Source organism: Deinococcus marmoris DSM 12784 (assembly GCF_000701405.1).
GTDB lineage: Bacteria > Deinococcota > Deinococci > Deinococcales > Deinococcaceae > Deinococcus > Deinococcus marmoris.
The window spans coordinates 1-48,339 of the sequence record NZ_JNIV01000029.1; the positions used below are offsets into that span (position 1 = coordinate 1).

41 protein-coding genes and 2 pseudogenes are annotated in these 48,339 nt (G+C 65.6%); 26 read left to right on the plus strand and 17 right to left on the minus strand.

Translation table 11 applies throughout. The annotated features are described in order from the left end of the window. A pseudogene (locus tag Q319_RS0108700) lies at positions 1–315 on the plus strand (hypothetical protein); the annotation flags it as partial. Positions 316–357: 42 nt separating this feature from the next. On the opposite strand, the gene Q319_RS0108705 reads toward Q319_RS0108700, so the two are convergent. Then, positions 358–1,317 (minus strand): nucleoside hydrolase, encoded by a 960-nt coding sequence (locus Q319_RS0108705; protein ID WP_029481895.1) that lies wholly within the window; start codon positions 1,315–1,317, stop codon positions 358–360. 141 nt (positions 1,318–1,458) lie between these two features. Between Q319_RS0108705 and Q319_RS0108710 the strand changes: the two genes are divergently transcribed. Together Q319_RS0108710 and Q319_RS0108715 are read left to right on the plus strand one after the other, a co-directional pair. After that, a complete protein-coding gene (locus Q319_RS0108710; protein WP_029481897.1) occupies positions 1,459–2,043 on the plus strand; it encodes a TapB family protein in 585 nt (194 codons plus the stop codon). Positions 2,044–2,095: 52 nt separating this feature from the next. Then, entirely contained in the window at positions 2,096–2,836 is a 741-nt protein-coding gene (locus Q319_RS0108715) for an alpha/beta hydrolase family protein (protein WP_029481899.1), read from the plus strand. 104 nt (positions 2,837–2,940) lie between these two features. On the opposite strand, the gene Q319_RS0108720 is transcribed toward Q319_RS0108715, so the two are convergent. Next, on the minus strand, positions 2,941–3,849 hold the full coding sequence (locus tag Q319_RS0108720; RefSeq protein ID WP_029481901.1) for a ferritin-like domain-containing protein: 909 nt from the start codon (positions 3,847–3,849) through the stop codon (positions 2,941–2,943). Positions 3,850–4,052: 203 nt separating this feature from the next. Here Q319_RS0108720 and Q319_RS0108725 point away from each other — a divergent pair, with 203 nt between their 5' ends. The 4 genes and pseudogenes from Q319_RS0108725 to Q319_RS0108740 all read left to right on the plus strand — a co-directional run bounded on the left by Q319_RS0108725 (position 4,053) and on the right by Q319_RS0108740 (position 7,647). After that, a complete protein-coding gene (locus tag Q319_RS0108725) occupies positions 4,053–4,391 on the plus strand; it encodes a histidine triad nucleotide-binding protein (RefSeq protein WP_029481903.1) in 339 nt (112 codons plus the stop codon). Between the two features lie 32 nt (positions 4,392–4,423). Further along, positions 4,424–5,092, plus strand: a pseudogene (locus tag Q319_RS24360) (HAD family hydrolase); the annotation flags it as partial. 149 nt (positions 5,093–5,241) lie between these two features. Next, positions 5,242–6,618, plus strand: coding sequence for an FAD/NAD(P)-binding protein (locus tag Q319_RS0108735; RefSeq protein WP_029481904.1), 1,377 nt, complete (start codon positions 5,242–5,244; stop codon positions 6,616–6,618). A gap of 60 nt (positions 6,619–6,678) precedes the next feature. Then, positions 6,679–7,647, plus strand: coding sequence for an NAD(P)/FAD-dependent oxidoreductase (locus Q319_RS0108740; RefSeq protein WP_029481905.1), 969 nt, complete (start codon positions 6,679–6,681; stop codon positions 7,645–7,647). 26 nt (positions 7,648–7,673) lie between these two features. Here the strand turns inward: Q319_RS0108740 and Q319_RS0108745 are convergent, their stop codons facing one another. Beyond that, on the minus strand, positions 7,674–8,378 hold the full coding sequence (locus tag Q319_RS0108745) for an HAD family hydrolase (RefSeq protein ID WP_034414383.1): 705 nt from the start codon (positions 8,376–8,378) through the stop codon (positions 7,674–7,676). 136 nt (positions 8,379–8,514) lie between these two features. On the opposite strand from Q319_RS0108745, the gene Q319_RS0108750 reads away from it, so the two are divergent. Together Q319_RS0108750 and holA are read left to right on the plus strand one after the other, a co-directional pair. Further along, on the plus strand, positions 8,515–9,369 hold the full coding sequence (locus Q319_RS0108750; RefSeq protein ID WP_051655226.1) for a serine/threonine-protein kinase: 855 nt from the start codon (positions 8,515–8,517) through the stop codon (positions 9,367–9,369). Beyond that, a complete protein-coding gene (gene holA, locus Q319_RS0108755; protein WP_029481910.1) occupies positions 9,366–10,268 on the plus strand; it encodes a DNA polymerase III subunit delta in 903 nt (300 codons plus the stop codon). The genes Q319_RS0108750 and holA overlap by 4 nt, the downstream gene beginning before the upstream one ends. Positions 10,269–10,354: 86 nt before the next feature. Here the strand turns inward: holA and Q319_RS25460 are convergent, their stop codons facing one another. Continuing rightward, positions 10,355–11,791 carry an LGFP repeat-containing protein gene (locus Q319_RS25460; RefSeq protein WP_051655227.1) on the minus strand — a complete coding sequence of 479 codons (1,437 nt, stop codon included), beginning with the start codon at positions 11,789–11,791 and terminating at the stop codon, positions 10,355–10,357. 221 nt (positions 11,792–12,012) lie between these two features. On the opposite strand from Q319_RS25460, the gene Q319_RS0108765 reads away from it, so the two are divergent. The 3 genes from Q319_RS0108765 (at position 12,013) to Q319_RS0108775 (ending at position 16,261) form a co-directional block, all read left to right on the plus strand. Continuing rightward, on the plus strand, positions 12,013–13,149 hold the full coding sequence (locus Q319_RS0108765) for an acyl-CoA dehydrogenase family protein (protein WP_029481914.1): 1,137 nt from the start codon (positions 12,013–12,015) through the stop codon (positions 13,147–13,149). A 474-nt stretch (positions 13,150–13,623) separates the two neighbouring features. Next, positions 13,624–15,855: an ATP-dependent helicase gene (locus tag Q319_RS0108770; protein ID WP_029481917.1), complete on the plus strand. Its 2,232-nt coding sequence runs from the start codon at positions 13,624–13,626 to the stop codon at positions 15,853–15,855. A 76-nt stretch (positions 15,856–15,931) separates the two neighbouring features. After that, complete coding sequence (locus Q319_RS0108775; RefSeq protein WP_029481919.1) at positions 15,932–16,261, plus strand: cyclic-di-AMP receptor; 330 nt, start codon at positions 15,932–15,934, stop codon at positions 16,259–16,261. A 21-nt stretch (positions 16,262–16,282) separates the two neighbouring features. Here the strand turns inward: Q319_RS0108775 and Q319_RS0108780 are convergent, their stop codons facing one another. Then, the gene (locus Q319_RS0108780; protein WP_029481921.1) at positions 16,283–16,882 is read right to left on the minus strand and encodes an HAD family hydrolase; all 600 of its coding nucleotides are present in this window, start codon (positions 16,880–16,882) and stop codon (positions 16,283–16,285) included. 361 nt (positions 16,883–17,243) lie between these two features. Here Q319_RS0108780 and Q319_RS0108785 point away from each other — a divergent pair, with 361 nt between their 5' ends. Continuing rightward, positions 17,244–18,497: an Nramp family divalent metal transporter gene (locus Q319_RS0108785; RefSeq protein ID WP_281173831.1), complete on the plus strand. Its 1,254-nt coding sequence runs from the start codon at positions 17,244–17,246 to the stop codon at positions 18,495–18,497. Positions 18,498–18,518: 21 nt separating this feature from the next. On the opposite strand, the gene Q319_RS0108790 is transcribed toward Q319_RS0108785, so the two are convergent. From Q319_RS0108790 to Q319_RS0108800, 3 genes are all read right to left on the minus strand, one after another. After that, positions 18,519–18,857, minus strand: coding sequence for a hypothetical protein (locus Q319_RS0108790; RefSeq protein WP_051655228.1), 339 nt, complete (start codon positions 18,855–18,857; stop codon positions 18,519–18,521). 68 nt (positions 18,858–18,925) lie between these two features. Then, positions 18,926–21,688, minus strand: a complete 2,763-nt coding sequence (polA, locus tag Q319_RS0108795) for a DNA polymerase I (RefSeq protein ID WP_029481927.1) — start codon at positions 21,686–21,688, stop codon at positions 18,926–18,928. 69 nt (positions 21,689–21,757) lie between these two features. Then, entirely contained in the window at positions 21,758–22,240 is a 483-nt protein-coding gene (locus Q319_RS0108800; protein WP_245619061.1) for a hypothetical protein, read from the minus strand. Between the two features lie 471 nt (positions 22,241–22,711). Here Q319_RS0108800 and glgP point away from each other — a divergent pair, with 471 nt between their 5' ends. Then, on the plus strand, positions 22,712–25,237 hold the full coding sequence (gene glgP, locus Q319_RS0108805) for an alpha-glucan family phosphorylase (protein ID WP_029481930.1): 2,526 nt from the start codon (positions 22,712–22,714) through the stop codon (positions 25,235–25,237). A 177-nt stretch (positions 25,238–25,414) separates the two neighbouring features. After that, positions 25,415–26,284: an EamA family transporter gene (locus tag Q319_RS0108810; protein ID WP_034414389.1), complete on the plus strand. Its 870-nt coding sequence runs from the start codon at positions 25,415–25,417 to the stop codon at positions 26,282–26,284. A gap of 1 nt (position 26,285) precedes the next feature. Here Q319_RS0108810 and Q319_RS0108815 read toward each other — a convergent pair whose 3' ends face one another. Further along, positions 26,286–27,059, minus strand: coding sequence for a methyltransferase domain-containing protein (locus tag Q319_RS0108815; RefSeq protein WP_029481934.1), 774 nt, complete (start codon positions 27,057–27,059; stop codon positions 26,286–26,288). 173 nt (positions 27,060–27,232) lie between these two features. Here Q319_RS0108815 and Q319_RS0108820 point away from each other — a divergent pair, with 173 nt between their 5' ends. The 3 genes from Q319_RS0108820 to Q319_RS0108830 are packed head-to-tail and all read left to right on the plus strand — an operon-like array spanning position 27,233 to position 28,998. Further along, positions 27,233–27,940 (plus strand): 5'-methylthioadenosine/adenosylhomocysteine nucleosidase, encoded by a 708-nt coding sequence (locus tag Q319_RS0108820; protein WP_029481936.1) that lies wholly within the window; start codon positions 27,233–27,235, stop codon positions 27,938–27,940. Beyond that, positions 27,927–28,334: a CidA/LrgA family protein gene (locus Q319_RS0108825; protein ID WP_029481937.1), complete on the plus strand. Its 408-nt coding sequence runs from the start codon at positions 27,927–27,929 to the stop codon at positions 28,332–28,334. The genes Q319_RS0108820 and Q319_RS0108825 overlap by 14 nt, the downstream gene beginning before the upstream one ends. 1 nt (position 28,335) lies before the next feature. Further along, a complete protein-coding gene (locus Q319_RS0108830; RefSeq protein WP_029481938.1) occupies positions 28,336–28,998 on the plus strand; it encodes an LrgB family protein in 663 nt (220 codons plus the stop codon). On the opposite strand, the gene Q319_RS0108835 is transcribed toward Q319_RS0108830, so the two are convergent. Together Q319_RS0108835 and Q319_RS0108840 are read right to left on the minus strand one after the other, a co-directional pair. Then, positions 28,995–29,549, minus strand: coding sequence for an MOSC domain-containing protein (locus Q319_RS0108835; protein ID WP_051655229.1), 555 nt, complete (start codon positions 29,547–29,549; stop codon positions 28,995–28,997). The genes Q319_RS0108830 and Q319_RS0108835 overlap by 4 nt on opposite strands. Positions 29,550–29,635: 86 nt before the next feature. Further along, complete coding sequence (locus Q319_RS0108840) at positions 29,636–30,229, minus strand: DoxX family protein (protein ID WP_029481940.1); 594 nt, start codon at positions 30,227–30,229, stop codon at positions 29,636–29,638. Positions 30,230–30,408: 179 nt separating this feature from the next. Here Q319_RS0108840 and Q319_RS0108845 point away from each other — a divergent pair, with 179 nt between their 5' ends. Further along, positions 30,409–30,993, plus strand: coding sequence for a TetR/AcrR family transcriptional regulator (locus Q319_RS0108845; RefSeq protein ID WP_029481941.1), 585 nt, complete (start codon positions 30,409–30,411; stop codon positions 30,991–30,993). Between the two features lie 47 nt (positions 30,994–31,040). After that, positions 31,041–31,523, plus strand: coding sequence for a hypothetical protein (locus Q319_RS0108850; RefSeq protein ID WP_029481943.1), 483 nt, complete (start codon positions 31,041–31,043; stop codon positions 31,521–31,523). A gap of 3 nt (positions 31,524–31,526) precedes the next feature. Here Q319_RS0108850 and Q319_RS0108855 read toward each other — a convergent pair whose 3' ends face one another. After that, entirely contained in the window at positions 31,527–32,321 is a 795-nt protein-coding gene (locus Q319_RS0108855) for a helical backbone metal receptor (RefSeq protein ID WP_051655230.1), read from the minus strand. Positions 32,322–32,449: 128 nt separating this feature from the next. On the opposite strand from Q319_RS0108855, the gene Q319_RS0108860 reads away from it, so the two are divergent. Together Q319_RS0108860 and Q319_RS0108865 are read left to right on the plus strand one after the other, a co-directional pair. Next, a complete protein-coding gene (locus tag Q319_RS0108860; protein WP_029481946.1) occupies positions 32,450–33,112 on the plus strand; it encodes a c-type cytochrome in 663 nt (220 codons plus the stop codon). A 148-nt stretch (positions 33,113–33,260) separates the two neighbouring features. Further along, a complete protein-coding gene (locus Q319_RS0108865; protein ID WP_029481947.1) occupies positions 33,261–34,871 on the plus strand; it encodes a S49 family peptidase in 1,611 nt (536 codons plus the stop codon). Positions 34,872–34,958: 87 nt separating this feature from the next. Here the strand turns inward: Q319_RS0108865 and Q319_RS0108870 are convergent, their stop codons facing one another. The 4 genes from Q319_RS0108870 to Q319_RS0108885 all read right to left on the minus strand — a co-directional run bounded on the left by Q319_RS0108870 (position 34,959) and on the right by Q319_RS0108885 (position 40,870). Next, entirely contained in the window at positions 34,959–35,558 is a 600-nt protein-coding gene (locus Q319_RS0108870; protein WP_029481948.1) for a hypothetical protein, read from the minus strand. 286 nt (positions 35,559–35,844) lie between these two features. Then, complete coding sequence (locus tag Q319_RS0108875; RefSeq protein WP_051655231.1) at positions 35,845–38,223, minus strand: penicillin acylase family protein; 2,379 nt, start codon at positions 38,221–38,223, stop codon at positions 35,845–35,847. Positions 38,224–38,532: 309 nt separating this feature from the next. After that, the gene (locus tag Q319_RS0108880; protein WP_029481950.1) at positions 38,533–39,246 is read right to left on the minus strand and encodes a response regulator; all 714 of its coding nucleotides are present in this window, start codon (positions 39,244–39,246) and stop codon (positions 38,533–38,535) included. Between the two features lie 10 nt (positions 39,247–39,256). Continuing rightward, positions 39,257–40,870: an ATP-binding protein gene (locus Q319_RS0108885; RefSeq protein ID WP_029481951.1), complete on the minus strand. Its 1,614-nt coding sequence runs from the start codon at positions 40,868–40,870 to the stop codon at positions 39,257–39,259. 258 nt (positions 40,871–41,128) lie between these two features. Between Q319_RS0108885 and Q319_RS0108890 the strand changes: the two genes are divergently transcribed. The 3 genes from Q319_RS0108890 (at position 41,129) to Q319_RS0108900 (ending at position 44,268) form a co-directional block, all read left to right on the plus strand. Further along, complete coding sequence (locus Q319_RS0108890) at positions 41,129–42,085, plus strand: Bug family tripartite tricarboxylate transporter substrate binding protein (RefSeq protein WP_029481953.1); 957 nt, start codon at positions 41,129–41,131, stop codon at positions 42,083–42,085. A 180-nt stretch (positions 42,086–42,265) separates the two neighbouring features. Further along, the gene (locus Q319_RS0108895) at positions 42,266–42,778 is read left to right on the plus strand and encodes a tripartite tricarboxylate transporter TctB family protein (RefSeq protein ID WP_029481955.1); all 513 of its coding nucleotides are present in this window, start codon (positions 42,266–42,268) and stop codon (positions 42,776–42,778) included. After that, the gene (locus tag Q319_RS0108900; protein ID WP_029481956.1) at positions 42,778–44,268 is read left to right on the plus strand and encodes a tripartite tricarboxylate transporter permease; all 1,491 of its coding nucleotides are present in this window, start codon (positions 42,778–42,780) and stop codon (positions 44,266–44,268) included. The genes Q319_RS0108895 and Q319_RS0108900 overlap by 1 nt, the downstream gene beginning before the upstream one ends. Positions 44,269–44,558: 290 nt before the next feature. On the opposite strand, the gene Q319_RS0108905 is transcribed toward Q319_RS0108900, so the two are convergent. Further along, a complete protein-coding gene (locus tag Q319_RS0108905) occupies positions 44,559–46,940 on the minus strand; it encodes a transglycosylase domain-containing protein (RefSeq protein WP_029481959.1) in 2,382 nt (793 codons plus the stop codon). A 134-nt stretch (positions 46,941–47,074) separates the two neighbouring features. Here Q319_RS0108905 and ttcA point away from each other — a divergent pair, with 134 nt between their 5' ends. Continuing rightward, a complete protein-coding gene (gene ttcA, locus Q319_RS0108910) occupies positions 47,075–47,962 on the plus strand; it encodes a tRNA 2-thiocytidine(32) synthetase TtcA (protein WP_245619062.1) in 888 nt (295 codons plus the stop codon). Positions 47,963–48,339: the final 377 nt, after the last annotated feature.

Below are 48,339 nucleotides of genomic sequence, written 5' to 3' on the forward strand. Positions count from 1 at the left end.
CTTCAAACCTTTGCCTCTGCCCCTGTGGGGCAGAGGCAGTGGAGTTCAGAAGCACAACAGGCCCTGAACTATCTGTTCAGGCGCACGCACCTGATGAACTATCCCCACTACCGCACTCAGGGCTGGCCGATTGGCTCAGGGCAGATCGAAGGCATCAACAAAAGTGTGATTGGCTGGCGCATGAAGGGTTCGGGCATGCACTGGTCCCGTCCTGGGGCCAGTGGCATGGCCTCGCTTCGTGCCAACCTGAACAACATCAATCCCCTGGTGAGTCTGGATGACGTTCGCCACGCTGCCTTTCCGATCCCAGCTTAGCGGGATGCACCCCCCGACAGGGGACGTACCGGAAGGCGGTCCTTACGGCAGCGTCGCGATCCGCTCCAGCAGCAAAGCAAAAAATGCCTCGTCGCGCACGCCAACGGCCACCCGCGCATTCGCGGCCCCTTCGGTCATGCCGTGCAGATCGCAGACGGTGCGGCCAAAGTTCAGGCCCTCCTGAATCTCGATGTCCACGCGCATGGCCTGCCAGTCCAGCAGCTCTGGGCGAATCAACGCCGCCGTCGCCAGCGGATCGTGCAGCGCGCCGCCGCTGGTGCCGTAGCGTACGCGGTAGACGCCTGCATAGAAGGTCAGCAGTTCAGCGCAGACCTCGCCCGCGCGGTTGCCCAGGCCGCGCAGGGCGGCGATTCTGCCAGGATCCGCGATGCACTGCATGGTCACATTCAGCCCCACCATCCGCAGAGGAACACCAGATTCAAAGACGATGTGCGCCGCGTGCGGATCGGCCAGCGCGTTGAATTCCGCTGCCGGGGTGCGGTTGCCGCCCGTGGTGCTGCCGCCCATCCAGACCACCTCTTTTATAAGTGGCACGGTGTCCGGGGCCAGACGGAAGGCCAGCGCCAGGTTGGTCAGCGGCCCCGTCGCCAGCAGCGTGACCTCGTGCGGGTGCGCCTGGACGGTGCGGATGATGAAATCGGTGGCGTGTTCGGCCTCGGGCGGGCGCGCGGGTTCGGGCAGATGGGACGCGGGCAGGCCGGAGTCGCCGTGGACCGACGCCGCCGAGACCAGGGCGGCCACCAGCGGGCGGTCCGCCCCGGCAAAATACGGCACACCCGCGCCCGCCTCACCCGCCAGGGCCAGCGTGACCCCGGCGTTGTGGACCGTCAGCGGCAGCCCCACGTTGCCGTGCGTGGCGGTGATGCCCAGCACCTGCACTTCCGGGCTGGCCAGCATCAGCAGCCACGCCACGGCGTCGTCCAGACCGGGATCGCCATCGAGAATCACTTTCAGGGGAGACGGGACACTGGGATTGCTCACCTTCCGATTGTAGGACGTACGGAACGCTACACTTGACCCACATCCCTTCTCTGACCCCGAAGGTCAACCATGTCAAGATTGATCGTTCTGAGCATGTTGTGTGGCCTTTCGGTGGCGTCTGTGGCACAGGCGGCCTGTGATATGCAGACCTATCTGCCTGCCGGCACACGCACCTATCAGATGAGCAGCGGCGCGGACAGGTCGACGATGACCATCAAGGCCACACCGCTGTCCGGGGACCGCATGAACGTGCAGACCACCATGAACGGCAAGACGACGCCCATCGTCTGGACATGCACGGCCTCGGGCATGAAGGCCAGCATTCCCGCCGGAGAGGGGGGCGCTCAGGTCAATGTCGACGCGGGATTCTTGCCCAATGCCCGCAAGTGGAAGGCGGGCTATAGCTGGAACAGCAGCAACAGGGTCAATGTCAACGCCCCTGGCGTGGGCGCTATGAACATGACCAGCACCACGGTCAGCAGGATTGTGAAGCAGGAAAAGGTCACGGTGCCCGCCGGAACCTTCACGGCCCTGCGCGTGGACAGCACCACCAGCATCAAAATGAGTCTGCCCGCCGGAACCAGGCTGCCGCCGGGCATGGACCTGAACCAGATGATGGGCGGCAAGACCACCACCAGCGCGTGGTACGTCCAGGGGGTGGGGATGGTCAAGACCACCTCGTCAGACGGCAGCTTCAGCATGGTGCTGACGAAAATCGGGAAGTAGGCCCCGCTCTGCGTTCGCCGCCCACCGGGCCGCGTTCTGCCACAATTCCAGCATGGAACAGTTCGCGCAGTTTTCATTGGATGGGCAGCGGATGTACGGCATGCTCCACACCCCCGACGCCGATGCCCCAGCCCAGGGCTGGCCCTCGGTGGTCTTCGTTCACGGCTACACCGGCAACCGGATCGACCACCACCGCCTGTTGGTCCTGATGTCACGCCTGCTGGCCGCGCGGGGCATTGCCAGCCTGCGCTTCGATTGTCGGGGCAGCGGCGACTCGCAGGGCGACTTCAGCGAGATGACCGTGATGCGCGAGGTGGAGGACGTGGCCGCCGCCGCCGAATACCTGCGAAACCAGCCCGGCATCGATCCCGAGCGCGTGATGCTGCTGGGCTACAGCATGGGCGGCATGGTGGCCTCTCTAGCAGCAAAGCAGGTACGCGCCCACCGGCTGCTGCTGTGGGCACCCGCGCTGCCAGAGCTGTGGCTGCCCCTGCTGCGCGGCGGCGTGCTGCCCCCAACCATCACGGACAGGGACGGCTGGCCGCTGGGTCGCGCCTTCTTGCAGGAGATGCCACGCCTGCGCCCGCTGGAGGCTGCCGCCGCCTGGGGCGGGGTGGCCCACGTCATCCACGGCGACGCCGACACGGTCTGTCCGCCCGAGTGGGGCGTGCGCTATGCCAGGGCACTGGGCTGTGACGCGGCGGCCATTCCCGGCGGCACACACAACTTCACCAGCCTGGAAACGACGGAGATGCTGTACGCGGAAACGCTGCGGTTTTTAAGCGGAGGCTGAGGGCCGTCCGGCACGGCAAAACAGCCCACGTTTGCACGCAGGCTGTCTGTCGAGCTTTCGGAGATGGGAGGTGGGCGCAACGAAGGCCCATCTCCCACACAGCTTTACTTGATCGCGCCGTTCAAGCCGTTGGGGAAGAAGCCGCCCTTGTTCGCGCCGGGGGCCAGATACACGATGTTCAGCACTTCGCGGGTGCTGCGGCCATAGGCGATGGCGTTCTTGTCGGCGGGGGCGAACACGGCGTTTCCGGTGTTGTCGGTCAGGCCCATGTCCTTGCCGCCGCCCACCTTGCCGCGCAGGTTGCTGATGGCCTGCACGACCTGGCCCACGTACAGCCCCGCCGCCGCCGTGATCTGGCGCTGCTGGTACAACATGGTGCGGATCGCGCCGCCGTGGTACGCCTCGACAGCCAGGATTCCGGCGGCAGCCTGAAGGTACGCGGGGTTGGTGATCAGCGTGGCCGCGCCGTTGTAGGCGGTGACGCCCACGTCCTCGAAGATGAACGCGCCGTGCAGGAAGAACAGGTCATTGGCGTAGGGGTTGAAGCCCTTGATGGCCCCGCCGCTGGCCGCGCTGCCTGCCGCCAGGAACGCGCCGTTCAGGTCAATCACCGGACGCATCACGGCTCCCTTGCCCAGCGCACCGTACAGGAACTTGACGTGCAGCAGCTCGTCCTCGGCAATGTCGTTGGCCATCGCCTGCACGGTGCTGTCCTTGAACTGCATGCCGCGCGCCATGTCCAGCCCGGCGGGCACACGGATGGCCGCGTCGCCGCCGATCTTCTTCAACTCGTCCAGACGGCCCACGGCGGCCAGATAAAACGCCGCTTCCAGGTATTCCAGGTTCAGGGCGAAGTTCAGCACATCGCCGTCGATGTCCTTGGCGGGGGCGGCCAGCGCGGGCGCGGCGAGGCCCAGTGCGGCCATGCCCAGACCCGCCTTGCCCAGGAATCCCAGGGCGGCGCGGCGGTTGAGGGCGGTGGGGGCGGTCTGATCGGTGTCGTTGTGGGTCATGGGGAAAGCTCCTTGGTGACAAGAGGGCGGGGCGGGACAGCGCGAATGGGCGTGTCCTGATCGGATGACGTGCGGGTGGGTCCGGGAACTGAAGTCGGTCTCTCCTGACTCAACCGGGTATATGCGGCGGCCCCGCAACCGGATCAGCCGCCACCGAAACATGAACGCCGCATGAAGACCCGCCGCCTCGTTAGAGTGGGCGCATGACCACCTCTCCCACCCTGTTCACGCGCATCATCGCCCGCGAGATTCCCAGCGACATCGTGTACGAGGACGACGATTACATCGCTATCCGCGACATCGCGCCCAAAGCGCCGATCCACCTGCTGGTGATTCCCAAGACAGTCAGCGCCCGCCTGGACGAGATCACCGACGCGCAGGAAATGGGCCACCTGTGGCTGACCGCCGTGAAAGTGGCCCGCCAGCACGCCGCCGACTACCGCCTGCTGGTCAATTCCGGCGAGAAGGGCGGGCAGGTGGTGTTCCACACCCACATTCACATCCTGGCAGGCTGGGAAAACGGCCCGGATTCGGACACCTGATGGGCGATTCTGAATTTTAGGCCGTCCTCTTCGATCTGGACGGCGTGCTGGTGGACAGCGAGTTGCAGGCGAACACCGTCTGGGTACAGTTGCTGGCCGAGCATGGGCTGGAAATCGATCTGCCCACCTTCATGGCCAACGCGGTGGGCGGCACGCACGTCGTTCTGTTCGAGTGGCTCAGGCGCGACTACGGCTGGACGCGCCCCGAAGGCTTTATCCCGGAGATGGACGCGCGATTACATGAGGCATTTGGCAGCACACAGGCCATCGAGGGCGCGGCCCAGACATTAGAGCTGCTGCGCGAATGGGGTCTTCCCTTCGCCGTCGCCAGCAACAGCCTCCGCAGCCGCCTGAAGCGCAAGCTGGAAGCGTCGGGTCTTGCACAGTTGGTAGGCGAACACGCTTACGATCCGGCGCACGTCGGTGGACGCGGCAAACCAGCCCCTGATCTGTATGCCTACGCCGCCGCCCACCTGGGCGCAGACATCACCCGCTGCGTGGTGATCGAGGACAGCGTGACCGGCCTGAGCGCGGGCGTGGCGGCTGGGGCCAGAGCCTGGGGTCTGCTGGCTGGGGGTCACGTCCACCCCGACAACGCCGCACATCTGACGGGGGCAGGGGCCGGACGGATTCTGCGGACGCATACGGAGTTGCAGGAGGCGCTGGAACTGCCGGGCGAACCGCACACCCCACTTCCCTGAGTGGTGTGATAGGTGACGGTGAGGCCACAGAGTTCGGGGCCTGTTGCTGGCGCTTGCCTTTTTCATCATGCCCAGAGTGGATGGCGAGGAGGCCTCTTTGTCCACTCTGCCCGCGCATGTCCACAGCCTCAGACTCTAAACTCGCGCCCATGAGCCATTCCTTTACTCCCCCAATTTTTACAACGCAGCGCCCCCTGCGCGTCGCCGTGATCGGCAGCGGTCCCAGCGGCGTATATGCCGCCGAGGCGCTAATCAAGCAGACGCAGATTCCCGCCGAGATCGACGTATTTGATCGCCTGCCCACCCCCTACGGCCTGGTGCGCTACGGCGTCGCCCCCGATCACCTGACCATTAAAAGCGTGACCAAGGGCTTCGAGAAGACGTTCAGCGACCCGCGCGTACGTTTTCTGGGCAATGTGGAATTTGGCAAGGACCTGACCCACGCCGACCTGAAGGCGCATTACGACGCCATCATGTATACCGTGGGGGCCAGTGGGGACCGCCGCCTGGGCATTCCCGGCGAGGACCTGAGCGGCTCCATGAGCGCCACCGAATTCGTCGCGTGGTACAACGGCCACCCCGACGCCGCCGCCCGCGAAATGGTCCTGAGTGCCACCGGAGTCGCCGTGGTGGGCGTGGGCAACGTGGCCCTGGACGTGAGCCGCATTCTGCTCAAGACGGTGACGGAACTGCAAAGCTCGGACATTGCCCCTCACGCATTGGACACGCTGGAAAAAAGCCCGGTGCAGGACGTCTGGATTCTGGGACGGCGCGGCGCGGCGCAGGCCAAGTTCACCACCAAGGAACTGCGCGAATTCGGTGAACTGTCGGACGCCGATCCGGTGGTCAGGCCCGAGGAAGTGGCCGTAGATGAGGCTGCCGAGGCCGCCATCACTGACAACGTGGTGAAAAAGAATCTGGAAGTAATCCGCGACTTCGCGGGCCGCACGCCGGAGGGCAAGCCGCGCCGCCTCCACCTGCGCTTTCTGGTGTCCCCGGTGGAAATTCTGGGCGACGAGAACGGCAATGTTTCGGGTCTGAAAATCGAGCGCAACACGCTGGACGACTCAGGGAACGCGGTGGGGACCGGGGAAACCGAGATTCTGCCCGTGCAGATGGTGCTGCGCTCGGTGGGCTACCGGGGCGTGGCGCTGCCCGGCGTGCCGTTTGACGAGAAACGCGGCGTGATTCCCAATGCAGAAGGCCGGGTGGACGGACGCACGGGCGAATACACCTCCGGCTGGATCAAGCGCGGTCCCAGCGGCGTGATCGGCACCAACCGCAAGGACGCCACCGACACCGTGGCGCACCTGATCGCGGATGCGGGAGCCGGGGAGTTGCCCGCCGCTGCCAATGCCAGCCGCGCCGAGATCGACGCCCTGCTGCAAGAGCGCGGCGTGGACGTCTACACCTTCGCCGACTGGCAGGCGCTGGATACCCACGAACAGGCGCAGGGCCAGGCGCAGGGCCGCCCCCGCGCCAAAGTGGTCCACAAGCACGAGATGCTGGGCCACCGCCGGAAGTAGAGCGTCAGGCGAACAGGGCGGGCGGGCATTCGTCTCCGCCCGCCTTGCCATACTTTGCCAGTGAACACGCACCACTCCGACATTCTGGTGATCGGTGCTGGCCCCGCCGGGCTGCACGCGGCCTTTTACGCGGCATGGCGCGGCCTGAGCGTGCGCGTGCTGGAAGCGCGGGGCGAGGTGGGCGGCCAACTGAGCGCCCTGTACCCCGACAAACGCGTGTACGACGTACCGGGACTGCCAGGAAAGCGGGCGGCGGAAGTGGTGACGCATCTGCTGCGGCAACTGGACGGGCTGAATGTGGATATGCGCGTGAACACGGTGGCGCGACAACTCGAAAAAGTTGACGGCGGCTGGCGGGTCAGCACAGACGGGGACACTTTCACGGCGGGCGCGGTCATTCTGGCGGCAGGTCTGGGCACACTACTGCCCCGCGCGCCACGCGTTCCCGGTGCAGACGATCACCCGGATGTCCGAACGGATTTCCCCGATGCTGCCGGATTGGGCGGGCGGCGCGTGCTGATCGTGGGCGGCGTGCCCCAGGCGGCAAGGGCGGCGCTGGAATTGATGGACGCCGGGGCGAAGGTGACGCTGACCCACAGCCGGGCCTTATTCCGGGGGAGTCCGATGACGTTAGAAAAGTTAGAGGCCGCGCGAACTGGCGGAGGTCTCGAAATCCTGGCCCTTGCACGGCTGCTCAGGCTCACGCCACAGGGCGCGGAACTGGAGGTAGACAGCGCAGCCCGCAGCATCGGGGCCGACACGGTGCTGATTCTGGGCGGCTACCTGCCAGACCTCTCTCCCATTGGGACGTGGCCGCTGGACTGGCGCGGCGACTATGTCCCTGACGGCCCCGGTGGACGCACCGCGCTGGACGGCGTGTATGTGGTGGGCGATCTGGCGCAGTCGGGCGGCGATTTCAAGCTGATCTCGGTGGCATTTGCCCAGGCTGCCGTCGCCGCCAACCACGCCGCGCATCACGTCATGCCCGAACTGAGGGTCAGACCGGGGCACAGCAGCGAGAAACGCTGACTGCCCTGTCCCTCTCTTTGCCTGGGCTAGAGCTGGGTGATCTGCGGCCCGTCCACCCCCGCCGCTTCCAGCAGGCCCACCAGTCCCAGCGCAAAGCCGTCGTTCAATCTGGCCCACTCCGGGGGAAAGGGCTGGGTGCGGGTCACGTCGTTGGGGACCACCACCAGCCTCATTCCAGCAGCAACAGCGGCCAGACCCCCGTTCAGGCTGTCCTCCACGGCCAGACAATCCTGCGCGCTCAGGCCGAGGCGCTGGGCGGCCAGCACGTACAGTTCCGGGTCCGGCTTGACGCGCCGCACGTCGTCGCGGGTACACAGGACCTTGAACAGGTGGAGCAACCCGTGCTGCTCCAGCCAGCGCGTGACCCACTTGCGGTCACTGCTGGTTGCCAGGGCCAGCGGCCACCCGGCAGCGTGCAGCCCTTCCAGCACACCGCGCACGCCGGGGCGCAGGTCCTGCTGGCCGATATCGGCCACAATGCGCTCATGCAGCCCGGCCTGCACGTTCTCGCGGTCCTCCTGCACCTCTGCGGGCAATCCGGCCCACGGATCGAAGGCGTCCCAGGTGCCGATGCCGCGCTGCCAGTCGATCAGCGCCAACTCGCGCCCGTGCTGCTGGTAGAGCTGCTGCCAGTGCCAGAATTCGCGGGTCTCGGTGTCCAGGATGGTACCGTCGAAATCGAAAACGACGGCGCGCAGTGCGTCAGGATTGGCGGCAGGGGAAGACAGCATGGACAGCAGTTTAAGCGCGGAACCGCTACACCGCAGTCGCGTGACGCTCAAGGGGTAGGCAGCCTCAAGGGGGAGGCGCAGGGGGCACCACATCAGAGTTACTGATTTTGTGAACCATTTAACCTAAAGTAAGGGTGTGCAGGAACTGAACACACCACAGGAGCTGACCGCGCGGACGCCACTGGCCGAACGCGGCGGCGTCCTGAGCGCATCGGCGCAGTGGCGCGGCCAGCCGGTGTTCGTCAAGACCCTGATGGTAGACGACCCCGATGCCCAGGCCCGCTTTCACCACGAGGGCCGGGTGGCGGCGGCGCTGGATCATCCGGCCCTGGTCCCGCTGCTGGCGGCCTCGCCCACCCAGTTGATCTTTCCCTTCATCACGGGCGGCACCCTGCGCGAGCGGCTGGAAACCGGACCCCTGAACATCGACGAGGCCACGTCTGTCGGGATGGGCCTGCTGCGCGGCGTGGCCTACCTGCACGGCCAGGGCGTGACCCATCAGGACCTGAAACCGGAAAACGTGCTGCTTCAGGGCGGACTGGCCCGCTGGGACACGGTGCGGATCATCGACTTCGGCATGAGCCACGCCCTGCACCTGCCGCTGGACATCCACAGCGGCACCCGCATGGGCACACCGCATTTCATGGCCCCCGAGCAGTTTTACGGTATGCGCGGCGACGCCCGCAGCGACCTGTATTCGGTGGGCGTGCTGCTGTTCGACTGTCTGGCAGGCGAGCCGCCCTACGCCGACGCGCTGGGCTGGCTGGCGGGCATTCATACCAGGCGGGCCGAATTGCCCGGCCCGGCGGCGCTGCACCCGCTGCTGCGCGCCGCCCTGTCGCGCGATCCGGCGCAGCGGCCCGGCAGCGCCGTGGGAATGCACCACGGGCTGTGTCAGGCGCGGCTGACGCTGGGGCTGCCCGCCCTGCCCCACGCTGATCTGCCCGAAGCCGCTGTCCTCCACTGTGCGGCGGAGGACGGCGGCTTTTGACCCTGCTGGCCTTTACCGGCAACCGCTTTCTGGCCGAGGAAGCCCTGCGCGAAACGCTGATCAGGCGGGGACTGAACCCGCGTGATCTGCCCCGACTGGGCGGCGACGACGTGACCGCCCAGACCCTGGGACCGCACCTGTCCCCAGGTCTGTTCGGAGACGGTGGAGTGATCGTGGACTTTGAGGGGGTCAAGCCCGACAAGGCGCTGCTGGAACTGCTGGCGAGCGCGGAAGTCACGGTGGCCGTGCTGGACGAAACGGCCCCCGCCACGCGCACCAAGCTGTATCAGGCACGTGGCGAACAGATCGTCTCGGCTGCGCCCAGCAAGCCCGGCGAGATCAGCGGCTGGGTGGTGCAGTACGCCAGAAAGCAGAAGCTGCCGCTGGACAAAGACGCCGCCGCCTACCTGGCCGAGGTCTTCGGCTCCGATCTGGCCGGGATCGCCAGTGAGCTGACCAAGCTGGCGCTGCTGGGCGGCCCCCACACCCGCCAGAGCGTGCAGCGCATCGTGGGCCGCGAGCCGCCGGGCGACAGCTTTGCCATGCTGGGCGCAGCGACGGCGGGCCGCCCCGGCGAGGCGGTGGGCCAACTGCGGCGGCTCATGGCCTCCGGCGAGGACCCCTTCAAGCTGATGGGCGCGGTGGTGTGGCAGTACAGCCTGGTGGCCCGCTGTGTGGCCCTGTTGCAGGAAGAAGGCCGCGTCACTGAAACAGCGGCAGCCCAGCGTCTGGGCGTCAAGCCGTATCCGGCCAAGAAGGCGCTGGACGTGGCCCGCAAACTGAACGAGGCCAGGATTCGCGCCCATCTGGGCCGCATTCTGGACGCCGATCTGGCGATGAAACGCGGGCTGGACGCTGGAGTCACGCTGGAGCGGCTGATCGTGCAACTGAGCGTATAGCACGCTGCCTGAGCGTCCAAAAGCCTAACCGTCCAACCGCAAACACAATTCTGAGCGGTTTGACGGTTTGACTCTCAGACAGCCCTTCAAATCCGAATATCGTTCAGCATGGTCTGCGCCGCCCCGGCGGCAAAACGTCCAGCCACGTCGGGGCGGAAGTACAGGGTCAGACCGCCGTCCTTCATGACCTTGAAGCTCAGGAGGCCCGCAATGGCGGGAACGCTGCCCAGCGCAATCGGGCGGTTGAAGATGGCCGCCAGGTTGTCGTGCAGCGCGTTTGCCACAGCCTGCACGCCAAGACCCGCGAAGTTGTCCACATGAATGCCGATCACCCCGGCCTGCCGCGCGCTCAGGGCCACCTCGCGCCGGGCGTCGGGCGGGGGCGAGGCGGCGAACTGCACCGGAATCGTGACCTCGAAGTTGGGATCGGGGATGAACCAGTGGCCGCTGCTGATCTCGCCGGATACGCGGTAGGTGACCACCCGGTTGCCGCTGCGCGTGAAGTCGTAGGCGGTGTCGCTGACGCCGATGATCACCACGGAATCAATCTCCACGCGGGGATCGTCGGCGGTGCGGCGGCGAAAGGCAGCGGCAAAAGCGGCCAGCACCTGCGCGCCGCTCAGGCTGGCGGTGGCCGGTTCCACCACGCCGTTGCCCTCAAAAAAGATCACGCCGTTCTGAAAGTCGCTGTACCACTGCCACGGGTTCTGGCCGATGTTCAGCTCATCCGATGTGGGATAGCCGTACGCGCCGCGCTCCCAGCCGGTCTGCGCCCAGCGGGCACGTATGCCGCCGCGCACCGTCATCGGCCCGGTTCGGGGATGCCAGTAGATGCTGCCGTTGCCAGAGCAGTGGTTGTAGCGCCCCACGCTATCCGGGGTGCTGGTTTCATCGGTGACGGGCAGTGCCAGATCGCTGTTCGGCCCCCCCTTGCTGTCGTACTTGCGCCGGATTTCGCCGTGAAGCTCATGCGCCCCGCTGAACGGCGAGAAATAGATGTCGGCGTTCTGAAAGCGTTCGCGGTGGCCCCCGCGCACCGCCTCGCAGCCGGAGACGGCGTTACCGGTAAAGCCCGCACCCAGCGCCGCCGCCTTGGCGTCGATGTTGGGGCAGGGATCGTTCTCGTTCAGGGCCAGGTTGTTCACGTCCACACGAATATCCGCGAAATCGCCGCCCTCGTCAGTGTTGCGGACGCGCACATTGAAGCCGCGCGAGGCCCCACTGGCCACCATGCCATCAAAACTGGCGCGGCCATCCAGATCGGTGGTGTTCTCGCTGGTCCCCTCGTACAGCAGCGCACGGCCCGCCACATTCACCGCGCCGCCTGCCGCCTGCCGGTACGTGACACGCAGTTCCACCCGCACCTCGCCGCCGCACTTGCCTATAGTCAGATCGGTCAGCTCTGGCCGGGAGGCGTCCAGCACCAGCGTTCCACCCCGGGTCACATGGGCATGTTCGTCGCTGCCGAAGGTCTCGTCGTCGGTGATGTCCATCCTGACGCCGTGCGTGATTCTGTTCTGCATCCCTGCCGCCTCCTTGCAGGCTTCGGAAAGGCTCCCTCCCGGCTGCAAGTCGGTTGTACCCGGCGGGCCGTGACCGGGCCATGATCGGCAGAGGTGGACGTGCAGTGGGCGGCAGACCACAACGCCCGCCTCCCAGAATGATAGAATTGAACCCAGTCTAATTAAGTTGCTACCTCTCTTTTTCACCACTTTTCCCCAGCCTCTTGCAAGGAGTGTCCAGCATGGATTTCACCCTGAACGACGAACAGCGCCAGCTCCAGCAACTCGCCCGCGACTTTGCCCGCAAGGAAATCATCCCGATTGCCGCCGAGTATGACCGCCGTGAAGAACTGCCGTGGCAGGTGGTGGAAAAGGCGTTTGAAGTGGGGCTGCTCAACCCCACCATCCCCGAACACGCCGGGGGCCTGGGCCTGGGCATGTTCGACGAATGCCTGATCGGCGAGGAACTGGCCTACGGCTGCATGGGCATCTACACCGTGCTGATGGCCTCCGAGCTGGGGATTGCGCCCATCCTGATCGGCGGCACCGAGGAGCAGCAGGCCCGCTTCCTGGGACCGCTGACCGAGAAAGCCGGGCTGGCGGCGTTTGCCCTCTCCGAACCCGGCAACGGCTCGGACGCAGCGGGCATGGCGACCACCGTGCGCGACGACGGCGACGCCTGGATTCTGAACGGCGCGAAGATGTGGATCAGCAACGGCGGGCTGGCCGAGTTCAACGTGGTCTTCGCCACCACAGACAAGAACGGCGGGCATAAGGCGACGGTGGCGCTGGTGGTCCCCAAAGACGCCCCCGGTTTCAGCCACAACAAGATCAAGCACAAGATGGGCCAGCGCGCCAGCCTGACCAGCGAACTGGTGTTCGAGGACGTGCGCGTGCCCAAGGAAAACCAACTGGGCGGGATGGGCGACGGTTTCAAGATCGCCATGAAGACGCTGGACAAGACCCGCATTCCGGTGGCTGCCGGGTCCGTGGGCATTGCCCGCCGCGCGATGGAAGAGAGCATCAAGTACGCCAAGGAGCGCGAGGCGTTCGGCAAGCCCATTACCGAATTTCAGGCCATCCAGTTCAAGCTGGCCGAGATGGCGATGGGCATCGAAACGGGCCGCCTGATGTACCAGAAGGCCGCGTGGCTGGTGGACCAGGGAATGCCGCACGGCTTCGAGAGCGCGATTGCCAAGGCGTACTGCTCGGAAATGGCCTTCAGCGCCGCCAACGAGGGCATTCAGGTGCATGGCGGTTACGGCTACGTGGGCGAGTACCCGGTGGAAAAGCTGCTGCGCGACGTGAAGCTCAACATGATCTACGAGGGAACCAACGAGATTCAGCGCGTGGTGATTGCCCGGAACCTGCTGAAGTAAAGGCCGCACATCCATCCCTCTCCCCTGCCCTGCGGAGAGGGTTTTCTTATCGCCTGTCCGGCTCCCTTTGCTCATCCCCACTGGACTGCGGGTACGGTCAGCGCAGGAACAGCCCGATGACTGTGGCCGTACTGATGGTCAGAAGAGTCACCAGCACTCTGCTTTCCTGTTGGAAGGGCAGCCCGCGCGGTGGGTCAGGCCGGAGAGTGCGCCGCCGTCCATGCCGCCGTACCCGCTCCAGACGCTGCGAGTCATGTCCATCGCCCCGCGGTCACCGTTCTGTTCGGGTTCACCGGGGCCACAGGTAGGGAGAAATGGGCAGCCCTGCCACGTTCGCCCTAGGGCTGCCACAACTGCCGCACACCGGGCCGCGTTGACACACATGCACCGCGCTCCGCATCAGCGGGCAGCACAGCAGCATCCGATTCCCCACCATTACGCCCCCAGCAGAATCAACCCTGATAGACTCCTGCGGTGACTTCCGCGCCGGACCAGACCGATCTCCTCAGCCAACTGAACGAAACGCAGGCGCAGGCCGCCGACCATTACACCGGCCCGGCCCTAGTCATTGCCGGGGCAGGTAGCGGCAAGACGCGCACGCTGATCTACCGCATTGCCCGCCTGATCACCCATTACGGCGTGGACCCCGGCGAGATTCTGGCGGTGACCTTTACCAACAAGGCCGCCGCCGAGATGCGCGAGCGGGCGGCTCACCTGATGCCAGGGGCAAACAAACTGTGGATGAGTACCTTTCACAGCGCGGGTGTGCGGATTCTGCGCCAGTACGGCGAACACATCGGACTCCGGCGCGGCTTCGTGATCTACGACGACGACGATCAACTGGATATCTTCAAGGAAGTCATGGGCAGCATTCCCGGCATCGGCCCGGACACCAGCCCCCGCGTGCTGCGCGGCATCGTGGACCGGGCCAAGAGCAACCTCCTGACGCCCGCAGACCTGGCGCGAAGCGGCGATCCATACATCAGCGGTCTGCCACGCGAAGCCGCCGCCGAAGCGTACCGAATGTATGAAAGCCGTAAGAAAGGCCAGAACGCCATCGATTTCGGAGACCTGATTACCGAAACCGTGCGGCTCTTTCATGAAGTGCCGGGCGTATTGAATGCCGTTCAGAGCCGCGCCAAGTTTATCCATGTGGACGAGTATCAGGATACGAACAAATCTCAATATGAATTGACGCGTTTACTGGCAAGCAGGGATAAAAACTTACTTGTCGTGGGCGATCCAGACCAGTCGATCTATAAATTCAGAGGCGCGGACATTCAAAACATCCTCGATTTCCAGAAAGACTATTCCGACGCAAAAGTTTATGTTCTGGAACACAACTACCGCTCCAGCGCCAGCGTACTGAATCTGGCCAATAAACTGATCGAGAACAACACCGAACGCATGGACAAGACCCTGCGGGCAGTCAAGGAAAACGGCCACGCGGTCATGTTCCACCGCGCCACCGATCACCGCGCCGAGGGCGATTTCGTGGCCGAGTGGCTGACGAGATTGCACAACACCGAGGGCCGGAAATTCGCTGACATGGCCATTCTGTACCGCACCAACGCCCAGTCCCGCGTGATGGAAGAGTCGCTGCGGCGCGTGCAGATTCCGGCCAAAATTGTGGGTGGCGTGGGCTTCTATGACCGCCGCGAGATCAGGGACATCCTGGCCTATGCGCGCCTGTCGCTGAATCCTTCAGACGACGTGGCCCTGCGCCGCATCATCGGACGGCCCCGGCGCGGGATTGGCGATACGGCGCTGGAAAGGCTGATGGACTGGGCGCGCATCAACAACGCCAGTCTGCTGACCGCCTGCGCGCGGGCCGAGGAAGACGGGATTCTGGACCGGGGCGCGCAGAAACCGGTGGAGTTCGCCAAACTGATGGCGGCCATGAGCGACGCCGCCGAGAACTATGAACCCGCCGCCTTCATCCGCTTTGTGATTGAAACCAGCGGGTATCTGGATCTACTGCGCCAGGAAGGACAGGAAGGCCAGATTCGCATGGAGAACCTGGACGAGCTGATCAACGCCGCCGAGGAATGGTCCGGCGACAATGACGGCACCATCGGCGACTTTCTGGACGAGGCCGCCCTGCTCTCCAGCGTAGACGACATGCGCTCGAAGAAAGAAAACAGGGACGTGCCGGAAGACGCTGTGACGTTGATGACGCTGCACAACGCCAAGGGCCTGGAGTTCCCGGTGGTCTTTATCGTGGGCACCGAGGAAGGGCTGCTGCCCAGCAAGGGCGCGCTGACCGAGGCCGGGGGCATCGAGGAGGAACGCCGCCTGTTCTACGTGGGCATCACCCGCGCGATGGAGCGCCTGTTCCTGACCGCCGCACAGAACCGGATGCAATACGGCAAGACCAACGCTGCCGAGGACAGCCGCTTTCTGGAGGAAATCGAGGGCGGCTTCGATACGGTGGACCCCTACGGGCAGGTGGTGGAATACCGCGCCAAGACCTGGAAACAGTACCGGCCCACCGTGCCCGTCACCCCAAGTTCAGTCAAGAACACCAGTCCGATGACGGCGGGCATGGCCTACCGGGGCGGTGAGAAGGTCCGGCATCCCAAGTTCGGGGAAGGGCAGGTGCTGGCGGTGGCCGGAATGGGCGACAAGCAGGAGGTCACGGTGCATTTCCCCACGGCGGGCACCAAGAAACTGCTGGTCAAGTTCGCCAATCTCAGCGCGGTGTGAACGTCCCTGGGCCAGAAAAAACGCTGAGAGGCGGCCCTGACCGCCCGCTTACAGCCCATTTGCTATCCTGACCGCTATGAAACTCGTTCTCGCGGTCATTCAGGATGCAGACGCCACGGCGCTGGTTCGCGTCCTCTCGGAAAATGCCTTCGAGGTCACCAAACTCGCCAGCACTGGCGGCTTCCTGCGCGAGGGCAACACCACCCTGATGATCGGCGTGGACGACGCACGGATGGAGGATCTGAAACGCTTCGTGCGCCAGACCTGCCGCACCCGCAGCCGACTGGTGGCCCCCAGCGTCCCGATGGGCGAGCAGAACGAGGGCCTGGTCAGCGATCCGGTGGAAGTGCCGGTGGGCGGGGCCGTGATGTTCGTGATGGGCGTTCAGGAGTTCGTGAAGGTCTGACCGCTCAGCCATTCTTCCGGTTCACTGCACCCCCAGCGCCGCCAGTTCCTCACGGAGTTGCGCGGCGTCTCTGTACTGCACGGCGCTCATGCCCACCGAGCGGGCGGCCTCTGCGTTCTGGGAGCGGTCGTCGATCATGACGGCCTCCTCGGCCTTAACGTTGGCGAGTTGCAGGGCCAGGCGGTAAATGGCCGGGTTGGGCTTCATCACGCCCAGGTAACACGAGGAAAAGAAGCCCAGCAGGAAATCGTGCAGGCCGAAGCTGCGGATGCGGTGATCGTTGAGGTCATGGCCCTCGTTGTTCAGCGAGTACATGCGCCAGCGCCCGGACAGCTCACGGGCCAGCGCCAGTGCGTCCTCGTGCGGCTGGCTCTCGGCCTCCATCGCGGCGCGGAACTCGTCAGGAGAAAAGTCGCGCGGGGTGTAGAACAGCGTCTGTGCCATGTATTCGGCCAGCGTCATGCGGCCCAGCTCCAGCTCCGGCGCGGCCAGTTTGTGTCGCTCGGTGAATTCGGTGGCGTCCAGACCGAAGCGCTTCAGCACGTCTGCCCGCTGCTCGCGGTCCCAGCCGTTGGTCAGAAGTACGCCGCCGATATCCCAGAACACTGCTTTGATGGTCATGTGGACAGCTTAATTGATAGAGCTGCTGAATGTTTTTTAAGACAGGCTCGCCCAGGACAAACGGTCAGGAAAACGACAGTGGGAATACGGACTTTTTTCGATGCGATGAAATCACGCGTTTGATTTCTCAGTATCAATGAGAAGAAGCCGAAAATCTTTCAGATGCCCCCTTGTAATCCGGTTTAGGTGGAACTAAAGTGCGCCATGCTTTTTAATGCAGCACCCCCCCCACCTGCCCACGGCAACCCCCCATCGACCTTCCTTGCACTGGAGGTCCACCTCTTCACTGGTCTTCTTCTGTGACTGAAGAAAAGGGCTGGCGGCAGGAGGTGAGTCGCTGAGCGACGTTGAGCGGATCAAGATCGACTACAGCAAGCCCCCCTGGCGGCGATTTCTGGCCTTTCTGGGACCGGGGGCACTGGTGGCAGTGGGCTATATGGACCCTGGCAACTGGGCCACGTCCATCGCCGGGGGCAGCGCTTACGGCTACACGCTGCTGAGCATGGTTTTAATTTCCTCGCTGATGGCCATTTATTTGCAGGCCCTGACCGCGCGGCTGGGCGTCGCCACCGGTCGCGATCTGGCGCAGGCGTGCCGGGATCACTTCAGCAAGCCCGCCGCCATGTTCCTGTGGATCTCCGCCGAGATCGCCATCATCGCCACCGATCTGGCCGAGGTGATCGGCACGGCCATCGCCCTGAATCTGCTGTTCGGAATCCCGCTGCTGATCGGCGTGATCATCACGGTGGCCGACGTGCTGCTGATCCTGATGCTGCAACAGCGCGGCTTCCGGTACATCGAGGCGCTGGTCATCACCTTGATCGCCACCATCGCCGTGGCCTTCATCTTCGAGATGGTCTTTTCGCGGCCCGAACTTGCACCACTGCTGGCGGGCTTCGTGCCGTCACGCCAACTGCTGGACCCCGGCGTGCTGTACGTGGGGATCGGCATTCTGGGGGCCACGGTGATGCCGCACAACCTGTACCTGCATTCAGCCATCGTCAACACGCGCGGCTACGACCGCACGCCCGAAGGCAAGCGCGAGGCCATCAAGTTCTTCACCATCGATTCCACCATCGCGCTGACTTTCGCCTTTTTTATCAATGCCTCGATTCTGGTTCTGGCGGCGGCGGCCTTCTACGCGGTGGGCCGCACCGACATCGCAGAAATTCAGGATGCTTACAAACTGCTCTCGCCGCTGCTGGGGGTGGGGGCCGCCAGCATTCTGTTTGCCGTGGCGCTGCTGGCCTCGGGCCAGAACAGCACGCTGACTGGCACCCTGACCGGGCAGATCGTCATGGAAGGCTTTGTCAACATTCGCCTGAAGCCGTGGCTGCGCCGCCTGATCACGCGGCTGCTGGCCGTCATTCCCACCGTGATCGTCATCCAGATCTACGGTGAGGGCAGCACCGGGCAACTGCTCATCCTGTCGCAGGTCATCCTGTCGCTGCAACTGTCGTTTGCCGTCGTGCCGCTGATGATGTTCAGCAGTGACCCGGTCAAGATGGGCGAATTCGTGATCAACACCTTCTGGAAGTGGGTGGGCTGGGGCATCACCGCGCTGATCATCTGCCTGAACGTCTTTCTGCTGGCGCAGACGTTTTTCGGAGGCTAGAGCGACGAAAGGTGGGCCGGGTCAGCCTGACGCCGACTCCCGGCCCTTCTTCAGTTGCCGCCAGGTTGAAATTCCACCGACAGTCAGCATGGCGGCCATGAAAACGTAGACCCACACGGGCAAATTGCGTCCCGCCACCAGCACGTACAGGTAGGCAGCGATGAACAGCACGCCTGTGACGGCTGCCGGGAACAGGCTGGACTCCCCTCGCCGGAAACTGCGAATCCACCACGCCACCGACAGCGCGAACAGGGGCATGGTCCCGAAATACAGCGCGCCGAAGATGACCGGATTGACGCCGTACTGCTCGCTGAGGGTCACGGTGGTCATGGAGACCCAGGCGATCAGCGATTGCAGCACGGCAGCTTCCTCATGTCGGGGATACGCCAAAGCAGGGCAGAAGGTTCAACCCACGGGCGACGCCAGCCTCACTTCGCGTCGTACCAGTTCGGCCCCACCCCGGCCTCCACCGCCAGCGGCACGCTCAGGGTGGCCGCGCCCTCCATGATCTGGCGGGTGATCTGCGCCACCTCATCAGAGCGGTCCTCGGGGGCCTCGATCAGCAGTTCGTCATGGACCTGAAGCAGCAATCTTGCGCCCAGCGCGTCCAGTTCCTTGTCCAGCCCCACCATCGCCAGCTTGATGATGTCCGACGCCGTGCCCTGAATCGGCATGTTGTAGGCCAGCCGCTCGCCTGCCTCGCGCACGTTGCGGTTCGTGGCGGTCAGTTCGGGCACGTAGCGGCGGCGGCCATACATGGTTTCCACGTAGCCGTGCGTGCGGCCAAACTCCAGGGTCTCGTCGATATATTTGCGAATGCCCGGATAGGTACTGAAGTAGATCTCGATGAACGAGGCCGCCTCCGCGTAGGGAATATGCAGATCGTTGCTGAGGCGGTGGGCGCTCATGCCGTACAGCACACCGAAGTTGACGGTCTTGGCGGCGCGGCGCTGATCGGGGGTGATGCATCCCTCGTCCAGCCCCAGCACCTGCGCGGCGGTGCGGCGGTGGATGTCCGCGCCCTCCTGAAAGGCGCGCTGCATCAGCGGATCGCCGGAGATATGGGCCAGCAGCCGCAACTCGATCTGCGAGTAATCGGCGGCGATCAGGCAAAAACCCTTGTCGGCAATGAAGCCCTTGCGAATCTCGCGGCCCACCTCCGAGCGAATGGGGATGTTCTGGAGGTTGGGATTCAGGCTGCTCAGGCGTCCTGTCGCCACCGCCGTCTGCGCGAAGGTGGTGTGCAGGCGGTTGGTGAGCGGGTTGACGAGATTGGGCAAAGGTTCCAGGTACGTGCCGCGCAACTTGTCCAGCTCGCGGTATTCCAGCAACAGGGGAATGACGGGATGCTCGTCCCGCAGGGGTTCCAGGGCGCTGATCGCGGTGCTGCGCTTGCCCGTCAGTTTGGTCTTCTTGCCGCTGGCGAGGCCCAGTTCGTCGTACAGCACGGTTTCAAGCTGCTGTGGGCTGCGGATGGAAAACTCGCGGCCCGCGTGCGTAAAAATCTCGGCCTCCAGCGTCCCCAGGCGGGCGGCAGTGGAGGCAGCCAGCCCGCGCAGATATTCGGAATCCAGGCGCACGCCGCGCACTTCCATGCGGGTCAGGACGGCGGCCAGGGGCCTTTCCATCTCCTCGTAGAGTTTGGTGCGGGCCTCGTCCAGTTGGGGGCGCAGGTCGGTCAGCAGGCGGGCAGTGATGGCCGCGCGCCCTGCTGCGTCGTCCGGCCAGGCCATGTTCAGATACCGTTTGGCCACCAGTGCCATGTTCATGTTGGCGGGGTCCAGCAGATAGGCCATCAGCAGCGGATCGTCCCCCGGCTCCACCACGGTTCCGCGCACGCTCAGGTGGGCGGCCAGGGCCTTTGCACCCGCCGCGTTGACCTGGCGCTGGCCCACGAATTCAGTGTCGTCCACGGTGGCAGGGTGCAGCCCGCGCAACTTCGCCAACGCCTTTTCAGCGTCTTTGTCGGCCTTCTCGGCGGCCTTCTGCTCTTTTTTGGTCAGCGGCTCATTGGAGTCGAACAGCCTGGGCGCGGGCGTGCCAGCCTCGGCCTTCTTCCAGTCTTCCGGCTCCTGCGCGGGGGCTTCACGGGTGATTCCAGCCCCGTCCTTCGTCGGCTCGAAGGTGGCGGCCCCGGTCAGCGCGGCGGTCAGGTCATCCTCGCGCGACAGGACGTAGCCCCAGATTACGCCCTCTTTCGGGGTGCGCCACGCTTCGACTCGGGGCGGCTCAAGAGCGGCGGGAGGCTCGGCGGCCTCGTCCACATCGGGAACCACTTCGTCTGCACCGCCCAGCCCGGCAATGTCGCGCCCGATGGCGTGCAGCCCCAGCTCCTCGATCAATTCAGCCAGACGCGCGGGATTGCCCGGCAGGCGGCCTGTCCCGAATTCCACGTCCAGCGGCAAGTCCGTGACCATGCACGACATCTGATGGCTGAACTGCACGTCCTTCTCGGAGGCCAGCAGCTTCTCGCGCGTGCCCTTCGGCTCCAGCGTTCCGGCGTGGGCGGCCTCGTAGATCTTTTCCAGCGTGCCGTAATCCTGAAGCAGCTTGGAGGCGGTCTTGGGGCCAATGCCCTTCGCGCCGGGGATGTTGTCGCTGGCGTCGCCGGTCATGGCGCGGTAATTCACCCACTGGCGCACGGTCACGCCGTACTTTTCCAGCACCTCGGCAGGGCCGATCAGCCGGAAATCGTTGCTGATCACGCGCACATGGTCATCCAGCAGTTGGTAGGCGTCGCGGTCACTGGTGACGATGCGGACCTGCATCCCGTTGCCCTCGGCCTTGCGGGTCAGGGAGGCGATCACGTCGTCGGCCTCGTAACCGGGTTCCTCCAGACGCGGAAAGCCGATGGCATCGACAATTTCGCGGATGCGGTTAATCTGACCGGGCAGGTCGCTGGGCATCTCGGCGCGGCCCGACTTGTAGCCGTCGAACTGCTCGTGCCGGAAAGTCTTCACGGGCGGATCGAACAGCACGATGATCTGGTTGCTGCGCTGCCGGGCGAGGCGCAGGGTCAGGCGCAGAAAGCCGACGATGGCGTTGGTGGCCTCGCCCTTGCTGTTGCTCAGCGGCGGCAGCGCAAAATACGAGCGGAACGCCAGCGCGTGGCCGTCGATCAGCACCAGCGTATCCGGCCTGTAGGTGTCTGACCCGGGCGTCTCTGATTCGGGCGCAGCCGACGCGGGCATGTCAGCGTCGATTTTGTCGGAGGCGGGAGGGGTCATACGGACAATTCTACTCTGGGCGTAATAGGCAGATCAGCGGCGGAGGCTGCGCTTGCCCATCCACACCCCAATCTGCCGTCCCATCGCGTCCAGCACCGGGCGGCTTTTCAGGCAGGCCACCAGGGCGCGGGTGGCGTGGTGTTCGTCGCCGCTCACGCCGTCCTGAAGGTGGCCGCGCACCACTGGATTCAGCACGCCGCGCACAAACAGCAGATCGCGCAATAAGTCGTCCACGGGGAGAACGGCATTCAGTTCCCCATCTGCCGTAACGGTCTGGACCACTGCCCGCCCGCGTTCATCCAGATCGAGGAGCGCGTGAAGCGGCGTTCCCCCTCTCTGGCTCACATGTTCGACGGTGGGCAAAAACGCGCGCACCAGATTCAGCGCGAGGCTGCGGCCCAGGAAGATCAGGCGCGGCTGATCGTGCAATGTGGCGTCCAATGTCTGGGCCAGATGGCGGGCCAGGCGGTCTCCCTCATCCATCTGGGCCTGGGTTTCGGCTTCGGTCTCGCTCACGGGCAGAGGCTAGCGCAGGGGCGTGGGGAAGATTGGTGCAGGGTGATTATGGGGCGATTTTGGGTTGAGATTTTGTCCGGGCAGCCCCACCCCCCAGCCCCCTCCCCCAGAGGGGCAGGGGAAGCGGCGCTGCGCTAGGCAGGGGTTCTCGGGCTTTTGAGGCAGGGGAAGGCGGCGGCCTCCGGGTCTGATGCCCTTCTCCGTCACGCTAAATGCGGCCCGTGCGCTTTACGCCCGACGGCCTTCGGTTGCTACTTCGGTGATGTGGCTGCCTTCTGAAATGCAAGTGCCTGTGGATAGCCCCTTTGTCCTGCCGCGCATGGCTGTTCGCCTGCCTCGCTGTGGGCATCAGCGCGCGAAATAGGTGCGAAAACACCGCCGACAGCCTCCCGGCATCTGTCTGGACAACCCTTATTTTCAGCGTCCACAGCGCGGTCTCCAGATGGGTCTGTGGGATAAGCTCTGATCCATATGAACGTCATTGGCAAAGTCACGGTGCTGCCCCAGTTGCCGCCCTCCATCGCGCGGCTCTCGGAGCTGGCCTACAACCTGTACTGGTCCTGGACCCCGCACGCGCAGGCGCTGTACAGCGAACTTGATCCGCAGGTGTGGGAAAACTTCGGACAGAACCCGGTGCGGACCCTGCTGGAAGTTCCGCAGACCCGGCTGGACGAGATGGCTGCCGACAAGGGTTATCAGGCCCGTTACAAGGCTGTGATGGCCGATTTTGACGCCTACATGAACCTGAACAAAACCTGGGCCAGCAAGAACGCCCCGGACATGAAGCCCATCGCCTATTTCAGCATGGAGTACGGCTTTCACGAGTCGCTGCCGATCTACAGCGGCGGCCTGGGCGTGCTGGCCGGGGACCACTGCAAGAGCGCTTCGGACCTGGGGCTGCCGTTTACCGCCGTGGGCATGCTGTTTCACCAGGGCTACTTCCGGCAACTGTTCGACAAGGACGGCTGGCAGAACGAGGCCTACGACGAGATGGACCTGACCACCCTGCCGATCACCCCGGCCCGCACGCCGGACGGCCAGGAGGCGCGGGTCTCAGTCCGCATCGGCAACCGCGAGATTCAGGTGCGCATCTGGAACCTGATCATCGGGCGCATCCGGGTGCTGCTGCTGGACACCAACGTGCCGGAAAACAGTGAGGAAGACCGCAAGCTCACCGCCCGCCTGTACGGCGGCAACCAGGAATTGCGCGTGCAGCAGTACGTGCTTCTGGGCGTGGCGGGCATCCGGGCGCTACGTGCGCTGGAAGTCCCCGCCGCCGTGTACCACATGAACGAGGGCCACGCCGCCCTGCTGGGCCTGGAACGCATCCGCGAGGACGTGGAGGGCGGGCTGGACTTCCGCACCGCGCTGGAAACCGTCGCCAGTTCTACCCTGTTCACCACCCACACCCCGGTGGCCGCCGGAAACGACGCCTTCGCCTATGACCTGATGGACCGCTATCTGGCCGACTGGCCCGCGCTGCTGTCCACCACGCGCGAGGAACTGTACGAGCTGGCCCGCCACGATCAGAACTGGGACGGCCAGACGGTCCCGGCCTTCTCCATGACGGTGTTTGCGCTGCGGATGAGCCGCGCGGCCAACGGCGTCTCGGAGTTGCACGGCGAGGTCAGCCGCGACATGTGGAAGTTCCTGTATCCGGGTGCGGAGGCCGAGGAAGTGCCGATTGGGCACGTCACCAACGGCGCGCACAACCTGACCTTTACCTCGCAGGCCATGCGCGATCTGCTGTCCACGGTGCTTCCCAAAGACTGGACCGAGCGGTTGGAAGACGAGGCCATGTGGAAGGCGGTGGACGGCCTGACCGACGCGCAACTGAGCAACGTGCAACTGGAAACCAAGCGCGAGATGATCACGTTTATCCGCACCCGGATGCGTGAGCAGATGCTCCGTAACGGGGCGGGGGCCGCCGACGTGGCCGCCACCGACACGCTGATGGACGCCCAGGCCCTGACCATCGGCTTCGCGCGGCGTTTTGCCACCTACAAGCGCGCCACGCTGCTATTCCGGGACCGCGAACGGCTGGCCCGCATTGTGGATGACCCGGAGCGCCCGGTGCAGTTCGTCTTCGCGGGCAAGGCGCACCCCGCCGACAACCCCGGCAAGGCGTTTATTCAGGAAATCTACAGGATGTCGCAGGAGCCAGAGTTCCGGGGCAAGATCGTGATTCTGGAAAACTACGACATGAACGTGGCCCGCCATCTGGTGCAGGGCGTGGACATCTGGCTCAACAACCCGCGCCGCCCGCTGGAGGCTTCGGGGACCAGCGGCATGAAGGCCAGCTTCAACGGCAGCCCGAATTTCAGCGTGCTGGACGGCTGGTGGCGCGAGGGGTACGACGGCACCAACGGCTGGCCGATTGGCGAGGAACGCGAGTACGCGGACCTGAACGTTCAGGACGACGCCGACGCCTACAGCCTGTACCAGACGCTGGAAGACGACATCGTGCCGCGCTACTACGGCGAGGCCACAGGCGAGGACTCGTGGGCCTACTCGGTGCGCCGCTCCATCGAAACGGTCAGCCCGCGCTTTTCCATGCAGCGTCAGGTCATTGATTACGTGCAGAAGTTCTACCTGCCGCTGGGCACGCGTGGACAGGAATTGGCGGCCAACGGCAGCGCGCAGGCGCACGCGATTGCCGAATGGAAAACCTGGGTACGCCAGCAGTGGCCGTACACCAGTCTGTCCGCCCACGCCGAGCTGCCCGCCACCTGTCACCCCGGCCAGACCGCGCCGATCAGCGCCAGCGTCAACCCGGCAGGCATCAGCCTGGACGAGTTGCGCGTGGAAGCCGTGCTGAACCGCGCCGGACACCTGACGCGCTTCCCGCTGGAAAGCCGGGGCGACGGCACCTTCAGCGCCGACGTGCCGCTGGCAGAAAGCGGGCTGTACTCGGTGGGCGTGCGGATGATCCCCGAGATGGAGGGCCTGAGCAACGAGCTGGAAGCCGGACTGATCAAATGGGCCACGGCACGCTGAGCCTGACCTCTTGAGGGCAAAAGACGCGGGCCGCAATCTGCACGGCCCGTGTCTTTTGACCATCAGGAGAGCGCCGCCCAAATATCTGCTCCCGCTTCGGCGGGCTTTTTTTGTCTTGTTCAGCCAGGATGAACGCCGTCGCTCACCCCGTGCACCACACCCCCATAATGGCCCCGGATGCGCTCCTTCTCCCTTCCTCCTATTCCGGCGCTGCTGCTGTCCATGCTAAGCATTCAGGCAGGGGCGGCCTACGCCAAGTCGCTGTTTCCGCTGATCGGCCCGCTGGGAACCACCGGCCTGCGTGTGGGACTGGCCGCCGCGATCCTGATGCTGATCTTCCGGCCCAATCTGCGCCTGCTGACCCGTGACGACTGGCGGGCGGTGATCCCCTACGGCGCGGTGCTGGGCCTGATGAACCTGACGTATTACCTGTCGCTGGAGCGGCTGCCGCTGGCCATTGCCGTGACGCTGGAATTCCTGGGACCGCTGCTCCTGGCGGCAGCGCTGTCGCGGCGGGCACTGGATTTTCTGTGGGTGGCACTGGCCGGGCTGGGCATCGCGCTGATCTCGCCCCACGGCACCGGGGCCGCGCTGGACCCCATTGGCGTGGCGCTGGCGCTGGTGGCGGGGGCGTTCTGGGCGGCGTACATCCTGCTGGGCGGCACGGTGGGGCGGCGGCTGTCGGGGACCACCGGGGTGGCGGTGGGCATGCTGGTGGCCGCCGCTGTCTGCGTACCGTTCGGGGTGGCGCAGGCGGGGACGGCGTTGCTGGCTCCGGGGGTGCTGCTGACCGGCCTGGGCGTAGCCGCGCTGTCCAGCGCCCTGCCCTACAGCCTGGAAATGCGTGCTCTGCGGCTGGTCCCTCCGCGCATCTTCGGCGTGATGATGAGCATTGAACCCGCGATGGGTGCGGTGTGCGGCCTGCTGTTCCTGGGCGAGATGCTGCTGGGCCTGCAATGGCTGGCCATCGCCTGCGTGATCTTCGCGAGCGCGGGCATCAACCTGACCACGCCGCGCCCACCGCCAATGGTGGAGCCGGTCAATTGACTCAGGTGGGCTTGTAGGCCACGAACAGCACCCGTGTGAAGGCATAGAACACGCGCTTGCCAGGAAAGGCGTCCGTCAATTTCTGGAGATAAGCCGCCTCAAATCGCTGTCCATCCTCCTCACCCAACCGCGAGATGTATGGAACCAGCGCCGTGCCACGCGTCCAGTCCAGCAGACCTGCCGCGCCGTCCAGAATCACCGGATACACCTTGCTGATGGCTGTGATTTCACCGGCTCCCAGCGCGTCCAGCGTTTCGGCGTAGGCAGCGGGCGACAGTACCGGGGAGGAGCGGTGGGCTGTACCGAAGCGCGTATAGCCGCCCAGTTCGGCGCGGAATTGGTCTGCCGTTTCGGACAGCAGACGGTGGGAGGCGTGATCGTGGTTGGCCGGAACCTGCACCGCCAGCACGCCGCCGGGACGCAACTGTGTCCAGATCTGGGCCAGCAGCGCCGGATGATCGGGCAGCCATTGCAGCGCCGCGTTGGAATAGATCAGATCAAAGTCGCCGCGCAGGTCCAGAATGCTGCCCTGTTCAAATCGGAGATTCTGGATGCTGTGTTCACTCGCCCGAGTCAGCATTTCCGGGCTGCTGTCCAGTCCCAGGACACGCGCCGCCGGGAACCGTGCTGCCAGTTGCGTGGCCTGTTCGCCTGTGCCGCAGCCCAGATCAACGATATCGCCGTATTCCCGCTCTGGAATCATGGCCTGAAGATCACGGGCGGGGGCACTGCGGGCGTCTTTGAAGCGGTGATACTGGTCAGGATTCCAGGTCATGCGCCGAGATTATTCCACCAGATTTACTGAGTGTGCGTACTCTGGTAGTGACAGAAGGTTCAGGCGACTTCTTGTCTTCCTTTTAAGGGGAGCTGGCCGCGTAGCGGCCTGAGGGGTTCGCCTTCCAGCTCAGTTTCCCCAGCCCTCCAGCCGATGCTTTACACTCCACAGCAATGTTGGCAATTATTGGCGCGATGGACGAAGAAATTGAGTTGTTGCTGGGCGATCTCCAGGGGCGGCAGGACCTCTCCTATCCCGGCGCAACCCTGTACCGGGGCCAGTTGGACGGCACCGAAATTCTGCTCACGCGCGGGGGCATCGGCAAGGTCAACGCGGCGCTGACCACCGCGCATCTGCTGGCGGCGGGGGCCACGCGGATCATCTTTACGGGGGTGGCCGGGGGCGTTCACCCGGACCTGCGCGTGGGCGACATCGTGGTCAGCACAGATTGCGTGCAGCACGACGTGGACGTGACCGCACTGGGCTACGAGCTGGGAACCGTGCCGGGGGAAGCGCCCGCCTGGACCGCCGACGAAACGCTACGGGCAGCGGCAGTGGAAGCGGCGGGTGAGGTTCCTGGCGTGCGCGTCATTGAGGGCCGCGTTGCCAGCGGAGACCAGTTCATCGCCTCTCCCGAAAGCGTGCAGCGGCTCCAGACCCTCTTTAATGCCGCCTGCGCCGAGATGGAGGGGGCGGCGGTGGCCCAGGTCTGCGCCAAGGCCGGAGTGCCGTTCGTGATCATCCGCAGCGTCAGCGACACGGCGGACGGCAGCGCCGGGGTGGATTACCGCGAGTTCATGCCGCAGGTGGCCCGCCACGCCAAGGCCGTAGTGCGTGGGATGCTAACCCGGCTGACCGCGACACAAGATGACCGCACATGACGCCTTGACCACCGCCCGCCTTGCCGCCCCGGTCCGCTTCGTGCTGGGGCTGGGCATTCTGGTGGGGTTCTCTGCCGCCGGACAGGCGCTGGTAACGGTCACGGGCCTGCCGCTCCCCGGTTCGGTGGTGGGACTGGCGCTGCTGTGGGCGGCACTGGGGCTGAACATCGTTCGTCTGCACTGGATCGCGGACGCCGCCGACGGGCTACTTGGCATCCTGGGCCTGCTGTTCGTCCCGGCCACGGTGGGTTTTATCGGCTATCTGTCCGCTGGGGCCGACTGGGGCCTATGGCTGCTGGTGATGACGGCGGGGCTGCTGCTGGGCGGCGGCGTGGCCGGGGTGCTGGCCTCGCGGCTGGCGCGGCCAGAACTTAAGACAGAGGCAGAGGTTTAGCGTGGCCTGGATTGCCCTGACCCTGATCGCCTTCTCGCTGGGCGTGGTCTTGCAGACGCGCGTGCGCTCGCCGCTGGCCAACCCCACATTGATCGCTACGCTGATCGTCGCCGGGGTGCTGCTCGTCGGCGGCGTCCCACACGCCAGCTATCTGAAGGAGGTCCAGCCGCTGACCGTGCTGCTGGCCCCGGCAGTCGTGGCGCTGGCAGTGCCGATGTACCGCCTTAGGGCGCTGCTGGCGCGGCAATGGCGCTCGCTGGTCATCGGTGGCCTGAGCGGCACGCTGGTGGGCGTGGGGGCCGACGTGCTGTTCTCGCGCCTGCTGGGACTGAGTAGCGAGGCACAGCGTTCGCTGCTGACTGCCCCCGCCACCAGCCCGGTGGCCCTGCAACTGGCGCAGTTCACGGGCGCGCCACCCGCGCTGGCGGCTACGCTGGCGGTGCTGTCGGGACTGGTGGGGGCGCTGATTTTGCCCGGATTCCTGACCATGATCGGCGTGAAGCATCCGCTGGCGCGTGGGCTGGCGATTGGCGCGGTGGCCCACGGCGTCGGCACCGCCCGTGCCCGCGAGGAAGGTGAATTGACCGGGGCGGCCAGTTCTATTGGTATGGGACTGGCCGCGCTGATCGTGACGATTGTGGTGGCGGGCGTGGGCCGGGGCTAGTGAGTTTTCTGGCTGGCGAAGAAGGCTTGAAAGTTGTCAAGCACCGTGGGCGCATCGTTTGAAGGGCTGTTTTCAAGGGTCACAGTGTCGCCTTCCCGAACCTCGCCTTCTTGAATCACACGGGCGTACATGCCGGGCCTTCCAGCTTCACGAAAGCGCCGCACGAAACCAGGATCACCCATACGCTCGGCCAGGGTGACGCAGGGGATGCGGGCAAAAGTGACCTCCAACAGTGCGCCGCCCACCTGAAACCGCTGACCCAGCCGCACAGAAGCGGATTCCAGTGCAGAGAACAGCAGGTTCTCCCCAAACGTCCCCGGCTCCAGCTTCCTTCCCAGTTCTGCTGACCAGAAAGCGTAATCCGGCCCGGTGTAGATATAGACGGCCTGATCGGGGCCGCCGTGGTTTTCCGTGTCCAGGATGTGATCGCCGCTCAAGCCCATCCGTCCGATCAACACGGCACCGTCCACGGGCTGCTTGTGAATGCCGGTCCAGCCGGATTTGCTCCGTACAGCGCGCGGCACGCCAACGCAGACGCTCAGCAGGTTCATATGGGAAAGTATGGCACCCGCCACATCCGGCGGCAGGTGTCCACACGCCAGGCACGCGGATCACCCTTGCCAGGATGCTTCAGCCCCTAGCGAACAGCCTCAGACTGTCGCCGCTGCCCGGCTGGGACGGCGTCAGAATTTTCCATCACGCCAAAGCGCGGCAGAATCCAGCGGTCCAGGCCCCACCATCCAGCCACGCGCCAGCCCAGCACCAGCCACGTCGCCAGAATGAACAGCAATGGATTGCTGCTCAGGGTGCCTGCCAGCAGGAAGTTGGCGTTCAGAAAGCCGCCGAAGAAGGCCGCGATCCCGGTGAACAGACCCAGAATCAGCGCGATGCCCACCAGCAATTCGCCGTAGGCCACCATGTACGAGAACGCCACCGCGTTAGGCAGCGCCACATTTTCCACGAACCACGCGTACCAGCCCGCCACGTCCGGCTTATCGCCCCCCGATTTGGCGATTGCGCCATTCAGAAAGCCCGAGACGGCCACCCCGGCTTTCTCGCCCACCCAGACCCCGGCGGGATTGGTGACCTTGCCCCAGCCCGCGCTGAGCCACTCGTAGCCCACGTACACGCGCAGCAACAGCCACAGCGGGGCCAGACGCGGATCGGCAAATAGCAGCCGGGAGATGGCGGGTTCCTTGAGGGTGGTGGGCGATGTGGGCAGGTGAGTCATGGGTTCTCCTTGTTCGGAGGATGCTGAAAGCGCACGGCGCTCTCCTCCACCCGTAACCTGAACCCGCCGTATTACGGAAGCGTTACGAGACGCGGCGTTATGGGACGCACAGGATGACAGGATGCACAGGGCCGCCAGAGTTGACTCCCCGCGCCTCAGCCCCGATGCTGAGAGGCCCTATGGCCCGCACCGTCAACCCCATTCAGGACCGCGCCCGGCGCTCGGCGCTGGAAAAGGCGGCGTATCTGGCGCTGTACGAGCGCGGCTACGCGGGGGTCACGCTGGCGAACATTGCCGAACACGCCGGGGTCAGCCGGGGCACGCTGGTGTACCACTTCGGCAGCCGGGCGGGACTGCTCTCGGCGGTGATGCGGCGGTTTACCCGCACCATCACGGTGGCAACACGCCGGGCACTGAGGCAGGCCGACACGCCCGACGCCAAGCTGCGGGCCTTTGTGGACAATCAGTTTTACGGCGTCCAGAACACGCGCCGCTTCTATACCGTGTCGCTGGACTTTCTGGCGGCAGCCACCCGTGACCTGGAGTTGATGGCCGTGCAGCGCGACTTTCTGCGGCAGACATTGGAACTGGACCTGGAACTGGCGCGGCTGGCCGGAGAGGCTGGATCGCAGACCCGCGCGCGGCAATTGCGGGCGCTGGTGGAGGGCCTGAGCGTGCGCTTCCTGGCCGATCCCGAACCGGATCTGGCCGCCTACCGCGCCGACTGCCTGGGCGGGCTGCGGGCGATTCTGGGCTGGAATTAAGCGCTCTGGCCGATGCTTTACGGAGCATCAGGGCGCAGGATGAGCACATGGCCGAACCGTTACCCGATTACTGTTCCCGCGCCGCGCGGGCGCTGGTGCTGCTCCACGACGAGAAGATGCGCGAGTTTATTGAGGTCTGGCAACGGGCGAGGGCGGCGAATGTTCGCCTGCCCACCACGCCGGACGCTCACTACCAATCGCTGGAGCATCTGCTGTGGCATGTGCTGAACTCGTCGGGGCTGTACATGGTCCGCATGTGCGGGCATCTGAAATTGCCGGACCCCCAGCCAGAACCTATGCCCGATATTGAAAACGTGGAGGCGCAGGCCGCAGCCTATCTGGAGCGGCTGCTGGCGTGGTGGCGTGTGCCGCTGGCCGGGGTAACAGATGCCGACATGGAGCCGGAAACCTACACGCCGGGAATGCGCTACTGGGCAGATGCCATGCTGGAACACGCCGTCATGCATCCGCTGCGGCACAGCTTTCAACTGCGGGAATTGATGACGGCGCAGGACAGGCAGAACAGCTAGCGCTCAGGCACCCGCCAGAGCCAGCTTCTCCAGCGCCGCCGCGATCTGCCGCGCGCCTTCCAGCAGGCGGGGACCGGGGCGGCCCAGGCCACTTTCAGGAACGGCGATCACCGGAACGCCCAGGCCACGCGCCTCAATCACTTCTGGCCGCAGTTTTTTAGCGCCGCACCACGAACACACGATCAGATCCGGGCGGGCGTCCCGCACCTCGTCCAGGGTCAGGGGCGTGCTGCGTCCGGGCCGCGTCTCCAGGGCATTGACCGCGCCCATTCCGGTCAGCAATTCAGTGACCCAGGATTCGCGGGTGGCGGCGATGATCGGGCGGGGCCACCACTCCACCAGCACGCGCGGCGGGCGGGGATAGGTGGCCCGCAGGCGGGCGAGGTCCGCCTCCAGTTGCGCAGCCACCTCCTGCCCCCTCTGCTCCAGCCCAATCGTTTTGCCGATCAGGCGGATATCGTCCAGCGTGTCGGCCACCGTGACCGGATCGAGGATCAACGTGGGCAGGCCGCGCTCGTGCAGTCCCTCCACCACACGCTCCATCCCCGGCACGCTGAGGCTGGCGAGGACCAGATCGGGTTTTGATTCGGCCACCGCGTCCAGATCAATGTTCAAGTCGGGGCCGACACGGCGCGCGGCTTCCAGGCCCGGCGCGTCGCTGTGCGAGTCGGCGGCCACCACCCACGGCGCGGCCCCCAGGGCAGCCAGGATGTCCGAATTGCTGGACACCAGCGAAACCAGCCGCAGGGGATAACGCGCCGGAACCACACCCGAAGAAACCCTGCCGGACACAACCATGCTGGACAGTGTAGCCGCGCGTGGGCAGAAACCCGGTCCACCGCGCCGCCCCCCTATTGTGGTTCTGGCTCTCTTTGACCCGTCCAGCGCGGTCAAAAGCCCCCTGACCGTGTGGTAAGCTCTGGGCCATGAAGAACACGTTCGCCGTCACCATGACGCTGCTGCTGGCCCTGACCCTGGCCGGTTCAGTCGCCGGATACCGGATCGCCACCACCCCACACGAGGAAAAGACGGAAGAGACCGCCAGGGTGTCTTCCGAGGAAGCCCCCAGCGCCAACGCCGCCGCCACCGGGGCTGCGGGCGCACCCGGCGCACTGGGTGACGTGAAGCCCGATCAGGCAGGCGGCACCACCAGCGGTCCCAACGGCGCAGTGGCTGTGCCCGGCGGAGCCATGAGCGGTGAGGGCGCGCCCACGGGCGACACGGACACGGCGCTGGCCGGAACTCCCACCGATCCCGACACGGCCAGCAACGAGCAGGCCGCCACTGGCAATCCGCCCGCCGCGACTGCCGTGGCCGCCGAAACGCAGGGCGATCCCTCGGCGGGCCAGGAGTTGTATGTCAGCAACTGCTCGGGCTGTCACGGCGCGGACGGCGGCGGCGGCATCGGCGCGAACCTGAAACTGGCCAACGGTCCCAAGTCGTGGACCGTGACCCAGTTCAACACCGTGCTGCGTGAGGGCAAGACGCCTGACGGCAAGGAGTTGAACGCCACCATGCCCCGGTATACCGAGGCCCAGCTCACCGACTCGGACATCGCCAACATCTTCGCCTACGTCAAGGATTTCTGAGTCTCCGAAACAGCTTCTGTGGCCTGCCCCTGCGGCAGGCTTTTTTGTTGCCAGTTTTGTTGCCGGGGAGCGGCAGGATCAAAAAACGCTCAACGCAGGACTTGCCCCGCCGGGAACCAACTCACGCCAGGGAGCGTAGTTTACGGGTATGGCTCCTATCAACATCCCTTTTCTGAACAAGAACGCTGACCTGCCCGGCGGTATGACCCACCCCACCTGGATCGTGCTAGACGTGACTGGCCCTTACCCGGAGCGCAACCCGGCCAACCCGATTGCCGCCCTGCTGAGCCGCACCGAGACGCTGGAGGCGCTGGAAACCCGCCTGGAGAAGCTGGGTGACGCCGAGTGGCTGCACGGCGTGCTGGTCAGGATCAGTGAGTTCACGGCCTCGCCTGCCGCCGCGCACGCTATTCGCGGGATGCTGGGACGGCTGGCACAGCACAAGCGCGTGGTGGCGTTCCTACCGCAACTGACCATGACCGCCCTGATCGCGGCCAGCGGCGCGAAGGAGATCGCCGCCCCCGAATCGGCGGACGTGCTGCTGGGCGGCTTTGGCCTAGAGCAGACGTATCTGGGCGAATTCCTCAAGAAGCACGGCATTGAATTTGAGAACCTGAGAATCCGCGAGTACAAGGCCGCGCTGACCCGCTTCTCGCAGGACCACATGGACGACGCCAACCGCGAGCAGCTTCAGGCGTACATAGACGGCATGGAAGCCGCCTGGGCCGACGATCTGGCAGCGGCGCGCGGCGTAGAGCGTGAGGTAGCACAGGCGTGGCTGGCCGGGGACCTGACCAGCGCCCAGGGAGCGTTGGAAGCGGGCCTGATCACCAAAGTCGCCTACGAAGACGAACTCGTCGGCCCCGGCACCCGTCCGCTGGCCGCCGTGCTTGATCTGCTGATGCCCCGCAAATTTGGCAGCCCGAAAGCAGGGAAGGTGGCGATTGTGCCCGTCATCGGCACCATCGTCACGGGCAAGAGCCGCAACAACGCGCTGCCCTTACCGCTGCTGGGCGGCCCGATGGCCGGGTCGGACACGGTGGTGGCCGCCCTCAAACGGGCGAAAGAGGATAAAGACACCCGCGCCATCGTGCTGTATGTCAACAGCGGCGGCGGCAGCGCACTGGCCTCGGACCTGATGTGGCGTGAGGTGTCTACCTCCGAGAAGCCTGTCGTGGTGGTCATGGGGGAGTACGCGGCCAGCGGTGGATATTACGTCGCCACGCACGCCAAACACATCGTGGCCTCGCCGTACACCCTGACCGGCAGCATCGGCGTGGTGAGTGGCAAGCCCATTTTGCAGGAGTTCAACGCCCGCCAGGGGCTGAATCCCGAACGGGTGGGCCGGGACCGCGCCCTGATGTACAGCCCCAGCCGCCCCTATAGCGACGAGGAGCGCGAACACGTCCAGCGCGGTATTCTGGAGGTCTATGACCGCTTCACCTCCCGTGTGGCCGAGGGCCGCAAGATGAGCAAGGAGCAGGTCAACGAGATCGGGCGCGGACGCATCTGGAGCGGCAGGGACGGCCTGGAACGCGGTCTGGTGGACGAACTGGGCGATCTGCGGACCGGCATTGAACGCGCCTGCGAATTCGCCGGACTGCCCTACGACGCCCCGGTGTACACCGCCACGCCCAAGAATGCTGGTCCCCTGCCCGAATTTGTGCAGGAGGCAGGTCGCGCTGCCCAGGTCAACGTCTGGCCCTTTGGCCGCGAGCGGGTGCTGACGTGGTTTGATCAGGAAGTCAGGGTGCGCTGAGACAAACGCTCTGACCCAACGAAACGCCCCTTTCCGACTGTGGAAGAGGGGCGTTTCGTCGTCTCCAACTGGAGAGATTCGAGAGATTCAGCTTTTCAGCACCGCCTGAATCTCCTTGTAGATGGCGCGGCTTTCTTCCACGTTCTCGCCGTAGCCGCGCATCATGAAGCGGGTGGCCTCCTTGCCCCGGCCCAGGGCGCGGAGCTGCTCCAGCAGATCGTTGATGTGGTCACGCGCTTTTTCCATCTGGGGATCACGGGGGGGGTCCGGGGGCAGGGTGGCGGCAGCAGGGGCGGTGGGCAGCGGCGTCACCTCGTCCAGATCGGAGGTATTGGGGCCGTCTTCGGCGTCGTATTCCACCCAGGGAATTTCCCCGGCGGGGGCCACGCCAAAGGTGCGGGCGGCATCGGCCAGGGCGGCCCATTTGGCATCATCGAGGGTGTGGCCGCCCGACAGGCCCTCGCGGGTCACGCCCAGCAGGGTCAGGCGGGCGCGGACCACCGGGGGCTGCACGCTGTCGCAGGCCCAGGTCAGGCTCCAGTGCGGGTCGGCACCTTCCAGATGCAGGGCCAGTTGGTCCAGGTCCGGGACGGGAATCACGCGCGCCTGGTCCCCCCGCACTTCCAGGGTGGCCCAGGCGCTCATGCTGGCGCGGAGAGCCTCGCGCACACGGTCAAATTCAGGCATGTGGGAAAGTCTAAGGGTCCGGGGGGCTAAAAGTCTAAGAGCGTGTTTCAAAAGTCGTCTCACTCCCGGCAAGTGGCGTCTGGAAGCCGATTGCGGTTCCCCCCTCTCCTGCGGAGCTGTGCCAGTCCCAACCTCCCCCGCAAGGGGGGACTTGCAAAGCTGCGGAGCCGAGGAGCAAAAAGCCCGTGTTTCTGCATGTCGAGAAAATTCTGAGGCCCTTTTGAAACACGCTCTAAGGGGGAGCTTGGCGTTCGTTGGCGGCGCGGGACCGTCACCCCTCTCTCCCCTATTTTCCGGGGGTCAGCGTCAGCGTGTCGACCTCGTCCCAGTCCGCCGCATCCGTACTCATGGGCAGGTACTCCCCGGCAATCCACATGGGCTGCTGATCGCTGACATTCTCGCCCAGTGGATTGCCGCCCTGGCCCAGGCTGCCGATAAAGACACTGTTGTTCAGGTCGCTCAGATCCACAATCTGGCGGTAGCTGGCCCCGTGCGTCTGCCTGAAGGTGCCCTGCTCGGGGCGGGCGACGTTCACGGTATTGGTGCCGCCGTTGGTGGGCGCGCTGTGGTTGAACAGCCATGACAGCGCCTGAACGTTGCCGAAAGCGCGGTGGTTGCTGGCGACATGGTGCAGCTTGCCGTAAGTCCAGCCGGACGGATCGGTCCCCAGGCGGGCGCTCAGGTCGTCCACTGCCCCTTTGAGACTGGCACTCAGTTCGGCGGCGCAGTTCTGAATTCTGGCCGCCTCGTCGCGGCACAGCTCGCCGCCCGCCTGAAGCTGTTTCAGCACGCTCAGGCTGTTGAGGGTGGCGCTGTTGCCCAGCTCGTCCTGGGCCATCTTCTGCAATTCCATCAGCCATGCCTCGAAGATGGCAGGCGGCACCCCGTCCATACGCTCGTTGCCGTCCCAGCCGCGCAGCAGTTCCAGTGCCTGTCGGCTGAGGTCCCCATCGGGCTGGGTGGCCAGCAGGGCGTCTTTCATGTCCTGCCACACCAGACTGACCGTATCGAGCTGCACCGCCTTCACGTCCTGCACGGTCAGGCCGTCCGGTTTGGCGGTCAGCAGTTCGGTGATGCGGGAGGCGCGGTACGGCTCGGCCCAGTTGCGCTCGTTGCCCAGGTTGTAGGCGTAACTGTCCGGCACGACCTTGTTGTTGGCCGTGACCACCAGCCCATCGGCAGGGTTGTAGGTGTGCGGCAGGCCCTCAAAGGGGATAAACCCCGTCCATTCGCGGCTGCCGTCGCCGCTGACGGGCAGGCTGCCGTCCCAGCCGTCACGGATCGGCACCCGGCCCGGCGCGTAATACCCGGTATTGCCGTCCACATCGGCGTAGACGAAGTTCTGGCTGGGGGCCACATAGCTGCTCAGGGCCGCCCTGAAATCGTTCCAGTTCTGCGCGTAATTCAGGCCCATGAAGGCGTCCATCGTGGTGTCGCCGGGTTGCAGCGCCGTCCACTTGAGGGCCACGCGCGGCCCCACGTCTGCCGCGCCCGCGTCGCTGACCACCGGGCCGTGTTTGCTCTCGCGCACGGTCAGGGTCACGTCCGCGCCGCCCTTGACCTTGATGACTTCCTGGCGCTGCGTGAACGAGGCGTCGGCGGGTTCGATGTACAGGTCCTGCACATCGGGGTTGGTGTTGGTCACGCCCCAGGCCACCCGCTCGTTGCGCCCGATCACGATGGCGGGCAGGCCCGGAATGCTGGCCCCAATAGCTTTGAGACTGGACCCCTGGATGTCGGCCAGATACCACAGCATCGGGCTGGTCAGGGCCAGATGGGGATCGTCGGCCAGGATGGGTTTGCCGCTGGCGGTGCGGCTTCCGCCGATCACCCAGTCGTTACTGCCCTTGCCGGGAACCGCTTGCAGGCCCAGTTCGCGGGCGGCGTTCAGGTGCGCCTGCACAGCATTCAGGGCCGATGCGGAAAGCATGGCGGTCTCAACTTCACTTTGCGGCAGCGTCCCCGTTTTCGCCAGCTCATCGCCGCTGAGGATGGTGGGGCCGTCTGCCGGGTAGGGGGCCGTGACCTCGTCCAGACCCTGCTGGCCCAGGCGCTGCATGACGCGGGTGTTCAGGACCTCGTCGTCCATGTTGCCGCCCAGGTCATAGGCCATCAGCTTGCTCCAAGACACGCTGTCCACTTCCTTCCACGGTTCGGGGGTGTAGCCCAGAATGCGGAATTCGGGGGCCGTTTTGCCCTGCGCCATAGCGGCATTGACGCCCGCCGTGTAGGCACCCACCAGACGGCGCGAGCGCTCGGAGATTGAAGGCAAGATCGACTCGGCAGCCTTCTGGAAGCCCCAGGTCCGCAGGAATTTGTCCTGGGCCAGTGCGGGTGCGCCCAGCACTTCAGAGAGGCGGCCCGCCACCACCCGGCGCTGGAAGTCCATCTGCCACGCGCGGTCCTGCCAGTGGACATAGCCCAGCGCGTACACGGCGTCCTCGTCGGAAGCGGCGCGGATATGCGGCACGCCCCACCCGTCACGGGTGATGGTGGCCGGACCGCTCAGGCCACTCAGTGTCACGTCTCCGCTGACCTGCGGTGTGGACGTGACCCTTGCCCAGACCACCACGCCCAGCACCGCCGTCAGCACGATCAGCACCAGCCACAGCAGACCCCGCCCTATTCCAGCCACCGCATGTAAAACCGATCCACGTCGAGCCATTGATCCTCCCTTCTGAACTGAAACCTTGGATTGAGTGCAATTTGATGACGTGCAGCATAGCGGGTGGCGGCGCAGTGGGAGCCGAATCCCTCCAGTCCACAGCTTTAGAGCAGCCCCTCTGACACGGATTCCGTCTGTTCCGTTAACAAACCGGGAAAGCTCCGGTTCATTAACTCCACGCCCGGAACCCGTCCTTCTCCTTCTCGCATCCGCTCGGATTCCGTCGTTTTTGCAAACGATTCAATCGGAGTCTGTATGACACCACAGGTCAGGAACAGAGAGACTGAAATCTCATGCGCGAGATGTTCTCTATTCCAGCTCGCCTGTCTCCGCAGAGCGGTACAGCTTGGCGGGCCGCCCGGATTGCCCGTAAACGTGATCCAGACTGGCCCCGCCGACCCGCACCAGGTGTTCCAGGTATCTCCAGGCGGTCACGCGGCTCAGGCCCACGCGCTCGCCCAGGTCCTCGGCGCTAATGCTGGCCTGAGCCACCCGCAGCGCGGCGGCCACCCGCTCCAGCGTGTTGGGATCGATGCCGCGCGGCAGGCTTTCAGCGGCGCTGGGGGTCACGCCCAGCAGGCGGTCCAGCCCAGTTTGATCCAGACGCGGACCGCCCTCCACAGCGGGGCGGCGGGCACTGCTTCTCACCCGGTGGCGGGCCACCAGTTCGGCCAGCCGCGCCCCGGTGAACGGCTTGATCAGGTAGTCGAAAGCCCCATGCGCCAGCGCCAGCCTCACGCTGGCCTCGTCGTCGGCGGCGGTGATCAGGGCCACGTCGGTCAGCAGACCCGCCGCGCGCCAGTGATGCAGCAGCCCCAGACCGCTGCCGTCGGGCAGATGCACGTCCAGCAGGATCAGGTCCGGCGCGAGGGCGCGGGCCAGCGCGTCGCCCTGGGCGCAACTGGCCGCACTGCCCACCACATGCACGCCAGGGTCCCGTTCCAGCAGATCGCGGTTGACGCGGGCCACGCGCACGTCGTCCTCCACGAGCAGCACCCGCACGGGCAGCGGCACGGGGTTCATGCGCCCACCTTCACTGGCCCACCGGCTGGGGCTGGGCAGGAGGTGTGGACAATGCCGGCAGCGGCGCAGGCAGGCTGACCTCGAACACCGTATTCAGGCCGCGCCGATGGTGCCGCACCTGCCCGCCCAGCGCGCCCACGCGGGCCATCACCCCGGCCAGTCCGTGCCCCCGGCCCTCGCCCTTGCTGCTCACCCCACGCACGAAGACCTGCTCGCCCAGGCCGTCCAGCACGCCGGGGCCGCTGTCCTCCACCTCGATTTGCAGCCCGTCGGGGTCTTCACCGATGGACACCGTGACGCAGCCCGGCTGCCCCGCCAGCGCCTCAAAGGCGTTCTCGGTCAGGTTGCCCACCGCCGTGACCAGGGTGTCGGCGTGCCGCTCCCAGACGGGTGACAGGACGCTGCCCTCGGCCACCGCAAAGTCGATGCCCAGCTCCTGCGCCCGCTCGCGCTTGCCCGCCAGCAGGGCCACCAGACGCGGCACCTGCACGTCGCGCAAGAGCTGCCGGAACTGGGCGTCGGCCTGAATCTCGGCGTTCAACACGCGCAGGGCCTCCTGCGGGCGGTCCAGTTGCAGCAGGCCGGAGATGACGTGCAGACGGTTCTGGTACTCGTGGGTCTGGGCGCGCAGCACGTCCACAAAACCGCGTGCATGCGTGAGTTCCTCGGCCAGGGCCAGGGCCTGCGCGCGGTCCCGGAAGCCGCAGACGAACCCGCCTCCCTCTAATGGCTCGATGTTCGCCAGCAGCGGCTCGCCGTTCAGGGTCAGTTCCAGATTCTGCTGCCGGGCCGCCACGCCGCCGCGCGTCAGGCGGGCCAGTTCAGGCCAGACATCCGAGAGGAGAGTTGAAGTGGGCCGTTCGCCCAGCAGTTCGGCGGCGCGTTCGCTGACCAGCGTGACCCTTCCGGCCCCGTCCACCGCGATCACCCCTTCGCGCAAGGCGGCCAGCACGGCGCGTTGCTGGCGGGCCAGCGCGGCAATTTCCTCTGGCTCCAGATTCAGGATCTCGGCGCGCAGGCGGCGGGCGGCCCACACCGCGCCCCCGCTGCCCAGACCCAGCGCCAGCACGAACCACGGCGCAAGGCCGGTCAGCGCCTCGCCCACCAGGGACCACACCTGCGGCATCAGGTAGCCGGTACTGACCACGCCCACCACCTCTCCGTCCTCCCAGACCGGCACCTTGCCGCGCACGCTGACCCCCAGGCTGCCGCGCGCCACGCTCACGATCTCGCGGCCTGCGAAGGGTTCGATGTTGTCGCCGCCCTCCATCGGCAGGCCCAGGCGTCCCAGGACCGGATGCGCCAGCCGGATGCCCATGCGGTCCCCCACCACGATGAAATCGGCCTCTGCCGCGCCGCGCAGCGAGTTGACACGGGCGTTTAGCGCCGGATTGGGCTGGCCCGCCGCCGCGCCGCCCACCACCTCCGGCAGCCGGGCCACCAGACGGCTGGTGGTCAGCGCCCGCTCGCCCAGCCGCTCGCGGGCCTCGCCGTAGAGTTGCCACGTCTGCACCCCCACCAGCAGCGCGGTCATGGCACACAGCACGGCCAGATGCCAGCGCACCAGACGGCCTTGCAGCCCTCCACTGGGAAGGCCGGAGCGGGGATGGGAGACGGAATTCATCAGAAGAAGACCATCTTAGAACTTCTGCCTCTCTCACCGCGCCGAGCGGCGTTGTTGACCCGGCTGCGGCAGTCCCGGCCCTGTTCGGCAGACCGCCTCGACTTGCGTGCATTGTGTTCACGGCTGTGCATTACGCTCATGAAAAACTGCGTGCCAGACGGTCCCTACCCCTTGCCAAGTTTCCAGTGAGAAGATAGGCTTCATGTTACGCACAATCTATATCCGCGCCTCAGCGCGCCTTTCCACGGAGGTTCCACCATGAAGAACAAGAAGATTGTCCTGACCCTTGCCGCCCTGCTGCTGGCTGCGCCCGCAACCCTGGCCCAGAACGTCAACAACCTGCGGATCATGGCCCCGGCCAGCCCCGGCGGCGGCTGGGACCAGACCAGCCGCGCCATCCAGACCGTGTTGCAGGAGCAGGGCATCGTCAAGCCCGTGCAGGTCTTCAACGTGCCCGGCGCGGGCGGCACGATTGGTCTGGCACAGCTTTCCAACGCCAAGGGCGACGGCAGCCTGATGATGACCATGGGCCTGGTGATGGTGGGCGCGATCCAGACCAACGGCTCCAAGGTGGACCTGAGCCGCGTGACCCCGCTGGCCCGCCTGACCGGCGAGTACGAGGTGGTCGTGGTGCCCGCCGCCAGCCCCTACAAGAACATGGCCGATCTGGTGGCCGCCTGGAAGACCGATCCCGGCAAGACGGCGTTTGCGGGCGGCAGCGCGGGCGGCACCGACCACATGCTGGTGGGCCTGCTGGCCAAGGCCGCCGGGATTGACCCCAAGAAGATCAACTACGTGCCCTTCAGCGGCGGCGGCGAAACGCTGGCGGCTCTGCTGGGCAACCAGGTGGCGGCTGGCGTGGCCGGCTACGGCGAGTTCGAGGCCCAGATCAAGGCGGGCAAACTGCGCGCCATCGGCATCAGCTCGGCCAAGCCGCAGGCCGGGATCGACGTGCCCACCATCAAGTCGCAGGGCCTGAACGTGGAACTGGCCAACTGGCGCGGCATCGTGGCCGCCCCCGGCATCAGCGCCAGCGAGAAGGCCGCGCTGGTGTCCGCCCTGGACAAGATGCACGCCAGCAAGCAGTGGAAAGACACCCTCAAGACCCGCAACTGGACGGACCTGTACCTGAGCGGCAGCAAGTTCGACGTGTACCTGAAGCTGGAAGCCGCCCGCACCAAGGAAGTGCTGCAAAGCATCGGCCTGGTCAAGTAAACGGGTCAGGTCAACGCTGACCACAGGTGAGGCGGAAGGGAGACAGACACCCTCCGCCTCACTCCTTTTTCAGACACAAAGATTTGCGGGCACAGTCATTTCCAGACGCAATGATTTTCAGATACAGAGAACAGCAGTCCCTCAGACCTCGTAACGTTCAGAACCCCCGAAGGAGACTCCATGACCCAACCCCCGCCCACTTCCCCCACCCGGCCCGGCATCAGCGTTCCCGATCTGCTGGTGGCGCTGACGCTGACCGCGCTGGGCATCGCGCTGTTTATCGGCAGCCGGGAAATTCCCTTCGGCATCAACGCGGTGGTGGGGCCGCGCGTGTTTCCACTGATCGTCAGTGTGGGCCTGACCGTGCTGGGCGTGCTGCTGACCGTGAGCGTCCTGCGGGGTGCCCGCGCCGAACCCGCTGCCGAGGAAGACACGGACCTGACGGTGCCGGTCAATCTGGCGGCCCCCGGCATCATCCTGGGCGGCTTTCTCCTCGGCGCAGCGGTGCTGACCACGGCGGGCTTCGTGATCGGCACGGCCATCATGTATTGCAGCGTGGCCTGGGCCTTCGGTGAGCGCCGAATTGGCCTGATAGCCGGGGTGGCGCTGGCCGTGGCCCTGGTCACTTACGTGGCCTTCACGCGCGGCCTGGGCCTGAGCCTGCCGCCCGGCATCCTGAAGGGCCTGCTGTAATGGAGGCCCTGACCTCTCTGCTGGCGGGCTTTGAAACCGCGCTGACCCCCATCAACCTGCTGTGGGCACTGATCGGGGTCACGCTGGGCACGCTGGTGGGCGTGCTACCCGGCATCGGCCCGGCGCTGACGGTGGCGCTGCTGCTGCCCGTGACGGCCAAGCTGCCGCCCGTGAGTGCTTTCATCATGTTCGCGGGCATCTATTACGGCGGAATGTTCGGGGGCAGCACCACCTCTATTTTGCTGAACACCCCCGGCGAGTCGGCCAGCATCATCACCGCGCTGGAAGGCAACAAGATGGCAAGGAAGGGCCGGGCCGCCGCCGCGCTGGCCACCGCCGCCATCGGTTCGTTTATCGCGGGCACCATTGGCACGCTGCTGCTGACCTTCGCCGCCCCTGCCATTGCCGACATCGCCGTGCAGATCACGCCCAGTGCCAAGTTCGCGCTGATCATGCTGGCCTTCGTGACCATCAGCGCCACCTTCGGGGGAAGCCCACTGCGCGGCCTGCTGAGCCTGTTCGTGGGACTGGGGATTGGGCTGGTGGGCACAGACCTGCAAAGCGGTCAGGCCCGCTTCTCGCTGGGCCGCCCGGAACTGCTGGACGGCATCGACTTTATTACCGTGGTGATCGGCCTGTTTGCCATCGGGGAGACGCTGTATGTCGCCAGCCGCCTGCGAAAGGGCAAGAGCGACGTGATCAAGCTCCAAGGCGGCGCGACCATGAGCAAGGCCGACTGGCGCAGAAGCTGGGGGCCGTGGCTGCGCGGCACGGCGCTGGGCTTTCCCTTCGGCGCAATTCCGGCAGGCGGCGCGGAAATTCCCACCTTCCTCAGTTACACGCTGGAAAAACGACTCTCAAAGCACCCGGAGGAATTCGGTCATGGGGCCATCGAGGGTGTGGCCGGGCCGGAAGCCGCCAACAACGCCAGCGCGGCGGGCGTGCTGGTGCCGCTGCTGACGCTGGGGCTGCCCACCAGCGCCACCGCCGCGATTTTGCTGGCTGCCTTCCAACAGTATGGCCTCCAGCCGGGGCCGCTGCTGTTCATCACCAACGGCGAACTGGTGTGGGGCCTGATCGCCAGTCTGTACATCGGCAACGTGATGCTGCTGGCGCTGAACCTGCCGCTGGCCCCGGTCTGGGCGCGGCTGCTGCTGATTCCGCGCCCTTTCCTGTACGCCGCGATTCTGGTGTTCAGCACGGTGGGCGTCTACTCCCTGAACAACAGTGTGTTTGACCTGGGCCTGCTGGCGCTGTTCGGCGTCATTGGCTACGGAATGCGCCGCTTCGACTTCCCGGTCACGCCTGCGATCATCGGCGTGGTGCTGGGGCCGACAGCAGAAGCGCAGTTCCGCACCGCCTTGCAGCAGAGCAACGGCGACTTCTCCATCTTCGTGACCCAGCCCCTCACCGCCTTCCTGATGCTGTGCGTGCTGGCCGCGCTGTTTGTCCCGCAGCTTCTGAAGTTCAGGGCACGCCGGGCATCCTGAGCCAACACCGAATCATCCAACCCTCTCCCCACGGAGAGGGCTTTTTTATGCGTGTGGGGCGAGGCCAACGCCAGCGAGGGGCGCGACAAATCGTGAACTCTCTTGAGGCTATTCAAGCCGTCAATACCAGGCACGACATCCCACCGAAACAGCCTCCGCAGGCCGCCTCTACGCGCAGCGCACGGGCCGCATTCAGCGTCACGGAGCCGGGCATCAGACCCGGACGCCGCCGCACTTTGCCACCCGCCACATCCAAGAACTCGTGCCTAGCGCAGCGCCCCTCCAACCATTCAGTTCACTGGAAGAATCTCATCCAGGGGCGGATCACTCGGCAAAAGCTCTGGCAGCGGCTCCGGCCCGGCAGGAATATCAGAGTCACCCTCGGGCGGCGCGTCAGGCAGAGACTCGGGTGGGGCCACCTCTTCACCGTCAGTCATGGGGACGGCGGGAATGTCCTGCACCTCGGGCACGAGCTGAAGATCTGGCGTCGGCTCGGGATCATTCACGGCGGGCGCTGGCTCCGGCTGGGTCACCGTCTGCGAGGCGGGCTGAACCGTTTCCGACTGCGCTGATGTTTCCGGCTGCGCTAGCGTTTCCGGCTGCGCTGGGCGGTTGCGCCTGAAAAAACTGCTGCCGCTGTTGCCGCTGCCGTCGCGGGCGGTGGGTTCCTCGTCGGCCTGGGCGGCGCGGAAGGCCATCTCTACCTGACGGACCACACGGTAGGTAATACCGTCCGGCTCCTTGAACGTCTGCACTGGCTGGCCTGAGAGCGCCCCGGCGACGGTCTGCTGCCAGACCGGCGTGGGAAGCTCACCGCTGTAGGCCCAGGAGGGCAGCGCACCGCCCTCCTGCCGGCCCACCCACACGGCCCCGGAGACGGTGGGCGTGACGCCCGCGAACCACAGGTCCCTGATCTCGTTGGTGGTCCCGGTCTTGCCGCCCACCTGACGGCCCTCGATCTGGGCACGGTTGGCGAGGCCGCCCTGATCCACGGTCAGGTCGTTGACCACGCCCCGGATCATGTCCAGTCCCAGCCACGCGGTCTGCGCGTCCCAGACCCGCCTGGCCACCGGGGCCGGGCGCGTGTACAGGGAAACGCCGCGCGCGTCCTCCACGCTGCGGACCAGACTGGGAGCGTAATACAGCCCGCCGTTGGCGAAGGGGGCGTAAGCGGCGGCCATCTGGAGCGGGCTGGCCTCCAGCGTGCCGATGGTCAGGGACAGTCCGGCGTTGGGCGGCGGGGTCAGGCCCAGTTGCCTGAGCTTGGCCTCAAAGTTCTGCACGCCCAGTTCCTGACCGATCCGCACGGTGGGCAGGTTGAGGCTGTGGTCCAGCGAGTAGCGCATGGTCACGTAGCGCCCGGTCCAGCGTCCATCGTAATTCTGCGGCTGATACGAGGTATTCAGCAGCGGCGAGTCCAGCACGGTGTCACTCTGCTTCCAGCCGGTTTCCAGCGCCAGCGTGTACAGCAGCGGCTTGATAGCGCTGCCCACCTGCCGCCGCGCCTGGGTGGCGTTGTCCCAGTCGCTGGGGCGGCCCCCGGTCAGCTTCTGGCCCACCAGCGCCAGCACCTCGCCGTTGATAGGACTGACCAGCGCGGTGCCCAGGGTCGCGCCGTCCGGGAGCGCAGCGTTCAGACTGGCCTGCTCGGCGGACTGCTGCGCGCTCAGGCTCATGCCGGTGACGATCTTGCCGCCGCCGTACAGCGCCTTGCGCCCGATCAGGGGCAACAATTCCTTTTCCACCGCCTGAAGGTAATACTGGGAGGCAAAGCGTCCTGTGCCCTGCGCGGCCTCCAGCGCGTTCATGTTCTGCTGGAGACGATCCGTGTTTTCCAGCACGGCGCTGCGCAGGGTGCCGTCCGTGTTCCAGCCGATGCGCCAGCCTGCCGGATAAATAGGCGTTTTCCACGCGGCGTCGGCCTCGGCCTGCGTGACGCGCCCGTCTGCCACCATGCGGCCTAGCAGGTCTTTCATCAGCGGGCGGAAGGCGGCAAACTGCTTGTAACGGCGGTTGGGCGCGGGAATGATCGTCGTCAGGTACACGCTCTCGGCCAGATTCAGGCTGGCCGCCGATTTGCCGAAATACGCCTGCGCCGCCGTTCCCGCCCCCACGATGTCGTCGCGCCCGCCGTCTCCCCAGTAGATGATGTTGAGGTAGGCGTTCAGGATGCGCTCCTTGTCGTAATTGCGGTCCAGTTGAAAGGCCAGCACCGCTTCCTTGAATTTGCGCTCCGCCGTGCGCGCCGCCTGAAGATCCGACAGCAGCGTGTTCTTGACCACCTGCTGGGTGATGCTCGATCCGCCTTCCAGATCGTTTTGCAACAGCCCCTTGATCAGCCCGCGCGCAATGCCGATGTAATCCACGCCGTGATGCTCGTAGAACCGTCGGTCCTCGCTGGTCACGGCGGCCTTCTGCAACCACGGGCTGATCTGGCCCAGCTTGAGCAGGTTGCGGTTGGTGCCGCCCGAGCCGCCCAGACTGGGCGTCAGGGTGCCGATCAGCGTGTTCTGGCGGTCATACACGCGGGTCTGCCCGCTGACCTCCAGCACGTCCAGATCGCTCACGCTGGGCAGATCGCGGCCCCACATCCACCACAGCACCAGAACGCCCAGCAGCGCCAGCAGCACGGTGATCGCCACGAAACGGCTCAGACCAACTAAAAACCTCATCGCCACCACTCTACCGGGGCGAGGAGGGCAACGCCGAAAGGGGCATTACGGTCTGGGGAGGGGCCAGTCATCGTGAGGCAGTCTGAGGCCAGAGCCGGGGCCGGGGCGTCCGTCATAAGGGGGAGGACGCTACCATGCAGCCCACGCCCATGAGCCACCTTCCCTCTGCCACCCCGCCCACAGACCTCTTCAGGCCCATCGTCAGGGGAGCCGCGCAGGCCATCACCGACTTCGCCATGATCGAGGACGGGGACCGCATCATGGTCTGCCTGAGCGGCGGCAAGGACAGCTACACGCTGCTGGACGTGCTGCTGCACTTTCAGAGGCGTGCGCCCATCCGGTTTGAACTGGTGGCGGTCAATCTGGACCAGGGCCAGCCGGGCTTTCCGAAACACGTCCTGCCCGAGTATCTGAGCGCTTTGGGCGTGGAGTTCAGCATTCTGGAGCGCGACACGTTCAGCACGGTCATGGAAAAAACTAAACCCGGCCAGACCACCTGTACGATGTGCAGCCGCCTGCGCCGGGGCCACCTGTACGCGCACGCCCGCCACCTGGGGGCCAGCAAGATCGCGCTGGGCCACCACCGCGAGGACCTGCTGGAAACGCTGTTCATGAACATGTTCTTCGGCGCACGCCTGAAAGCGATGGCCCCCCGCCTGACCAGCGACGACGGGGGAAACGTGGTCATTCGCCCCCTGGCCTACGTGGCAGAGGCCGATATCCAGCGCTACGCCGACGCCCGCGCCTTTCCGATCATCCCATGTACGCTGTGCGGCTCTCAGCCCAATTTGCAGCGCGTGGTGGTGGGCGAGATGCTGGCCGGGTGGGAGCGAGAGCATCCGGGCCGCCTGAACAACATCCTGCGTTCGCTGAGCCGCGTAACCCCCAGCCACCTGCTGGACCGCGATTTGTTCGACTTTGCCGGGGCTGGGGCGGAGAGCGACACCGCCTCCGATTCGGATGCGTTCGCGGAACGGGAGCTTCTGGTGGGGCTGGAGGAACTGGTGATGGTGGATGGCTGAACAGAATGGGGGCGACTCGCCGACTCCAGGGGCCTACCTGATAGTCCCTCCCGACCTTCTTTGCGCGGGGGCAGGAGCAACAAACGCCAACCCAGGCACTTCCAAAATAGCCAATCAAACGGCCACCGAAGGCCGCCTCTAGGCGCAGCGGACGGGCCGCATTCGGCGTAACGGAGCAGGGCATCAGACCCGAACCGCCGCCGCCCTCTCCCACCACAAGGTCCAAAAACCCCTGCCCAGTGCAACGTTAGCTTCCCCTACCCTAGGGGAGCTGGGGGGCGGGGCCACTCGCCAGAGCTTTAAAGCCTATTCGGAAAGTGGAGCGTCTGTTTTGATTAAGGTGCGCTGGGAGGGCGTCTGCGGTTCACCCCCTCCCC

What these genes read in the sequence shown, in the direction of transcription:
- polA (WP_029481927.1), bottom strand. Translation starts at nt 21,688, where the DNA reads ATGCCCGCGTCGGCTGCGCCCGAATCAGAGACGCCCGGGTCAGACACC.
- Q319_RS0108895 (WP_029481955.1), top strand. Translation starts at nt 42,266, where the DNA reads ATGACCCAACCCCCGCCCACTTCCCCCACCCGGCCCGGCATCAGCGTT.
- Q319_RS0108875 (WP_051655231.1), bottom strand. Translation starts at nt 38,223, where the DNA reads ATGGCTCGACGTGGATCGGTTTTACATGCGGTGGCTGGAATAGGGCGG.
- Q319_RS0108780 (WP_029481921.1), bottom strand. Translation starts at nt 16,882, where the DNA reads ATGACCATCAAAGCAGTGTTCTGGGATATCGGCGGCGTACTTCTGACC.
- Q319_RS0108745 (WP_034414383.1), bottom strand. Translation starts at nt 8,378, where the DNA reads ATGCTGTCTTCCCCTGCCGCCAATCCTGACGCACTGCGCGCCGTCGTT.
- Q319_RS0108775 (WP_029481919.1), top strand. Translation starts at nt 15,932, where the DNA reads ATGAAACTCGTTCTCGCGGTCATTCAGGATGCAGACGCCACGGCGCTG.
- Q319_RS0108725 (WP_029481903.1), top strand. Translation starts at nt 4,053, where the DNA reads ATGACCACCTCTCCCACCCTGTTCACGCGCATCATCGCCCGCGAGATT.
- Q319_RS0108735 (WP_029481904.1), top strand. Translation starts at nt 5,242, where the DNA reads ATGAGCCATTCCTTTACTCCCCCAATTTTTACAACGCAGCGCCCCCTG.
- Q319_RS0108865 (WP_029481947.1), top strand. Translation starts at nt 33,261, where the DNA reads ATGGCTCCTATCAACATCCCTTTTCTGAACAAGAACGCTGACCTGCCC.
- Q319_RS0108855 (WP_051655230.1), bottom strand. Translation starts at nt 32,321, where the DNA reads ATGGTTGTGTCCGGCAGGGTTTCTTCGGGTGTGGTTCCGGCGCGTTAT.
- Q319_RS0108825 (WP_029481937.1), top strand. Translation starts at nt 27,927, where the DNA reads ATGACCGCACATGACGCCTTGACCACCGCCCGCCTTGCCGCCCCGGTC.
- Q319_RS0108845 (WP_029481941.1), top strand. Translation starts at nt 30,409, where the DNA reads ATGGCCCGCACCGTCAACCCCATTCAGGACCGCGCCCGGCGCTCGGCG.
- Q319_RS0108810 (WP_034414389.1), top strand. Translation starts at nt 25,415, where the DNA reads ATGCGCTCCTTCTCCCTTCCTCCTATTCCGGCGCTGCTGCTGTCCATG.
- Q319_RS0108715 (WP_029481899.1), top strand. Translation starts at nt 2,096, where the DNA reads ATGGAACAGTTCGCGCAGTTTTCATTGGATGGGCAGCGGATGTACGGC.
- Q319_RS0108870 (WP_029481948.1), bottom strand. Translation starts at nt 35,558, where the DNA reads ATGCCTGAATTTGACCGTGTGCGCGAGGCTCTCCGCGCCAGCATGAGC.
- Q319_RS0108850 (WP_029481943.1), top strand. Translation starts at nt 31,041, where the DNA reads ATGGCCGAACCGTTACCCGATTACTGTTCCCGCGCCGCGCGGGCGCTG.
- Q319_RS0108890 (WP_029481953.1), top strand. Translation starts at nt 41,129, where the DNA reads ATGAAGAACAAGAAGATTGTCCTGACCCTTGCCGCCCTGCTGCTGGCT.
- Q319_RS0108815 (WP_029481934.1), bottom strand. Translation starts at nt 27,059, where the DNA reads ATGACCTGGAATCCTGACCAGTATCACCGCTTCAAAGACGCCCGCAGT.
- Q319_RS0108710 (WP_029481897.1), top strand. Translation starts at nt 1,459, where the DNA reads ATGCAGACCTATCTGCCTGCCGGCACACGCACCTATCAGATGAGCAGC.
- Q319_RS0108720 (WP_029481901.1), bottom strand. Translation starts at nt 3,849, where the DNA reads ATGACCCACAACGACACCGATCAGACCGCCCCCACCGCCCTCAACCGC.
- ttcA (WP_245619062.1), top strand. Translation starts at nt 47,075, where the DNA reads ATGCAGCCCACGCCCATGAGCCACCTTCCCTCTGCCACCCCGCCCACA.
- Q319_RS0108860 (WP_029481946.1), top strand. Translation starts at nt 32,450, where the DNA reads ATGAAGAACACGTTCGCCGTCACCATGACGCTGCTGCTGGCCCTGACC.
- Q319_RS0108765 (WP_029481914.1), top strand. Translation starts at nt 12,013, where the DNA reads ATGGATTTCACCCTGAACGACGAACAGCGCCAGCTCCAGCAACTCGCC.
- Q319_RS0108885 (WP_029481951.1), bottom strand. Translation starts at nt 40,870, where the DNA reads ATGAATTCCGTCTCCCATCCCCGCTCCGGCCTTCCCAGTGGAGGGCTG.
- Q319_RS0108905 (WP_029481959.1), bottom strand. Translation starts at nt 46,940, where the DNA reads ATGAGGTTTTTAGTTGGTCTGAGCCGTTTCGTGGCGATCACCGTGCTG.
- Q319_RS0108900 (WP_029481956.1), top strand. Translation starts at nt 42,778, where the DNA reads ATGGAGGCCCTGACCTCTCTGCTGGCGGGCTTTGAAACCGCGCTGACC.
- Q319_RS0108835 (WP_051655229.1), bottom strand. Translation starts at nt 29,549, where the DNA reads ATGAACCTGCTGAGCGTCTGCGTTGGCGTGCCGCGCGCTGTACGGAGC.
- Q319_RS0108820 (WP_029481936.1), top strand. Translation starts at nt 27,233, where the DNA reads ATGTTGGCAATTATTGGCGCGATGGACGAAGAAATTGAGTTGTTGCTG.
- Q319_RS0108880 (WP_029481950.1), bottom strand. Translation starts at nt 39,246, where the DNA reads ATGAACCCCGTGCCGCTGCCCGTGCGGGTGCTGCTCGTGGAGGACGAC.
- glgP (WP_029481930.1), top strand. Translation starts at nt 22,712, where the DNA reads ATGAACGTCATTGGCAAAGTCACGGTGCTGCCCCAGTTGCCGCCCTCC.
- Q319_RS0108840 (WP_029481940.1), bottom strand. Translation starts at nt 30,229, where the DNA reads ATGACTCACCTGCCCACATCGCCCACCACCCTCAAGGAACCCGCCATC.
- Q319_RS25460 (WP_051655227.1), bottom strand. Translation starts at nt 11,791, where the DNA reads ATGCAGAACAGAATCACGCACGGCGTCAGGATGGACATCACCGACGAC.